Genomic DNA, 57,001 nt, shown 5'->3' with positions numbered 1-57,001 from the left:
ACGTCGATGCTGATCGTATGGCGACACCGCTCCTCGCATCCCTCTCCCCTCGCGACCAGGTCCGCGCCGGGAAGCTGCCCAGCCGCCTGGTCCGGCTCTTCGCCGGCCTGAGCCTCTACGGGCTCGCAATGGCGCTCTTCGTGCGGGCCGGACTCGGCCTCGACCCGTGGGACGTGCTGCACTACGGCGTCGCACGCCACCTCGGTCTCGACTTCGGCACCACGGTGATCCTGGTCAGCGTCCCGGTGCTGCTGCTGTGGATCCCGTTGCGTCAGTGGCCAGGTCTCGGCACCATCGCCAACGCGATCTGGATCGGCATCGCCACCGATGTCTTCCTGGCGGTGATCCCGACCGGACTCGCCCTCGGCCTGCGCATCGCGATGCTGCCGATCGCGTTGGTGATCAACGGGATCGGCGGTGCACTCTACATCGGCAGCCAGCTCGGCCCGGGGCCGCGCGACGGGCTGATGACCGGCCTCCACCGCCGCACCGGCATCAGCCTGCGGCTGGTCCGCACCACGCTCGAGCTCAGCGTGCTGGTCGTCGGCTGGCTGCTCGGCGGCGTCGTCGGCATCGGGACGGTGCTCTATGCCGTGGCGATCGGGCCGCTCGTGCAATTCTTCCTGCGCTTCCTCGTCGTGCCGCTCGACCGGCCGGTCACGACGACGCCGAATGCACCAGCTCCACGACCCGCGTCAGCACGTCCGGATCCGTGCTCGGCAGCACCCCGTGCCCGAGGTTGAAGATGTGCCCGCGGGCTGCCTTCCCGGCCGCCAGGATCTCGCGCACTTTCGCCTCGAGCGGTTCCCAGGGCGCGAAGAGCAGCGCCGGGTCCAGGTTGCCCTGCAGGCTGTATGACGACCCGACCCGCCGCGCTGCCTCGTCGAGAGACACCCGGTAGTCGACGCCCACGACGTCCGCACCGGCTTCTCCCATGGCAGCGAGTAGCTCGCCGGTGCCGACACCGAAATGGATGCGTGGGACGTCCAGATCGGCCACCGCCGCGAGCGCGACCGCCGAGTGCGGCTGCACGAACCGCCGGTAATCGGTCAGCGGCAGCGCGCCCACCCACGAGTCGAAGAGCTGTATGGCGCTGGCGCCCGCCTCTGCCTGCACTCGCAGGAAGGTGCCGGATATGCGAGCGAGCTTGGCGCACAACGCATCCCATACCCCGGGCGCGCCATACATCAGTGCCTTGGTGTGCTCGAGGTTCTTCGACGGACCACCCTCGACCAGGTAGCTGGCGAGGGTGAACGGTGCGCCGGCGAAGCCGATCAGCGGCGTGCCGCCCAACTCCACGTTCAGCAACCGCACGGACTGCGCGACGTCGTCCAGCTGCGACGCGTCCAGTTCCGGCAGGGCTGCGACGTCGGCGGCCGTGCGGACGGGGTGCGCGACCACGGGACCGACACCGGCCTTGATCTCCACACCGACACCCGCAGCAGCCAGCGGCACCACGATGTCGCTGAAGAAGATCGCCGCGTCGACGCCGTGCCGGCGCACCGGCTGCATGGTGATCTCGCAGACGAGCTCGGGAGTGCGGCACGCCTGCAGCATCGGCACGTCGGCACGCACCTCGCGGTATTCGGGCAGGGACCGGCCCGCCTGCCGCATGAACCAGACCGGAGTACGTGAGGTCGGCAGGCCGCGGGCGGCGCGCACCAGGTCGCTGTCGCGTGGATCAGGGTGGGTCACACGACGAATCCTCCCAGTTGTCAGCCCGGTTGCACCGTCCGGGTCAGCTGACGACGAGGACGACGCCGAGGAGCGCCATACCGACGCCGGCAGTCTGCACTGCCCGCATCCGCTCGTGCAGCACGAACCGTGCCAGCAGGAGAGTCGCCACCGGGTAGAGCGACGCCAGCACGCTCGCCAGACTCACCTGCGTGCGCTGCGAAGCCAGCCCGAAGAGCGCCGTCGCCGTCAGGTCACCGCAACCGAGCAGGAAAATCGCGGGCAGGTCGCGGGACGCGGGAGACGCGCCGGCGGCGGCGCGCGGCAGCAGCCGCCAGATGACGAGCAGCTCGACCACGCTCACCAGCCGCATCAGCCACAGCGTCGGGACGACGCTCTGGCCGGCCGCGAGGTGCACGAAGTAGAGCGACGACCCGAGCCCGAGCGCGGCACAGGCCGCGAGCACCACCGGCAACCGCGAGATCCGACCGGAGAATTCCGGGCCGGCGGCCAGCACGGCACCCGACATGGCCAGCAGAAGGCCGAGACCGACGAGAAGGCCGAACGAATCGCCGGTCAGCAACCCCATCACGACCGGCACGACGACACCGAGCGACGCGATCGGAGAGACGACTCCCATGGTGCCGACGGACAGCCCCGCGTAGAGACAGGCGAGGCCGAGCGCGTTCGCCAGCCCCGCGGCGATGCCCCAGAGCCACGCGTGCCCGGACGGTGCCCCCACGGTCGCGAGCCGCACTCCGAACAACACGCACATGACCAGGAATGCCGAGCCCTGCGAGCAGACGACCACCCGCAGCGGAGCGATTCGCTTGCTGAGCAGGCCTCCGACAAAATCCGACGAACCCCATGAGACGCTCGACACGATGGCCAGCAACGCACCCATCAGCTGCGGCCTACTCGCGTCATCGGGACATCGTCGCACGCGCCGGGAGCCGGTCGGCGTGGCCGGTGATGGCGACCCGCCGCGCGCAGATCCAGCGATCGAAGGCTTGTACGACTTAGGGTGCTGTATGTGGGCACTCATGACCTTGGTGGCGCGGCGGCACCGGACTTCCAGCAGGCAGTTCGCACGTTGCAGACCGTCCGGCTCCGTCCGGAGGTCCGACTGACCGAAGTGCCCGCGCCGGGCCGCATCGCACCCTATTCGCTGGCGATGACAGCCGACGTGTGCAGCACTGTCGACGATGACGAGGCAGAGCTGGCGACCGGCCGGTTCGTCGTGCTGCACGACCCGGATTTCCCTGAGCCGTGGGAAGGTTCGTGGCGCGTGGTGACGTTCGCCCGGGCCGAGCTGGAGGCCGAGACCGGCGCCGACCCGTTGCTCGGGCAGGTGGGCTGGAGCTGGCTGATGGACTCCCTGCGGGACGGCGGTGCACACTTCCGGGCCGAGGCCGGCACCGTCACCCGGGTCCTGTCCGAGGGCTTCGGATCTCTGGCCGAGGACGGCGGCACCGTCGAGATCGAGATCCGCGCCTCCTGGACGCCCACCGATCCCGATCTCGGCACGCACCTGGCCGCCTGGACCGACCTGCTGTCGACCGTCGCCGGTCTGCCGCCGCTGCCGGACGGAGTCGTCGCACTGCCCGGCCAGCGCCGATGACGGCCGACGACAGCCAGCCCGACTACCCCGTCCTGACGGCGCCGGCCGCCGGCATACCGGACGTCGTCACGGACGAACGCACCCTGCAGCGCGCCGCGGACGCGATCGCCGCAGCCGACGGGCCGGTGGCACTCGACGCCGAACGCGCCGCGGGCTACCGCTACGGCGGGCGCGCCTACCTCGTCCAGCTGCGACGCGAAGGCGCCGGCACCTTTCTGATCGACCCGATCGCGCTGCCCGACCTCACGCCGCTCCAGGACGCGATCGGCGATGCCGAGTGGGTGCTGCACGCCGCGACACAGGACCTCCCGTGCCTGGCCGAGGTCGGGCTGCACCCGCACACCTTGTTCGACACCGAGCTGGGCTCCCGCCTGGCAGGACTGCCGCGCGTCGGCCTGGCAGCCGTGGTCGAGCATTACCTCGGGATCACGCTGGCCAAGGAGCATTCCGCCGTCGACTGGTCCACCCGCCCGCTCCCCGAGCCGTGGCTGACCTATGCCGCCCTCGACGTGGAGGTGCTGGTCGACGTGCGCGACCGGCTGCGCGCCGACCTGCAGGAACAGGGCAAGCTCGACTGGGCACTGCAGGACTTCGCCGCGCTCACCAGCTTCGCCGGCCCGCCCCAGCGCACCGACCCCTGGCGTCGCACGTCCGGCATGCACCGCATCAAGGACAAGCGGGCCATCGCCATGGTCCGCGAGCTGTGGCTGACCCGCGACGCCATCGCGCAGGAGACCGATACCGCGCCGGGCCGGATTCTGCCGGACGCGACCATCGTGGAGCTGGCCAATCGCGCGCCGCGCGACGTCGCGGCCCTGCGCCACGCCGCCGACCCCCTGCGCGGCACCGCCCGCAGCCGCGCCCGCATCGCCGAACGCGGGCTCACCCGGTATGCCGACCGCTGGCTCGACGCGATCGCGCGCGTCGGGTCGATGCGCCAGGAGCAGCTGCCACCGGCGACCGTGCCCAGCGACGCACCACCACCGCAGCGTGCGTGGTCCGACCGCAACCCGAAGGCCGCCGCGCGACTGGGCTTCGTCCGCGACGGACTGACCGTGTTTGCGGAGCAGCACCAGGTCCCTCTGGAAAACCTGCTGACACCCGACACTCTGCGACGCGTTCTGTGGACTCCCCCAGAACCGTTTAACGACAAGACGATTCGCCACCAGCTTGCCTCCCTCGGAGCGCGGCCGTGGCAGATCGACATCGTCACGCCGCTCCTGCTGGAAGCCGCAGCGGTAGCCCCTGTTACCGACGAGTAACAACGCGGGTTAGAGTCGACTCATCAACTCGTCTCATCCTCGGGAGGCACCGTGCCCCGCACGCTCTCTGAGGTCGTCTTCGTCGACGGTGTCCGCACGCCGTTCGGCAAGGCCGGTGACAAGGGCATCTACGCCCAGACCCGCGCCGACGACCTGGTCATCAAATGCATTCGCGAACTCCTTCGCCGCCAGCCCGGCCTCGACCCGGCCAAGGTCGAAGAGGTCGCCATCGCCGCCACCACGCAGATCGGCGACCAGGGGCTCACCCTCGGCCGCGTCGCCGCGCTGCTCGCCGGTCTGCCCAAGTCGACGCCCGGCTACTCGATCGACCGCATGTGCGCGGGTGCGATGACAGCCGTCACCAATACCGCGTCCGGCATCGCCTTCGGCGCCTACGACATCGCCATCGCCGGTGGCGTGGAGCACATGGGACGGCACCCGATGGGCGAGGGCGTCGACCCCAACCCGCGCATCATCGCCGAGAAGCTGGTCGATCCCTCCGCACTCGTCATGGGCGAGACGGCTGAGAACCTGCACGACCGCTTCCCGCAGCTCACCAAGGAACGCTGCGACGCCTTCGCGGTCGGCAGCCAGGACAAGCTGGCCGCGGCATACGCCGATGGCAAGATCCAGCCCGACCTGGTGCCGGTGGCGACCCGCCATGCCGAGAAGGGATGGGGCCTCGCGACCGCCGACGAACCACCACGACCCGGCACGACCGTCGAAGACCTCGCTCAGCTGAAGACGCCGTTCCGCCCACACGGCCGCGTGACGGCCGGCAACGCGGCCGGCCTCAACGACGGTGCCACCGCCTGCCTGCTGGCCTCCGAGCGCGCCGCGACTGATCTCGGTTTGCCGGTCGGCATGCGCCTGGTCACCTACGCCTTCGTCGGCGTCGAGCCGGAGGTCATGGGCATCGGCCCCGTCCCCGCCACGGAGAAGGCGCTGGACCACGCCGGACTTGACATCAGCGACATCGGGCTGTTCGAGCTCAACGAGGCCTTCGCCGTGCAGGTGCTGGCCTTCCTCGATCATTTCGGCATCGCCGACGACGACCCGCGCGTCAACCCGTATGGCGGTGCGATCGCCACCGGCCACCCGCTCGCCTCGTCCGGGGTGCGCCTGATGACGCAGCTGTCCCGCGAGTTCGCCGAGCACCCCGAAGTTCGTTACGGACTCACCGCGATGTGCATCGGCATCGGCATGGGCGGCGCCGTCATCTGGGAGAACCCGCACCATCCGGACTACGTCAGCAGCGTCAGCGAAGGAGCCGCCTGATGACCAAATCTCTCCCCCAGGTCGACGAGGTCGTCACGCACGCACACGCGCAGGACGTCGAGTTGCCTTATGGCGCAGGCACTTTCGCGCTGATAACGCTCGACAACGGTTTCGACCACACCAAGCCCAACTCGTTCGGCCCGGACGGCCTCGGCGAACTGGGCGGCGTGCTCGACGAACTGCGGACACGTGCCACCAACCATGAGATCGTCGGCGTCGGCATCACCGGCAAGCCGTTCATCTTCGCGGTTGGGGCGGACATCACCGGCATCCCGGCGATCACCGACCGGGAGCAGGCGCTGCAGATCGCGCGCGCCGGTCACGACACGTTCAGCAAGATCTCGGCGCTGCCGGTGCCGACCTTCGGGTTCGTCAACGGCGCGTCGATGGGCGGCGGTGTCGAGATCGCGCTGTATGCCGACTACCGCACCATCTCCTCGGACGTGCCGGCCTACGCGCTGCCCGAGTGCTTCCTCGGCCTCGTCCCCGGCTGGGGCGGCACCTACCTGGTGCCGCACCTGATCGGCACCGAGAAGGCCGCGCAGCTGATCGTCACGAACCCGCTGTCGCAGAACCGGATGATCAAGGGCCCCAACGCTTTCGAGCTCGGGCTGGCCGATCGGCTGCTGGAGCCGGTGACCTTCTTGGAGGACTCGCTCGCCTTCGCTGCGAAGGTCATCCAGGGCGAAGAGGTCGTGGATCGGGCTCCGGTCGACACCTCCGAATCGGGCTGGGACGGCCCGCTCGACAAAGCCCGGGCCGAGGCGGACGCGCGAACCGGCGGGGCCGCGCCCGCGCCATACAAGGCAATCGAGCTGATGCGCGGCGCACGCACCGCCACGCGCGAGGAGGCCTTCGAGGCCGAGAACCAGGCGCTCGCCGGCCTCATCATGAGCGACGAATTGCGTTCGGGTCTCTACGCGTTCAACCTGGTGCAGAAGCGCGCCAAGCGTCCCGCGGGTGCGCCTGACAAGTCGCTCGCCCGCAAGGTCACCAAGGTCGGTGTCGTGGGCGCGGGCCTGATGGCCAGCCAGATGGCACTGCTCTTCGCGCGCAGGCTCAAGGTTCCGGTGATCCTCACCGACCTCGACCAGGCACGGGTCGACAAGGGCGTCGCCTACACCCACGACGAGATCGACAAGCTCCTCGCCAAGGGCCGGCTGTCGCCGGACGGGGCGAACCGGCTGAAGGCGCTGGTCACCGGTTCGACGAGCAAGGATGGCTTCGCCGACGCCGACTTCGTGATCGAGGCAGTCTTCGAGGAGATGTCGGTCAAGCAACAGGTCTTCGCCGAGGTCGAAGCGGTCGTCACACCGGAATGCGTGCTGGCCACGAACACGTCGTCGCTCGACATCACCGAGATGGCAGCGGGGCTGGCGCACCCGGAGCGGGTCGTCGGGTTCCACTTCTTCAACCCGGTCGCGATCATGCCGCTGCTGGAGATCATTCGCGGAGACGCGACCGACGACGCAACGCTGGCAACGGCTTTCGCCACATCCCGCGGGCTGGGCAAGACGAGCATCCTGGTCAAGAACAGTCCGTCGTTCGTGGTCAACCGGCTGCTCGGCCGGTTCATGGGCGACGCCGGCCGGATGGTCGACGAGGGCACGCCGATCGAGGTCGTCGAGCAGGCGTTCGCCGGGCTCACCCCGATGCCGCCGTTCATGCTGATCAGCCTGGTCGGCCCGGCGATCGCGCTGCACAACAGCGAGACGCTCGCCGCGGCCTTCCCCGACCGGTTCTACGTGTCGCCCAACCTGGCCCGGATCGTCGAGGCGAAGGTCCCGAGCTTCTACGGAAACGACGGCGCGATCGACCCGAAGGCGCTGGAACTCTTCCAAGCGCCCCAATCGCCGGTGGCGCTCACCGCGGAGCAGGTGCGCGAGCGCGCTCTGGAATCACTTGCCGACGAGGTCCGCCGGATGCTGGACGAGGGTGTCGTGCAGGCCCCGGAGGACATCGACCTGGCAATGATCACCGGTGCGGGCTTCCCGTTCTGGAACGGCGGGGTCACCCCCTTGCTGGACCGGACCGGCATCAGTGAGCGGGTCACCGGCACGCGATTCCTCGCACCGGGCGTGGCTTCCGTCGCGCAGCCGGGCTGACATACCACGAGGTAGGAAACTCCGGGTCCGAAACGGGTCCTGTGACAACAATCGCGTGTCGCAGGGCCCGTTTCCATCTCATATGTGAGCTACACTTGACGAATGACCGATGACTACCTCTCCCGTGTCGGCACGCTCATCCGTGACGCGCGACGGCACAAGAAGCTCACCCAGAGTGAACTCGCCGAGGCGTTGCAGACGTCGCAGAGCGCCGTCGCTCGCATCGAGCAGGGGAAGCAGAACCTCAGTCTGGAGACCCTCGCCCGCATCAGCGAGGCGCTCGACACCGAAGTCGTGGCGGTCGCTTCCTCCACGCCCCTCAACCTGCGCATCAAGGGCGGTCGCAAGCTGTCCGGCGAGATCGACGTGCGTACGTCCAAGAACGCCGCGGTCGCCTGTCTGTGCGCAGCGCTGCTCAACAAGGGCAAGACGACACTGCGCAACCTGGCGCGCATCGAAGAGGTCAACCGCATCACCGAGGTGCTCGCCTCGATCGGCGTGAAGACCCGCTGGCTGCCCGACAGCAGCGACCTGGAGATCACCCCGCCGGCCGTGCTGGACCTCGACGCGATGGACGAGACCGCGGCCCGGCGCACGCGGACCATCCTGATGTTCCTGGGTCCGTTGCTGCACCAGTTCGGCGAGTTCCAGCTGCCCAACGCCGGTGGCTGCGACCTCGGGTCCCGCACGGTCGAGCCGCACCTGTTCGCGTTGCGCGCCTTCGGGCTCGACGTGGTGGCGTCACACGGCTACTACCACGCCAAGGTCGACTCCTCGGTGCGCCCGTCCAAGCCGATCATCCTGACCGAGCGCGGCGACACCGTCACCGAAAATGCTTTGTTCGCAGCGGCTTTGTACGACGGTGAGACCGTCATACACAACGCCAGCCCCAACTACATGGTCCAGGACCTCTGCTTCATGCTGGAGAAATTCGGCGTGCGGATCGACGGTGTCGGCACCACCACGTTGCGGGTGCACGGCGTGCAGGAGATCAACAAGGACGTCGAATATCACCCGTCGGAGGACCCGATCGAGGCGATGACCCTCGTCGCGGCGGCGGTGGTCACCGAGTCCGAGATCACCATCCGCCGGGTGCCTATCGAGTTCATGGAGATCGAGCTGACCCTGCTCGAGGGCATGGGCATGAAGTACGACATCGAAGGCGACGAATACGTGTCGGCCAACGGCAAGACCCGGCTGATCGACATCACGACCAAGCCCGGGCCGCTGAAGGCGCCGAAGGACAAGATCCACCCGATGCCGTTCCCCGGGCTGAACATCGACAACCTGCCGTTCTTTGCGGTGATCGCCGCCTATGCCCAGGGCACCACGACCTTGCACGACTGGGTCTACGAGAACCGCGCGATCTACCTCACCGAGCTCAATGCGCTCGGTGCGCGAGTGCAGCTGATGGACCCGCACCGCGTGATGATCCAGGGCCCGACCAAGTGGCGTGCGGCGGAAGTCATGTCGCCCCCGGCACTGCGTCCGGCGGTCGTCATCCTCCTCGGGATGCTGGCCGCTCCCGGTGTTTCGGTGCTGCGCAACATCTACGTGATCGACCGCGGCTACGAAGAGCTGGACACCCGGCTCAACAAGCTGGGCGCCGACATCCAGACCTTCCGCGACATCTGAGCAGTTGACGCGCACCGCGTTCTTCGACCACCCGGGCGTCATCGCCATGGCGCACCGTGGCTTCACCGACGGCTCCCGGGCGCCAGAGAACTCACTGCCGGCGTTCGCAGCTGCGGTCGGCCTCGGTTTCCGGTATGTCGAGACCGACGTGCACGCCACCGCTGACGGACAGCTGATCGCGTTTCACGACCATCGGCTCGACCGGGTGACTGACGGCCAGGGTGTCGTCGCCGAGCTGCCCTGGAGCGTGGTGCGCCGCGCGAAAATCGCTGGCACGCAGGAGATTCCGACGCTTGACGCGGTCTTCGAATCATGGCCGCAGCTCCGGGTGAACATCGACTGCAAGGCTGCGTCGGCGGTCGAGCCGCTCGTCGACGTGATTGAGCGGCACCGGGCGCACGAGCGAGTCTGCATCGCGTCGTTCTCCGACGTCCGGCGGTGTGCCGTGCTGCAGCGACTCTCCCGGCCGGTCGCCACGTCGGGCGGCCAGTCCGTCATTGCGCGCTTCGTCCTCGGCTCCCGACTGCCGGCTGCAGGCCGGACCCCGTGGGGCCGGGGCGCCCTGCGCGACGCCGATTGCCTCCAAGTGCCGCCGGGGGCCGGGCCGATACGAGTCGTGACGCGTCATACCGTCGCGCAGGCGCACGCTGCCGGCGCCCAGGTGCACGTGTGGACCATCGACGAACCTGCGCAGATGCACCGCCTCCTCGACCTCGGCGTCGACGGGCTGATGACTGATCGCGCCGACCTACTCAAGGAAGTGCTCGTCGCGCGCGGGGTGTGGGCAGACTGACGGCTGCCACGCCGCCGTTTCGAGCATGCCCAGCGCGCGGTCTGGCGCGCGCTGGGCATACTGCTACGTGCCGCGACCGCCTCAGCGGCGACCGGAGCTGAACTGCGCGGCGGAGTGCCCGCCGGCAGAACGGGCAGCACCGCCACCGGAACGACGCCGGCCCGACGAGCGGCCGGCGTTGCCCGATTGCGCGGGTTTCTTTGCATCGGATCGGTTTCCTGAGGACTGGCTCGCGTTGAGACCACCGGAGCGCTTCCGCGACCCCGTCTTCGCGGCGCCACCCTGCCTGGCATTGCTCTTCGCCGGCTGCGGCTGTGCGGCGGGGGTCGCGACATACCCGCCCTCGACAAGTGCCCGATCACCCGGGGCCAGCTGGCGCAGCACCGGGTGATCGGTGTCCGCGACCTTCGTCGTGGTGGGGGTGATGCCAGCCGCCTTGGTGAGCGTGCGGACGTCGTTGCGCTGGTCGTCGGTCATCAGCGTGACCACGGTGCCCTCGGCACCGGCGCGAGCGGTACGGCCCGAACGGTGCAGATATGCCTTGTGTTCGGCCGGCGGATCGGCGTGGACGACCAGCGCCACGTCGTCGACATGTATGCCGCGGGCCGCGACGTCGGTCGCGACGAGCGTGCTCGCTGCGCCGGAGTGGAACGCCGCGAGGTTGCGGGTGCGGGCGTTCTGCCCGAGGTTGCCGTGCAGTTCCACCGCAGGCACGCCGCGCTTGTTCAGCTGGCGAGCGAGAGCCTTCGCGCCATACTTCGTGCGGGTGAAAACCACGGTGCGGCCGGGTGCGGCAGCCAGGTCGGCGAGCACCGGCACCCGCAGCTCCCGGGTGAGGTGCAGCACGTGATGGCTCATCTTCGCGACGGGAGACTGCGCCGAATCCGCCTCGTGTGTCACGGGATTGCGCAGGAACTCACGCACCAGCACATCGATCGCCTTGTCGAGGGTCGCGGAGAAGAGCAACCGCTGCCCACCCTTCGGGGTCTGCCGCAGCAGGCGCCGGACGGCCGGCAGGAACCCGAGGTCGGCCATATGGTCGGCCTCGTCCAGCACGGTGATCTCGACGGAGTCCAGCGAGCAGTGCCCCTGCGCGATGAGATCTTCGAGGCGGCCGGGGCAGGCGATGAGAATGTCCACGCCAGAACGCAATCCGTTCACCTGCGGGTTCTGGCCGACACCGCCGATGACGCGCAGAGTGCGCAGCCCCGCGGACTTCGCGAGCGGCTGCAGCGCTTCGTCGATCTGAGCGACGAGCTCCCGGGTGGGGGCCAGGATCAGCGCGCGTGGGCGAGCCGGGACGCGTGTGGTGTCGCCGGCCTGCAGCCGGGCGACCACGGGCAGCGCGAACGCGTAGGTCTTACCGCTGCCGGTGCGTCCGCGGCCGAGCACGTCGCGCCCGGCCAGCGAATCGGGAAGGGTCGCAGCCTGAATCGGAGTTGGGGTCGAAATCTGCTGTGCTGCAAGGACTTCGGAAAGGCGTGCGGGCACGCCGAGTTGCTGGAAAGAAGAGGTCACTGGGCCACATTCTGTCGGTTGGTCCCACCTGATCAGCCGGATCCTGAGGTCAGGGGCTGCACACGGAACTCTCGCTCAACGTGTGGATCAACTCGTGGTGAGAACTGTGACGAGCCGATATGGATAGTCTATCGGGACTGTCGCCGAGTATCGAATCGGCGAATGTGATGTCCGTCGCGCCGGGGAATTCAGGCATCGCCATACGGATGCACATGACACGTTCAGGCCGGCTCCGTAACGTGCGAAAGCGTGGATCGTCGTGGACTCCTCGCCCTGCTCGCTGGCTCTGTCGTCGCCGGGCTGACCGCCTGTTCGAGCGAAGGCACGAAGGCGGCACCCAAGGGTTCGACGAGCGCGAAGAACGGCTCAGGGGAAACGAAGAAGACCTCCACCGATGGCCGGAAGAAAATGTTCGGCCCGCCGAAGGGGATCGTCAAGGCGCCACTTCCGCGGGGCACCCTCTATGCCCTGCCCGGCAAGGGCGACAACATCGCGCTCACGGTCGACGACGGCATCGACGAGGCAGTGGTCGCTGGCTACGCCCGGCTCGCCCGCGACACCGGCATGCGGCTGACGTTCTTCTGCAACGGGATCAACCCGAGCTGGACGATGCACAAGGACCTGCTGCGACCGCTCATCGACTCCGGTCAGTGCATCATCGCCAACCACACCTGGTCGCACCCGAGCCTGGTCGGGCTGAGCAGCGCCGGTGTTGTCGACCAGGTGCAGCGCAACGAGACCTTCTTGCGGAACACGTATGGCGTGACCGGCCGCCCGTTCCTTCGGCCGCCGTTCGGGTACTTCAACGACGTCCTCGACAACCAGCTCGCCGACCTCGGCTATCCGGCCGTCACCATGTGGCTCGGGTCGTTGTCGGATGCCACCGTGATCTCGCCGGCGCGGATCATGTTCCACGCCCGCCAGTGGTTCCTCCCCCAGCACCTGGTCATCGGACACGCGAATCACCCTGCGGTGATGCACGATTACGGCAAGCTGGTCGATCTGATCAAGGAGCGCCACTTGCAGCCCGTGCACCTGGGCGACGTCTTCCAGCTCACCTGACGATCGGCAAGCACCGCCCCGTATGTCGGTGCCCCTCACTACTGTCAGCCCCGTGACTCACGCCCTCGCTCATCATCCGGAAGACCTCACCGAGGTCCGCAACTCCTATGACCGCGTCGCGGACAACTACGCCCGCATGGTCGTCGAGGAGGGCCTCGGCGACATCCGGCAGCAGCCGTGGTTGCGTAGCGCACTCGACGCCTTCGGGGAGGAGGTCGCAGGGATCGGTCCGGTGCTCGACGTCGGGTGCGGCCCGGGCACAGTCACGGCATACCTGCAGGAGCGCGGGCTCGACGTGTCCGGCTGCGACCTGTCCCCGCAGATGATCCGCAATGCGCGGCGACTGCACCCCGAGTGCCGCTTCCGCGTCGATTCGTGGACGGAGCTCGACCTCGCCCCGGGGTCGCTCGGCGGCATCCTCGGCTGGTGGTCGTTGTTCAATCTGCCGCGATCTCTTCTCCCCCAGGTGTTTTCGCGTTGCGCGGCGGCGTTGCGACCGGGCGGTCAGCTGATCATTGCGACGCACGCGGGTGAGGAGGACATCGAGCGCACGGAGGCGTATGGCGGGGTGGCCGTGCGCTGGACGACCCACCGATGGCTGCCGCAGACCATGGCTCCACTGCTCGTAGGTGCCGGGCTTCGCCCGAAGGTCGTCATTGACCTGCTCCCTCATGGGGACTCGCGCGGGGCATTCGTCATGGTCGCGCAACGGGATTCGTGACCACTTCTCCCGGCCATTGACGGCCCAACCTGCCGCTGACGGTGCAGCTGCGCCGTCAGCGGCGGTTTCGGGCGTCAATGGGCGCTTCGACCGTCAGCGGACGGCTGCCGGAACCAGGAAACCGGAATCTCACCGCGATAGAGCACGTGCGGCACGTCCACCCACGGCAGCCACGGGTCGCCCGGCTGCAGCCGCTCCAGCCGTTCGATCGCGGCAACGGTGACACGCGACACCGCCCGGAGCCCGGCCGTCGTGAACGGCAGGTAGTCGTCCGCGTCGGCCGGGTCGCAGTGGTGGCCGCCGCTGCCCGCCCGCATCAGCCGGATCGTCGTGCGCGCCGGGTCGAGGTGTGCCGCTGGCAGGCTCCACGGCTCGAGGCGCGGCGACCACTTCCCCACCCTCCGCAGCGCCTCGAAGAGCGGCGCCGGATGCACTGGGGAAAGAAACACGACGTCGCCCCACGTGCAGCCGAGCGGCGGGATGTGCGCGCTGAGCACCGACGGATCGTGCGCGTACTTCTGGACATGCCTCTCGTACAGATCTGGATGTCGCGTGCGAATCACATTGAGCGGCAGCAGATTTGGGCCGCGCACCGCGGTCGCTGGGCGATGGTAGAGCGTGCCGTGCACAGAGTTCGTCATACAAGAAACCGTCGGGCCTATGGCTCCGACGGACCCTCATATTCTACCGCATGCACCGCACTCGGGCCTGGCCCGCGGCGATTGACGGTCGAACCTGCCGCTGACGGTGCTGCTGCACCGTCAGCGAGTGTTTCGACCGTCAACGGGCGTTTCGGGCGGGCGGGGCGCACCGGTCGACACACAGATCCGCTTGACTGCGGGCTTGAGGATCTTCGGCACCCACTCGGCGCGTTCGGCATCGGTCGCGTGCGCCAGCGCCCGCTCGTTCGCGCGGACCCGGGCCAGCTGCGCGACGAGGAGCGCGTCCGCGACGAGGGCCGTGAGGCGTGCGCTCGGCACCAGGTCGGCCCACGCGGAGACGTACGAGCGGACCAGCCGCGCATCACGGTCGGGATCGGCCGGCAGACCGAAATGGTATGACGGCCCCTCCAGCGCAATCATCAATGAACACAGTGGGTTTCCGACATACGCATCGCCCCAGTCGAAGAACCGCGAATCGTGGACCGCAGCGGCGGACCCGTCGGCGCAGAACACGTTGCCCGCGTGCAGATCATTGTGCTGGATGGTGTCCGGCAGCCCGGAAGAGTCGAGCCGGCCGGCCGCGGCGCGCAACGCAGGGGCGGTCCCAGGATGGTCCGCGCCGACACCGTCGAGCCAGTGACTCACCAAGTCGGCCGCAGTCCATCGCGGGATGCCACCGGTGACCAGGTCGGGCACGACATCGGCCGACGCGCGCTGCAGCCGGGCATACCGGCGCAGCACACCGGACCACAGCCCGACGATGCTGTCGGCGTCGGCAACGTCACGCAGCAACGGACCGCGTTCGGGCAGCAGCAGCCAGCCGCGCTCGTCGTCCGACGCCCACACCTCCGGGAGCCGGTCGGGCGTCACCTTCCCCATGACCCGATAGATGGCAGGCTCGGGTGAGGTGCTCGGCGAACACGCCTTGAACCAGACGCGCCCAGCCGAGGTGTCGGCGACCAGCTGAGTGGACCAGGCACGGACACGAGGCTGGCGCGGGGTCACCGGCACGCGGGTGATGCCGCGACGTTCGAGTGACTCGTCGATCCAGCGAGTCGCCTCCCTGCGCCACGAATCCGACTGCCAGAGTTGCGAAGTCGGCACGCTCACTCGTGCGCGGACAACTGCGCGATGAGCTGGGTGCCGATGACGTCCGGGGTGAGACCGATCGCTTCGAGCACCTGGGAGCGTGACGCGTGGTCCGGGAACGTCTTCGGGATGCCGAAGGTGTGCACCTGCGCTGGCACCCGCTGCTCGGCCAGCTCGTGCGCGACTGCGACGCCAATCCCGGACGTCACCAGGTTGTCCTCGATCACCACGACGTGCGGCACCGTCCTCGCCAGCCGGACCAGGTCGGCCGGCACCGGCAGCACCCACCGGGGGTCGACGACCATTGTCGAATGTCCTTGCGCTTCCAGCTTTTCGGCGACCTGCAGCGCGGTCGGGCACATCGCGCCGACGCCGACGACCAGCACCTGAGGCTCGACCGCGTCGTGCAGGACGTCGAGCGAGCCGTCGGTGCGCACCGCCGCCAAGGGTTCGGCGACGTCGCCCTTGGGAAAGCGGATCACCGTCGGCGCGTCATCGACCTCCACGGCTTCCCGCAGTTGCGACTTCACCTGGTCGCCATCGCGCGGCGCCGCCAGCCGCAGCCCGGGCACGACCGAGCAGATCGACATGTCCCACATGCCGTTGTGCGAGGGCCCGTCCGAGCCGGTCACGCCGGCCCGGTCGAGCACGAAAGTGACTCCGGCGTGGTGCAATCCGGCGTCCATGAGCAATTGGTCGAAGGCCCGGTTGAGGAAGGTCGCATAGACCGCGACGACCGGGTGCATGCCGCCATACGCCAGCCCGGCGGCCATGGTGACCGCGTGCTGCTCGGCGATGCCGACGTCGACGACCCGCTCGGGGAACGCCTCGGCGAACTTGTCCAGCCCGACCGGGATCATCATTGCCGCGGTGATCGCGACCAGGTCGGGACGCTCCTTGCCGAGGCGCACCATCTCGTCACTGAACTCGTCGGTCCAGATGCGGCCGGCGACCTCGAAGGGCAGCCCGGTCTCGGGGTTGATCTTGCCGATGCCGTGCATGCGGTCGGCGTCGTCATCGAGCGCCGGCTGATAGCCGCGGCCCTTCTCGGTGATCACGTGCACGATGCACGGCCCGCCATACGCTCGCGCGCGACGGAAGGCCTGCTCGACCGCGGCCTCGTCGTGGCCGTCGACCGGCCCGACATACTTGATGCCGAGGTCCTCGAACATCCCCTGCTGCGGATAGACGATGTCCTTGATGCCGCGCTTGACGCCGTGCAGTGTCTCGTAGACGAAGTCGCCGACGACCGGCGTGCCTTTGATCGTGGTCTTGCCCCAGTCGAGCATCCGCTCGTAATTGCGGGTCGTGCGCAGCGCCGCGAGATGGTCGGCCAGGCCGCCGATGGTCGGCGCATAGCTGCGTTCGTTGTCGTTGACGACGATGACCAGCGGCAGGTCGCGTTCGACCGCGATGTTGTTGATCGCCTCCCACGACATACCGCCGGTGAGTGCGCCGTCACCGATCACGGCGACCGTATGGCGATGAGCCTCCCCCGCCAGCACGCGCGCCTTGGCGATGCCTTCCGCCCAGGACAGCGAGGACGAGGCGTGCGAACTCTCGACGATGTCGTGCTCGGACTCGGCACGCGACGGATAGCCGGACAGGCCGCCCTGCTTCTTCAGCTTGCTGAAGTCGTGCCGGCCGGTCAGCAGCTTGTGCACGTAGGACTGGTGCCCTGTGTCGAAAACGATCGAATCCCTGGGGGATTCGAAGACCCGGTGCAACGCGATGGTCAGCTCGACGACTCCGAGGTTGGGACCGAGGTGTCCCCCGGTCCGCGACACCGAGTCGACCAGGAACTCCCGGATCTCCGCCGCGAGGTCGTCCAGCCGGTCCGCGGGCACCTGCCGCAGGTCCTCGGGTGAGGAGATGGTGTCGAGCAGTCCCACGTCGTTTCGCGCCTTTCGGGTCCTCGGGTACGCGTCGCATGAGTCTACGCGGCGACCGCTGCTACGGTGGGATCACCTATCCAACGACAGGGGAGCGCTTCGGCGCTGAGAGTGCGGCACCCGCCGCAGACCCTTGAACCTGCTCCGGTTAGCACCGGCGAAGGGAGTCCGCATGGCTACTGTCAGCGCGCCCAGTGAACGGGCGCCGAAATCATTGATCGCCTACCGCACCATCGACCTGGTCACCGTCGCCACCCTCGGCGTCGCGTGCGGCGTCGTCTTCTGGGCGTGGGCGAAGGCATGGATCGGGATCAGCACACTCGGCATGTTCGCCGCCCCACCGGCCCTCGGGCTGCTGGCCGGGCCGTGGCTGATCGGCGGCGTCCTTGGCGGGATCGTGATCCGCAAACCCGGCGCGGCGCTGGCGGTCGAGTTCATCGCCTCGGTGATCGAGATGCTGATCGGCAACCAGTGGGGCGCCAGCACGATGATCTCCGGCCTGCTGCAGGGTCTCGGCGTCGAGATCGTGCTCGCGCTCGTGCTCTACAAGCGATTCGGCGTCGTCGTCGCCGCTGCAGGCGGCGCCCTCGCGGCGGCGCTCGAGATCTTCTACGAATGGCACGCCTACTACGCAGCCTGGACCTGGAACTACAAGCTTGCCTACCTCGGCTGCACGATGCTGTCCGGCATCGTGCTGGCCGGTGTCGTCGGCTGGCTGCTGGTCCGTGCGCTCGCCGCGACCGGGGTGCTCGACGCCTTCGGCCCGGGGCGTGAGCACCACGCCCGACGACCGGTGTGAAGGTCGAGCTCCACCACTTCGGCTGGCGTCCGCTCGGACGTCGCGACGAAGTCATCAGCGACCTCGACCTGAGCTTCTCCCCCGGTGAGATCACCCTGCTCGCCGGCGGAAGCGGTGCCGGCAAATCGACCGTATTGCGTGCTCTGGCAGGCCTGCTCGGCGATACGGTGCCTGGAGACCTGCGCGGCACGGTCGACGTCGGCGGCGCATCCGGACTGTTGCTGCAGAACCCCGCCGACTCCGTTGTCGCGGGCACCATTGGCCGCGAGGTCGCCTTCGGCCCGGAGAACCTCGCACTCCCCCGCGACGAAATCTGGCGGCGGGTGCACCAGTGCCTGGCCGAGGTCGGGTTGGCGTATGACGTGAACCGGTCGACCTCGGCGCTGTCCGGTGGCGAGCTGCAGCGTCTCGCGCTTGCCGGGGTGCTGGCCATCCGGCCGGGGCTGCTGTTGCTGGACGAACCCACCTCGATGCTGGACGACGCCACGGCCGACCAGGTGCGGCGCTGCGTACTGCACGCAGCACGCGCGACCGGCGCGACGACTGTGGTGGTCGAGCACCGCATCGGACCGTGGCTGCCCGACTGCGATCGGGTGGTCGTGCTGCAGCGCGGCCAGGTGGTGGCCGACAGCACGCCGGATGTCTTCGTCGCGGCACACGAGCAGCGCATGCTCGATGCCGGAGTCTGGATGCCGGGTGTGCCCGACCCGGAGCCGCTGTCGGTTGATCCGGAGTGGGTGATGCCCGCAGCAACGGCTCCGACGCTGAGCGCGGAAGCTCTGAGCGTCGAACTCACCGTGCGGTCGCTGCAGGGCACCCGGCGGCATGCCGCGCTGACCGACGTCAGTGCCCGGCTCAGACCTCGGGAGCTGACCGCTTTCGTCGGCCCGTCCGGCGCCGGCAAATCGACGCTGCTCGCGGCATTCGCCGGTCTGCTGGAGCCAACGGCAGGAGGTATGACGCCACTACTGCACCGCCGCAGGTCCGCCGACCTCGCCGCCGTCGCCGGTTTCGTGCCGCAGAATCCCGAACACGGCTTCCTCCGCACGACGGTGCGCGACGAAATCCGTTGCACTGCAGACCGGCTCGGCCGACCGGTCGCTGCCGACGCGCTGCTGGAGTTGATGCACCTGGACCATCTTGCCGCGGCCAATCCGCACCAACTGTCCGGCGGCGAGCAGCGGCGGTTGGCGTTGCTCGCGGCCCTGGCACACCGGCCGGGCCTGGTCCTGCTGGACGAGCCGACCGTCGGCCAGGACCGTCATACCTGGGCGGCGGTCGTCGGCTGGGCGGCCGCCGCACGAGACGCCGGGGCCACCGTCGCAGTCGCGACCCATGACAAGTCGCTCGTCACGCACGCCGCTCCGGTTATCCGGTTGGAGCAAGGTCGCATCGCATGAAACGCGTGATGGCAGAGGCCAATCCGCTGTCCCTGCTCACCTTCGGCGTGGCCGCGGTGGCCGGATCGTTCCTCGTGCACTCGGCACTGTCTGCGGTCGTGATCGTGCTGTGCTACGCGGTGCTCGCCATACTTTTCGTACCTGCGTGGCGACGGCTGCTGTGGCGACTGATCGCGGTCGGCTTCGCCGCGGTGTCGCTGTGGTGGTCGACCTGGCTGCTGGGCGGACACGATCCGGCAACCGCCACTGTGGCGGGCGGCAAGATCCTGGTGCTCGCACTGCCCGGCGTGGTCGTCGCGGCCTTCATCGAACCGACTCGATTCGGCGATGCTTTAGCCCAAAACCTCCGGCTGCCAGCGCGCTTCGTCGGCGCCTTCACGGCCGCACTGACGCGCTTCGACCAGCTCGGCGAGACGTGGGAGCAGTTGCAGCGCACCCGCCGCATCCGCGGGTTCGGTCCGTCCCGCAACCCGCTGGCGCGCGCTGCGTCCGTCGCGCCGCTCACCTTCGGGTTGCTGGTCACCGCCATGCGCGGCGCCACGCAGTTGTCACTCGCAATGGATTCGCGCGGGTTTGCGACGGCGCACCACCGCTCGTGGGCCGAGCCGTCGCCGTGGCGCCGGGTGGACACGGCGATCGTCGTCGTCGCCGCTCTGGTGACGATCGCCGCGCCGCTTGCGATGCGGTAAGGCGGAGGCTCACCAGTTGGCTTCGCGCGGGGCGCGCGGCAGCCGGACGTACGGTGGGTGGTTGATGTAGACCGTTCCGCCGCTGTGTGGCACCCAGGTGTTCTCGAACTGTTCGCGCTGATAGGTGACGCGCACCTGCTTGTCGTCCGCGATCAGGTGCGATGCGGGGTCGTTCATCACCGGGTCGCCGTCCTTGGTGAAGCCGACCAGCACCATCAGGTGCCCGTCGGTGGAGTAGCCGGCGCCGCTGAGTTCGGAGCTCTTGAACGACACCGAGGTGATCACCGGGATGCCGGCGGCGATGAACGGCTCCGCCTCGGCGAGGCTGCGCAACCGGGTGACGAAACCCTCCAGGCCGAACCGCGAGGTGTATGCCGTGTTGAATGGCCAGTTGCCGCAACCCTCGTAGACGTAGTCGTAGCAATTGCGGGCGGCGTAGTCGACCTGCGGATCGACGTATGACGGGTCGACCCACGACAGATCGGCCTTCCGCGGCCCGCGTCGCCAGTAGGCGAGCACCATGGAGGACGAGGTCGGCGAACACCACGCCTCGCCGCCGTTGTCCCACTGCGGGTATTGGCCGACGTGCAACTCCTGGGAGAAGGACGGCACGTCCAGGATGTGCTCGCGGCCGAGGGTGAAGGCGCTGACCGGGACGGTGGCATCGTCCGGGAGCGCCGAGGCGACCGCGCCGAGGAAACGCACGGTCGGGGTCAGCCGGGTCCCGTGCGGCCGCAGCAACTGCACGCGCAACTGGAAGTCGGTGAGCGTGTGGTCGCCATACGTGTGGAAGGTGTCGGTCCACACGGTGGCGTAGTCGGTGCCCTGGCCGTCGAGCGACTGCCGCTGGATCGCGCCGCCCTGCGCGGGGTCGTTGCTGCACCAGCGGCCGAGCACGAACCAGTCGGTGAGGGTGCCGTCCTCGGCGTGCCCGCGAACGTTGACCTCGATCCAGGTGCCGTTCGGAGTGTCGGCGTTCCAGGAGGAAATCAGCTCGGTCAGCCCGAAGCCGTTGGTGCGCCACGGCGACGTCCAGGTGCCGACGTCGTAGAGCTTGGTCGGCGCGTCTTTCACTGTCGGGTCAGCGAATTCGCGAGTGCCGCACGGCACCAGGATCCGCAGCCCGAACGGGGTGGGTATGACGCCGCGCGCTTCCCCACACAGCCACGCGAAGATGTCGGCGAACCGGTGGTAGCGGATGTGCCGGACGCCCGGCGTCGCGTCGGCCGCGGCACGCGAACCGGTCGCGGACGCCACCGGAGCACCGAAGAGCAACGCACTGCCAGCAGCCATGGAGCCCAACATGACCTGTCGCCGGTTCGGTGCCGGCGGGCACCCTCTGGAAAGCAACCTGGAACGATCTGACATGGCGCTGACTCCTCGCTGCACATCGGAAGAATGATTGCGTCCAGTCTGACGTAAAGGAGCACCAGCAATGTGAGATCTGCGCGAATTGTTTTCACCGGTGGAGCCGGGCTGCGCCCAGAAGGTCAGAGGCTGAGCACCAGGCAGAGCGCGGCGTCGACGGCGCGCAACTCGTCGAAGCTCAGGTGACCGACCTGGTCGCCCAGCCGGGTCGGGTCGACGGCACTCGTCTGCTCGACCAGCACCCGGGTCGCAGTCCCGCCGATGTCGACGATCGGGCAGAAGGTCGCCGCTCGTGCGCGAAGAGCAGGCAGGCCCCGCCGAACGAATTCGGCGGGGCCTGCCTTGTCCCTGCGGGCTCAGCTCAGCCGACGAGCGACCGCAGCACGTACTGCAGGATCCCGTCGTTGCGGAAGTAGTCCGCCTCTCCGGGGGTGTCGATGCGGACCACGGCGTCGAACTCGACCGTGCCCGCGCCGTCGGCCTTGGTGGCGGTCACGTGCACCGTCTTCGGCACCTTGGTGCCTTCGTTGAGCGCCGTAATGCCTTCGATGTCAAAGGTTTCCGTGCCGTCCAGGCCGAGCGACTCGACGTTCTGGCCGGCCGGGAACTGCAGCGGCAGCACGCCCATGCCGATCAGGTTGGATCGGTGGATGCGCTCGAACGACTCGGCGATGGCAGCCTTCACACCCAGCAGGCGGGTGCCCTTGGCGGCCCAGTCACGGGAGCTTCCGGTGCCATACTCCTTGCCCGCGAGGACGACCAGCGGGATGCCGGCCTCCGCGTAGTTCTGCGCGGCGTCGTAGATGGTGGTCTGCTCCCCGCCATGGGTGAAGTCGCGGGTGAAGCCGCCCTCCACGTCATCCAGCAGTTGGTTGCGCAGCCGGATGTTGGCGAAGGTGCCACGCACCATGACTTCGTGGTTGCCGCGGCGCGAGCCGTAGGAGTTGAAGTCCTTGCGCTCGATGCCGTGCTCTTGCAGGTACTTCCCGGCGGGACTGTCCGCCTTGATCGAGCCCGCGGGGCTGATGTGGTCGGTAGTCACCGAGTCGCCCAGCTTGGCGAGCACGCGGGCGCCCTTGATGTCCTCCACCGGCGAGGGGGTTTTCGCCATACCCTCGAAGTACGGCGGCTTGCGCACGTAGGTCGACTCGTCGTCCCACTCGAAGATGTCACCCTCGGGCGTCGGCAGCGACTGCCAGCGCTCGTCGCCGGCGAAGACGTCGGCGTAGTCCTTCAGGAACATGTCGCGGTCCATCGAGGCGGCGATCGTCGACTCGACGTCCTCCGGCGCTGGCCAGATGTCCTTCAGGAACACGTCGTTGCCGGCCTGGTCGGTGCCCAGCGGGTCGCTGTCGAAGTCGAAGTTCATCGTGCCGGCGAGCGCGTAGGCGATGACCAGCGGCGGGGAAGCCAGGTAGTTCATCTTCACGTCCGGGTTGATGCGGCCCTCGAAGTTGCGGTTGCCCGAGAGCACCGAGACGACGGTGAGGTCGTTCTCCTGGACGGCCGCCGAGATCTCGTCGGCGAGCGGGCCGGAGTTGCCGATGCAGGTGGTGCAGCCGTAGCCGACCAGGTAGAAGCCGAGCTTCTCCAAGTAGGGCCACATGCCGGCCTTGTCGTAGTAGCCGGTCACGACCTGCGAGCCGGGCGCCAGCGAGGTCTTCACCCACGGCGGGACGGTCAGGCCCTTCTCGACGGCGTTCTTGGCCAGCAGCGCGGCGGCCATCATCACCGACGGGTTGGAGGTGTTGGTGCAGCTGGTGATCGAGGCGATCACGACGGCGCCGTCCTTCAGGCCGTATGGCGCGCCTTCGGCGGGCGTGACCTCGACCTCGCGGAAATTGCCCTCGACACCGTAGTTCTTGATGTCCAGGCCGAACTGCTGCTTGGCGTCGGTGAGCACGATGCGGTCCTGCGGACGCTTCGGGCCGGCGATCGACGGCACGACGGTCGACAGGTCGAGTTCGAGGCGCTCGCTGAAGCGCGGCTCGACGCTCGCGTCGTGCCACAGGCCCTGCTCCTTGGCGTAGGCCTCGACGAGCGCGACCTGCTCGTCGGAACGGCCGGTGAGGCGGTAGTAGTCGAGGGTGACGTCGTCAATCGGGAAGATGGCGCAGGTGGAGCCGAACTCGGGGCTCATGTTGCCGATGGTGGCGCGGTTGGCCAGCGGCACCGACGCGACGCCCTCGCCATAGAACTCGACGAACTTGCCGACGACTCCGTGCTCGCGCAGCATCTGGGTGATGGTCAGCACGACGTCGGTTGCCGTTGCGCCCGAGGGGATTTCACCGGTCAGCTTGAAGCCGACGACGCGCGGGATGAGCATCGAGACCGGCTGGCCGAGCATGGCCGCCTCCGCCTCGATGCCGCCGACACCCCAGCCGAGGACGCCGAGGCCGTTGACCATCGTGGTGTGGCTGTCGGTGCCGACACAGCTGTCGGGGTAGGCGACGTCGTCGCGGACCATGACGCCGCGGGCCAGGTGCTCGATGTTGACCTGGTGCACGATGCCGGTGCCCGGGGGCACGACCTTGAAGTCGTCGAACGCGGTCTGGCCCCAGCGCAGGAACTGGTAGCGCTCGCGGTTTCGGCCGTATTCGATCTCGACGTTCTTCTCGAACGCGTCCGGGCGGCCGGCCACGTCGATGATCACCGAGTGGTCGATGACCAACTCGGCGGGCGCAAGCGGGTTGATCTTCTTGGCGTCACCACCGAGCGAGCCGACGGCCTCGCGCATGGTGGCCAGGTCGACGACGCACGGCACGCCGGTGAAGTCCTGCATGATCACGCGCGCCGGGGTGAACTGGATCTCGGTGTCCGGCTCGGCGTTCTCGTCCCACTGGCCGAGCGCATTGATGTGATCCTCGGTGATGTTCGCGCCGTCCTCGGTGCGCAGGAGGCACTCCAGCAGCACCTTCAGGCTGAACGGCAGAGTCTTGCTGCCGTCCACCTTGTCGAGGCGATAGATCTCGTACGACTTGTCGCCGACGGCGAGCGTGTCCTTTGCTCCGAAACTGTTGGTGGTCACACCGACTCCTTCGTCTCCGCTGCTGCGGACAGTTTATCTTGACGTCAAGATAAGTTAACCACACTCATCCCCGCGATCTCTGCGAAGGTTCACCTAACCTCTGTCGCCTGCGGGATTCGTTCGATCCTGCCACTACGAGCGCCCCGCGACCACCGGAAGCGCGGTCGTTCCGGGTGCGTATCACCGACCAACCGCCTGCCTCCTCAGTTCCCATGAGGAAGCTCATCATCGGCATGGTCACAGCGAGTGCAGTCCTCACGTCGGGTGTAGTCGGCACGTCGACTGCGCACGCGGCGACGGCCACGACAACCACCACCTGCGACGGTATGGCGTCCGTGCGCTACCTGGACGCGATCACCAACGCGGACCGGCTGGTTCGCGCGTAGGGTCGCGGCGACGCGAAGGCCATGAACTGTTACGCCACCACGGACGTGGCCAAGGAACTGCGCACGATCTCGTGGCCGGGTGGCCGCTACTGGGTGCGGCAGGGCGCGCAGGGCGCCGCCGGGACGATCTACGTGAGCTACCAGAACAGCCGCACCGGCATCGGTTTCACCGTCGGCGTCACCAACGTCGGCCTGCGTGGCACCGGTGGCTGGCACGCCGCGCACTGGATCCACGCCCGAAGCGCCACAAACCGGTGGAGCCCAGAGCTCCTGGCACCTGTCGAAGCGATGGGCGAGACTTCACGGATGGCTGACTGGCCTCCCCTGCGGGCAGTGCTCGCCGACGTCGACTACTCACTGACCCTCACGTGGGATGACCTCGATGATCTCGTCGGTGGGCTGCCGAGATCGGCCCACGAATACAGCGCATTCTGGAAGGGCGCGCGGACCGGTTGGCCCGGCTACGCCTCGTCGCCGTCCCGGTCCTGGACGCCGACACGCTCCATGGGGTCGAGACAACGATCCTGACTGAATTGGATCCTCCACTGAACCTCCACAAGGTCACGCGAACGCCACCGCGAGCCCGGCTGTCCGCGTTGAGGAAAGCGCACGGCCGCTGAGCTGCTCAAGCCGCGCAATGCCGTGTCTTCACACTTTGCCGGCTTCGAACCTGATGAGGAGGTATCCGAGAGGCATTCCGCGACGCAGTTCTACGGCGTTGGACGATCTGGACAACGGGCGTTTCACAGCCACCCGATTATCGTGTCGCCGCTCCCGCACGACATCAACATCTATCCCAGCTCAAAGGCCCAATCGGCATCTAACGCTCGGACGCTGGTCAAGCAACGCACTCACCGACTCCATGCCCTGAACCCACGCGGCCGTCGCTGTGCTGCGCAACTCGATCAACTCCATCATGCGTGCGAGCTCCGCAGACAGGTCTCGGGCGAACACCGGTTCGTGATGCGCCAGTCGGTTGCGCAGACTTCAAGAAGATCTCTTCGGGAACTGTAACCATGCTGCGTATCCGGCAGACTCCGCTGGAAGTTGTGCTCCCATGGCCATCGAGCTCCATGGTCTTAGACAGGGCATCGGCAACCGCGTTGCGGGTGGCAACCTCGGCGAAGTGAGCCGGCAGCATCAGAGCGCTGGCGACCCGCGCGTTCCAGGCATAGAGCTCCAACCCGAGCGTCAGCTCATCGCCAGCAGCGACAAGATAGGTTGAGAACCTGGCTGGCAAGAGCGTTGCAACCAACTCATGTTCGTCGTTGCGGCGCTGCTCGGGCATGTCGGAAACGTAGTACACTGAATGTGCGCGTCGCGGGATTCGCGGGCCTTCGGGCCTCCCCCGCGGACATAAGCCAAGAGAGGGATCCACCTTGCGGTGGGTCCCTCTCGGCGTTCCGTCTAGCCGCAGCGGACGGCCGGTCGGGAGTCGGGTCTCGCCAAGATCGGCCACACACTCGACGTGGCGGCGGCAGCAGCGACGGCCGACGCCTTCGAAGCGGTGTCGTTCGGCAATCGAGCCGACACCAGTGCCGGTTTGGCTCAGGGACTCACCGCGCCGAACAACCGCGCCATGTCAAGAGTGACCTCGCGGTCGGCGTACGAGACTCGAACCGGCCGGTCGTGCTCATCGGCCCACAGCGTCCGGTCTTCGACGAGCACGCCGGAGCGCAGCCGGTGACAGCGCAGCGCCCGGTCGGCCCGGTCGACGATCCAATAGTCGGGCAGGCCGCCAGCGGCGTACTTGGCCCGCTTACGCACCAGGTCGTTGTCCCTATTTCCGGAGGTCACCTCAACACACAGCAACGGGACACCGGTGAACCGGCGCGGGTCGTCCGGCACGGTGCAGACCATGACGTCGGGACCGTACTCCTCCTGGATACCTGGTGGCTTCCACGCGAACTCGACGATGACGTCCTCACCGGCGTTCGCGTCAACCGTCGCCTGCAGGACGCCCCATAAGTACAGAATCGTCTTCTGGTGGCCCCAATCCGGGAAACCCGGTGTCATGACCAGTTGCCCATCCAGGTACTCCGCACCACGAATCCCGTCGTCGTACTCCAGCGAGTCGTACGTGTCCCACGACATCGGCAGCCGAATGGTTTCGTGGTCGTGCATTGCCAGCTCGGACATGATGTCGCCTCCTTCGCACGACCAAGGCTACCTGCCGCCGACGACTCAACCGGTTTTGGCGAGGATCGCCACACACTCGACGTGGTGCGTCATCGGGAACGCATCGAAGGCGCGCAGCGAGCGCACCTCGTAGCCGGCGTCGGCGGCATACGACAGGTCGCGCGCGAGGGCAGCCGGGTCGCAGGCGATGTATGCCGCCCGCCGCGGCTCATGCGCGAAAACCGTTGCCACCACGTCGCGTCCGGCTCCGGAGCGCGGCGGGTCCAGGACCACGAGGTCCACTCGGTCGAGTTCGCCGAGCGCGTCGGACCAGTCGTCCCGGCCGATGCCGGAGCGCCGCAGGGACGCCTGACCGAGACCGGCCAGGTTCAACCGGCCATCGCGCACCGCCCGCTCGTCCCCTTCGAGTCCGAGCACGCGGCCGGCCGGCCCGACGGCGTCGGCGAGGAAGGCGGTGAAGACGCCGACGCCGGCATACAGGTCGAGCGCTCGCTCGCCCGGGCTCGGCTCCAGTCCGTCCAGCGCCGCGGCGACGAAGGCCGCAGCCGCACCCGGATGCACCTGCCAGAAGCCACGAGCGGAGACGGCGAAGTCGCGCGCTCCGCGGCCAGGGACAGTCACGCGCTCCACGACGTCGGGAACCTCATCATCGGCAACCGGCAGGTCGACCGCGACGACCTCGCCATCGCTGCCAACCGCGACGTCCACGCCGGTGACACCGCGTGGCACCGGCTCAGTCAGTAGACCAGTGGCGGCGATATCCGGCACCGCGATGAGGCAGTCATCGACCGGCACGACCTCGTGCGAGTGGTGCTTGCGCAGGCCGAGCGAGCCACGCGCCGCGGCAAACTCGACGCGCGTGCGCCAGCGCAGCCCCTCCACGTCGCCGGGCACCGGCTCGACGTCGCCGGGCCACTCGATGCCGGCCAGCCGCCGCAATTGCTCGGCGACCACCCGGCGCTTCAGCTCCCGGCCGTATGCCGCGGAGGTGTGCTGCCAGTCACAGCCCCCACAGCCGCCAGGACCGGCGAATCGGCATGGCGCAGTGCGACGTTCGGGTGCGGACTGCAGGATCTCCACGACGTCACCGCGCAGGAAGCGCGACTTCGCACCACCACCCGTGATCGCCACCACGACCCGCTCACCCGGAAGCGCATGCCGCACGAAGATCACCTGGCCGTCATGCCGGGCAACACAGTGACCGCCGTGCGCAACCGGGCCGACCTCGACGGTGAAGCGCTCCCCTACCAGCGAAACCCCTTGTGCGGCAGGCATTCCGGGGCGCCCACGCCGGCGACGCTCTCTCACTGGCCCCTACGCACCGAGCCGGGGGCCGGCCCGTCATACCGCAGTTCGTGGCCCTGACTGGAGCGCAGCTGCCACGGGACGCTCGCGACGAGCACGCCCGGGGTGAAAAGCAGGCGCGACTTCAGCCGCAGCGCCGACTGGTTGTGCAACAGCTGCTCGTACCACTTGCCGACGACGTACTCCGGGATGTAGACCATCACCACGTCGCGCGGACTGTCCCGGCGAACGGTCTTGACGTAGTTGACGATCGGCCGGGTGATCTCCCGGTACGGCGAGGCGATGATCTTCAGCGTGACCGGGATCTCGCGCCGCTCCCATTCCTCCTGGAGCGCCTTGGTCTCCTCGGGATCCACCTCGACGGTGATCGCTTCAAGCACCGACGGCCGGGTCGCCCGCGCGTAGGCGAGCGCCCGCATCGTCGGCTTGTGCAGCTTGGAGACCAGCACCACCGCGTGCACCCGCGACGGGAGCAACTGGTCGTCGTCGGTTTCGGCCAGCAGCAACTCCTTGCTGACGTTGGTGTAGTGCCGCCGGATCTGCACCATCAGCGCGAAGAGCACCACCATGGCCGCCACGGCATACCCCGCGCCGTGCATGAACTTGGTCAGCAGCACCACGACCAGCACGGTCCCCGACATGACGGCGCCGACCGCGTTGATGATCCGCGAGCGCTTCATCCGTGCCCGCGGCATCGGCGGCTCGTCCAGCCGCAGGTTGCGGTTCCAGTGCCGGATCATGCCGATCTGGCTGGTCGTGAACGACACGAACACGCCCACGATGTAGAGCTGGATCAGCCGGGTCGGCTCGGCGTCATACACGATGACCAGCAGGATCGCGACGCCGGCCAGGATCAGGATGCCGTTGGAGTAGGCGAGCCGGTCACCGCGGGTGTGCAGCTGACGCGGCAGCCACCCGTCGCGGGCCAGGATCGAGGCCAGCACCGGGAATCCGTTGAACGCCGTGTTCGCGGCCAGCACCAGGATGATGCCGGTCACGATCGACACGAAGACAATGCCGGGCAGGAAGCCGTGGAAGACCGAGTGGGCGAGCTGCCCGAGGACGGTGTCCTCGTCATACCCCTTGACCGGCTTGCCGTGCAGCAACAGGTTTCCGGGGTTGTCCGGATCTTGAATGTGGATGCCGGTCCAGTTGGCCAGCGTCACGATCGACACCAGCATCACCACCGAGATCGACCCCATCAGCAACAGGGTCGTCGCCGCGTTCTTGCTCTTCGGCTTCTTGAACGCCGGGACGCCGTTCGAGATCGCCTCCACACCGGTCAGCGCGGCGCACCCGCTGGAGAACGCACGCAGCAGCAGGAAGATCACGGCGATCTGCGACAGGGTGTCCATGTGCGGCTGCGGGGCGAGGGTGAACTTCGCGGTCTCGGCCATCGGCAGGTCACCGGTGAGCTTCCGGAACACCCCCACGATCGCGAGCGCGATCACGCCGAGCATGAACAGGTAGACGGGTATGGCGAAGAAGCTGCCCGACTCACGCACGCCGCGCAGGTTCATCGCGGTGAGCGCGATGATCAGCAGGACCGCCACGATCACCTGGTGCCCGTGCAGGAACGGCAGAGCGGACGCGGCGTTCTGGACACCCGACGCGATCGACACCGCGACCGTCAGCGTGTAGTCGACCAGCAGCGCGGACGCCACCGTCAGCCCGGCCTTCGGCCCGAGGTTGGTGGTGGCGACCTCGTAGTCGCCGCCACCGGACGGGTAGGCGTGCACGTTCTGCCGGTATGACGCGACGACGACCGCCATCACGCACACCACCGCGAGCGTGATCTGCCAGGAATGGGTGAACGCGAACGAACCGCCGGCCGTGCCGAGGGTCAGCAGAATCTCGTCGGGAGCGTAGGCAACCGACGAAAGGGCGTCGCTGGCGAAGATGGGCAGCGCCAGCTTCTTCGGCAACAACGTGTCGCCGAGTCGGTCGCTGCGCATAGCGCGGCCGACGACGAGGCGCTTGAGTGCGCGACCTGTGCCTGACACAACGCGCAAGTGTAGGGCCGCGGTGCGGGTGCGTCGGCAGCGACTTCCTCCGGTAGCGTTTCCCTCCGTGTACTTCGTGATCATGGGTTGCGGCCGAGTCGGCTCGATGCTGGCGCTGAGCCTGGAGAAGCACGGCCAGGAAGTCGCCGTCATCGACCAGGACGAGTCGGCGTTCCGGCGCCTCGGCCCGAGCTTCGAAGGACGCCGCGTCGCCGGCGTCGGCTTCGACCGGGACACCTTGATCCGGGCCGGGATCAAGGGCGCGGACGCATTCGCCGCGGTCAGCAGCGGTGACAACTCGAACATCCTGGCCGCCCGCGTAGCGCGTGAGACGTTCGACATCGACAACGTCGTGGCGCGCATCTACGACCCGGGCCGGGCGGAGGTCTACGAGCGCCTCGGCATACCGACGGTTGCGACCGTCCGCTGGACCAGCGACCAGATCCTGCGCAAGGTCCTGCCGATGGGCGCGCTGCCGGTGCACACCGACGCCAGCGGCAAGGTGATTATCGCCGAGATCCCGCCGGATCCTTCGTGGATCGGCACCCCCTTGCGGCACATCGAGGAAGAGACCGGCTCCCGGGTCGCCTATCTCACGCGTTTCGGCGACGGGATGATCCCCGAGCCGGACTCGGTCTTCCAGGAGGGCGACCTGCTGCACCTGAGCCTGCCGAGCGGTCGCGTCCAGGAGATCGAGGCGCTGCTCAAATCCACCAAGCCAGCCGACTGACCGCCGAAAACAACTGCAGCACAAGGAGATACGTCACATGCGAGTTGTCGTCGTCGGCGCCGGGAGTGTCGGCCGCTCGATCGCGCGGGAATTGATCCTGCGCAAGCACCAGGTGCTCATCATCGACAAGTATGCCGAGGAGTCGCGCTCCAGCTCGGTGCCGGAAGCGTCGTGGCTGCTCGCCGACGCGTGTGAGATCGCCACGCTGCGCGAGGCCGACCTGGAGACGTGCGACGTCGTCGTCTGTGCCACGGGCGACGACAAGGTCAACCTGGTGGTCTCCCTGCTGGCCAAGACTGAATTCGGCATCAACCGCACGGTGGCCCGGGTGAACAACCCGAAGAATGAGTGGATGTTCGACGAGGCGTGGGGTGTGGATGTCGCCGTCTCGACGCCGCGCCTGATGACCGCACTGGTGGAGGAAGCCGTCAGCGTCGGCGACCTGGTGCGACTCTTCCAGTTCCAGCAGGGCAAGGCCACGATGGTCGAGATCACCGTGCCCGCGGACAGCCCGAATGTCGGTGTCGCCGTCAGCCAGCTGGAGCTTCCGCCGGAGTGCGTGCTGGTCGGCATCATCCGCGACAACGTGCCGATCGCGCCGACACCGTTCGACGCGATCGAGGCGCTCGACGAACTGTTGCTGCTGGCCACCCCGGAGGCGGAGCAGTCGCTGGGCGCGGTGCTCACCGGGCGACCGGCGAACGAGATCCGCACGCACTCCCCCGCGGCCAGCGACTAGAACTTCACCGAGGAGTCGAAGCCAATAGCTCAGCGAGACGACGACCGACAGACGGAGGGCGGCTCAACGAACTTGTTCGTGCGCCGCTCGCCGGCTGTTGCGAGGAGTCGAAGCCAACAAACTCAGCGAGCCCTGATCTCGTAGGAGGGGTTGAAGATCGTCGGGGTGCCCTTCAGGTAGGTGACCCGGCCATGGACCTTCAGGTAGGTGCCCGGCTCGATGCCGGCGATCTTGCGCCGGCCCAGCCAGACGAGGTTCATGGTGCGGCTGCCGTCATCCAGGTCGACAACCAGGGCCGGCACGGACTCGGCGCGCGGACGCAGGCTCACACTGCGTACCGTGCCGCAGCACGAGACGATCGATCGGTCCTGTGCGTCACAGATCGGCGTGGCGCCGAGCTTGCGGGTGCTCTCGCGCAGGTCGTCGCTTTCCAGCTGCTCGTCCGGTTTGGTGAGGCGGTCGGCCACCCTGCCGAGCGATGACTTCCAGCCCATGGCTCAGTGTCCTTCCATCTCAACGGACCTCGGTGATTTCCGGGCCGCGCTCGAACGGCTTGAAGTCATCAGCCGTGTCGGACCGGTCGCCGGTCCGACACGGCGCGGCATTCGGATCCGCTGCGGCCTCCGCGTCGGCCTGCGCCTGGATGTCCTGCGGGATCTGCAGCGGCAGCATCTCGCGTGGCGCCCGCGGCTCGCCGCCTCGCGTGATGACGGTCTGGCGCACGAAGTCCAGCAACCGGTCACCGGCCGCCTCGTCGATCGCGGCGTTGCCCGACAGCACGACCCGCAGGAACCAGCGCGGGCCGTCGACGCCGACGAACCGTGCCGGCGCGAAGGTGGTGCGGCCATCCGGGCCTCGCGTGGGCATCCGGGTGTGCAACTCGATGCCGAGCGGCCCGAGCTTCTCCTCGGCGGTGCCGCCGCCGGCGAGGAGGTTGTCGGCGATCTCGTCGCGGATGGCGTCCCACACACCCCGGCTCTTCGGCGCGGCGAACGCCTGCAGTTGGCACGCAGCGTCGTCCAGCACGGCGGTCAGGCCGGTGATCTCCTGCCCGGCGTCGTCGACGTCCAGGCGCAACTCCATGCCGGGCTGCGGAGCGATGGCGACCGCTCCGAAGTCGAGCAGCCCGTCGACGTTCTTGACCTCGCTGCGGTCGAACGGGCCATCCGAGCGGTCCAGGTCGAAGGGGCGCGGCAGCCGGGTGCGCGACTCGTCTTCGTCGCTTTCGCCGTCGGCCTCGCTTTCGTCCACGGCGGCTTCGTCGGCGTCCACCTCGTCCGCGGCGTCCGCGTCGGCAACGTCCGTGACATCGGCGCCGCTGTCCTGCTCGACCTCGGTGGTGACGTCGACCTCGTCGGCCGCCTGATCCTTGGCCTTGCGCCGGAAGAGTGCCACTGCGCTCGTGCCCCTTTGTCTCGTCGATCTGCTCGGATGATGTGGTGTCGCGTGTGATCAGCGGCCGGCGAAGCCGCCGCTGGCTCCATGCCCAGTGTCGCCCCTGACCGACTCCGGAAGCGAATCTGTCGCCTCCCAGCGGATCGCGGCAACCTGCTGCACGACCAGCTGGGCGATCCGGTCGCCGCGTCGCACGGTGAACGCCTCCTGCCGGTCGAGATTGATCAGGTTGACCTGGATCTCGCCGCGGTATCCGGCGTCGACAGTGCCCGGGCCGTTCAGGGTCGTGACACCGTGCCGGGCGGCAAGCCCCGACCGCGGATGCACGAAGGCGGCATACCCCTCCGGCAGCGCGATCGCGATGCCGGTCGGCACCATGGCGCGCTCCCCCGGCTCGATCGTGACGTTCGTGCGGGCGTGCAGGTCGGCGCCGGCGTCACCCGGACGGGCGTATGACGGCAACGGCAACTCGGGGTCGAGTTGCCGCACCGCCACGCGCAGTTCGTGCATCGGTCAGGCCGCGCACTCGGTGCAGACCGGCAGGCCGCCCTCTTCCTTGGCCAGCTGGCTGCGGTGGTGCACCAGGAAGCACTTGGAACAGGTGAACTCGTCCGCCTGACGCGGAATCACCTGCACCGAAAGCTGCTCACCGGACAGGTCCGCCCCCGGCAGCTCGAAGCCTTCCGCCTGCTCCGTCTCGTCCACGTCGACATTGGAGGTGCTCTTGTCGTTGCGGCGCGCCTTCAGCTCCTCGATCGAGTCGTTCTCGAGGTCGTCGTCGCTCTTCCGCGGAGCGTCGTAATCAGTTGCCATTGCGTGTGTCCCGTCTCCTCGTCGCCCATCTTTCGGCGTCTTCGCGCGCAATAACGCTGGACGCCCACATTTTGTGCCCGGACCGCGGGGATTTTGCCCTATCGGCCCGAATGTCCGCAGGGCGGGGTCGGTTCTGCGGCGCCCGGAGCGCTCAGCGATCGACCAGCGGGCTGAGCGCCGCGACCTGCTCGGGGCAGCCGGCGACGACCAGGTCGGAGCTGGGCGGCCCACCCGCGACACCGCGCACCACCCCGCTCGCCTCGGTCACGATCACCCAGCCCGCAGCCAGATCCCAGGGGTTGAGGCCGGACTCGTAGTAACCGTCCAGCCGGCCAGCCGCCACCGAGCACAGGTCAACGGCCGCGCTGCCGGCGCGGCGGATGTCCCGGATCTGCGGGATCAGATCCAGGACGATCGCCGCCTGCCTGCGCCGCTTCCCGGGGTCGTAACCGAAGCCGGTCCCGATCAGGCTGAACGCCAGGTCGGCCTGCTTGGTCACGTGCAGGCGGGTGGTCCGGCCGGCATACTCCAGGAACGCGCCGCCGCCCGTGCGCGCGTGGAAGAGCTCGCCGGTCGACGGGTTGAGCACCGCGCCCGCGATCGCCTCCCACTGACCCGGTGTGTGCACGTCGCCGGTGCACGCGGCGACCGACACGGCATACCCCGGCAGCTCGTAGAGGTAGTTGACGGTGCCGTCGATCGGGTCAACCACCCAGGTGATGCCGCTGCGCGACGACGTCGCCGAACCCTCCTCGCCCAGGACGCCGTCAGCGGGGCGTGCCTCCTCCAGGCGGGTACGCAGCAACTCTTCGCTGCGGCGGTCCATGACGGTCACCACGTCCGTCGCGGTGGACTTGGTCGCCGCGACCCCGAGCCGCTCGGGACGCTCGCCCACGATCAGCTCACCGGCGGCGCGAGCCACCTCGCAGGCGAGTTGCTCCAGCTGCTCAAGCTCGGCAATGGTCATCGCGTCAGTCCTTTCCGCACGCTGCGGGCTTGGCGGTGCGCAAGTTGGGGCAGCACCCGGCCGCACAGACGGGCGGCATCGCCGCACCCGGCCAGGCGATCGGGTCGACCCGCTCACCACGGGCCTGGGCGGCCCGCTCCTCGACCAGGTCGACCAGCCCCATCACGAACTCCGCATCGGTGCCGACGGTCGGCACCCGGGTCATCCGCAGCCCCACCTCGGCGGCGGTCTCGGCCGCTTCGGTGTCCAGGTCGTGCACGACCTCCATGTGGTCGGAGACGAAGCCGATCGGCGCTACCACCACATCGGTGATGCCGTCCTCGGCCAGCCGGCGCAGGTGGTCATTCACGTCCGGCTCCAGCCAGGGCTGCTCGGGCCGGCCTGATCGCGAGCAGTAGACCAGGGCCCCAGACAGGTTGCGGTCGAGAGTGATGCCCGCCTCGTCCAGGATCACGTGGGCAATCTCGTCGTGCTGGTGGTCGTAGAGGTTTCCCTCGCCGTCACCGGGGCCCGAAGTGTCATCCATCGCGTTCGGGATGGAGTGGGTGACGAAGACGAGCCGCAGCTTGTCGTCTTCCGGCTGTCCGCACGCGCGCACCGCCTCGGTCACCAGCCGGATGTTCACCCGGGCGAAGCTGGGGTGCGTGGCGTACTGGCGGATCTTGTCCACCACCAGCGTGCGTCCCTCGTCGGCGAGCTCGGCGAGCGCGCCGGCGATGTCCTCGCGGTACTGCCGGCACGAGCTGTACGACGCATAGGCACTCGTCGTGACGACCAGCACCCGCTCGGCTCCGGCGTCGTGCGTGCCACGCAGCACATCGGCCAGAAACGGCTCGCTGTTGCGGTTGGCGACCAGCACCGGGGTGGAGTAGCCGCGCCGCCGCAACTCGCCGCGAACCGCCTCCTGCAGCGCGCGCGTCTGGCCGTTGATCGGGCTGCGGCCGCCGCGGGCGTAGTAGTGCTCGGCGACCTCTTCGAGGCGCGAGTCGGGTATGCCGCGTCCACCGGTCACCCGGCGCAGGAACGGCATCACCTCCTCGGGACCCTCGGGTCCGCCGAAGGACAGGACGACCACTGCGTCATACGGCTCCAGGAGCAGTTGCTCCTGGAGCGGCTTCGGCTGTGCGTCAGGGGATTCGGCGATCGGCGACGACATTGCTGCGGGATCTCCTCGCGAGGGTCGTGATGGTGCCGCCCGGTGGGTCGGCCTCGGCCAGCGTACGACTCCCGCCAGGGCCCGTCCGGCGCGCCCTGCACGGTCCGCGTAGCGTGCCGTGGCATGGTTGGCTGCGGCTGAATGCAGCGCATCACGGGCTATCTGGGAGACACGCACATGCGGGAGTTGCGACTCATCGGCGTCGACGACGACGGCGGTCACCTGCTACTTGCCGAGGGCGACACCGAGACCGCAGATCTCCGGCTGCCCATCGATGACTCGTTGCGCGCTGCGCTGCGCCCGGCACGGCAGCGCCCGTCGACCGACGTGGGTTCGATCCCGGTGCCCGACGAACTGCGCCCGCGCGATGTGCAGGCACTGCTGCGCGCCGGGGTCTCGGTCGACGACGTCGCCGAGCGAGCCGACTGGACCACCGAGAAGGTGCTGCGCTACGAAGGGCCGATCCGCGCCGAGCGCGACCACATTGCCGACCTGGCCCGGCAGCTCGCCGTCGGGGGGTCCGGCCGCGCCGACTCGACCTTCGGGCAGCGGGTGGAGCGCCGCCTGGACGGTCGCGGGGTCGCCGCCGATGACATCGTCTGGGATGCCTGGCGCGGCCACGACGGCACGTGGACGGTGATCTGCGGCTTCCCCGCCGGGGGCCGGCAGCGGCAGGCCGCCTGGCACTTCGACGTGCGCGGGCGGATCCTCGACGCCGTGGACGACGAGGCGCGGTGGCTCGGCGAGGACGAGAACTCACCCGGCGCGCTGTCGGACCGCCGGAGCGCGCGCGACGTGTCGGTCTATGACGTCGAGGCCGAGGGCGGGCTCGACGCCAAACCCACGACGCCGGTGCGCCGGGTGCGCGGCGGCCGAACGTCGGCCACCGCCATACCGACGCATCCGGCCGGTTCGGCGCTGCCGCCGACCGATCCTGCGCAGCGCCCGGTCGACCTGGTCGCCGCGATGCGGGAGCGCTCCAAGAGCCGTGGCCGCAAGGGGCGCGCGAAGGCAGAGCCGGTCTTCCCCGCCGACGCCGCCCCGCAGGAGCACCTGGACACCAGTGGCGCCGCACCCCCGCTCGGTTCGCACCCGCGACCGGAAGAACTTGCCGAACAGGCACCGGCCGCCCAGCCCGCGAAGCCGTCGGTCGACGAGCTGGGTCACGACCCGGTGACCGGCACCGCGGACCTCTTCGCCGATCTGGAGCCGGAGCCCGCAGCAGCGGCCGCGCCGGAGCCCGACCCCGAAGCAGCGGCCGAGCCCGACACCGAGCCGGAGCCGGCGGTGCCGGACCGCCCGGCGACGGCGCGCAAGGGCCGGCCGAGCGTGCCGAGCTGGGACGACATCATGTTCGGCCGGCGGCCCGGTAACAACTGATCCGGGGCGGCTCTACCGCCAGCCACCCGGGCGGTTCTCGCGGCGTGGGGGCTGCTGGCGGGGTATGTCGCTGCGCCGCACGCTGATGGTCTGCGCGTCGTCATAGCCGCTGCGGTGAGCGGGCGGCTGCGGTTGCGGGGTCGCCGGCCGGGACGCCTCCGAGGGACCGCCGGGCTGGGGTTCGGGCGGAACGTCCGGCCGTGAACGGTGCGGCACGGGCAGCGAATGTCCGCTGGTCCAGATCAGCACCACGCTCGCCCAGGCGACCAGCACCACGGCGGCGAGGATCATGCCGAGGGTTGCGTTCGTGGGGATCGCCACCGCGAGGATGCCGCCGATCACCCACGCGAGCTGCAGCAGGGTCTCCGAGCGGCCGAACATGCTGGTGCGCATGTGTTCCGGCACGGTGTCCTGGATCTGTGAGTCGAGGGCGAGCTTGCCGAGCTGCTGGCCGGTGCCCGCGACGAACCCGATAGCCACCGCGGTGATCACGGTGAAATGGGCCGCGGCGATGACGACCATCACGGCGTCGGCGATCAGCGTGCCGAGCACGATCGTCTTCGGCGAGGCGATCTTCAGCGCGGCACCGGCGACGGTGCCGACCGAGTTGCCGGCACCCGCGGCGCCGAGCACCAGCGCCAGCAACAGCGTCTCCTTGCCCTGCCAGCCGGGGAACGGGTGGGTGCGCACGAGGAACGCGAGGAAGATCGTCAGGAAGCCGGACAGCCACCGCAGCCCGGTGTTGGCGCGCAGCGCGGTCACCACTTCGGGGCCGATGCCGCGGCTCGCTGCGCGACCCGAGGCGAGCCCGCTCGGCGCGGGCTTCTCACCCAGGGCGGAGTCGACCCGCGGCGGTAGCAGGATTGCCAGCACCGTGCCGATGGCGAAGAGCAGCGCGGCGACCCGCAACGCCCACGCCCCGCCGCCGAGCTTGGCCGCCCCGCCCGCGAGTGAGCCGGCGACGCCGGCGCCGACCACGCCGGCCAGCGACAGCCGCCCGTTGGCCTTGACGAGGGTCAGCTGCGCCGGCAGCAGGCGGGGCGCAGCCGCGGACCGGGTGACCAGATAGGCCTTGGAGGCGACCAGCACACACAGGGCGACCGGAAAGAGCCAGACGGAGCCGTCGTCGACCGCCTGCGCCAGCACCCAGCACAGGAACGCCCGGATGGCGAGCGTGAACCCGATGGCCCAGCGGCGACCGTGGCTGAAGCGGTCCAGCAGCGGCCCGATCAGAGGCGCAACGACCGCGAAGGGCAGCATTGTCAGGCACAGGAAGAGCAGCACCTGCCCCTTGGCCTGCGCCGAGGAGACGGAGAAGAACACCGTTCCGGCCAGTCCGATGGTGACGGCGGCATCGCCCGCGGAACTGAATGCGTGGACCTGGATCAGCCGGGCCAGCCCGCTCTCCCCCGCGCCCTGGGCCTCGCTGGCCCGGCGCGCGACATACACGGTCTTCTTGCTTGCGGTCGCCGTCAGGCGCGCCATCGCGCCGGCTCCGCGGACCACTCCGCGCCCGGCGGCACGCGCGGTGTCACGCCCCGATCGAGCAGCGTCGGCGGCGTCGGGTTCACCTGGCGGAGTGGCTGCGGGCGTGGGTGGCAGGCCGGGTCTCGGTGCGGGCCGGGCGATGTGGCCGTCCGGCAGCGGCCGGGTCCGCGGTGGTTGCCGCACCGGCTCGGTGAAGGCCTGGTCGCGTTCGGCGCGACGACGCTTCCGCCCGGAAAGCCCGTCCCCTGTCATGGCACCATCATGCCAACTCGTCGGCCGGATCTCCGGCCGCGGGCACGAGTGCCTGCGCGCCGGTTCCGGGCAGCGGGCAGAGGTCGAGATCGAACGGCAGCACCTGCGGCGACGGCGCCTGGGCGCGTGCCGCGTGGGAGGTCATCCGGCGCATGTAGTGACGCCGGCAGAGCACTTCGTATTCGACGACGGACGGGCCACTACTCGCCGTGTCACCGACGACGACCTGCTCGCCCTCCACGACCATGCTGCCGTCGACGACGCGGGCGTTGTGAGTCGCCCGCTTGCCGCACCAGCACAGCGCCTCGACCTGCGGCACCTGGGTGCGATCCGCCAGCTCGATCAGCCGGCGAGAGCCAGGGAACAGCTGGGCGCGGAAGTCGGCCGTGATGCCGAAGGTGAATACATCGACGGACATCTCATCGACGAGACGGGCGAGCTGCTCGACCTGTGCCGGCGTGTAGAACTGCGCCTCGTCACAGATGAGGTAGTCGATCACCCGGCCGCCGGTGGCCTGCTCGACGACCACCTCCCAGAAGTCGAGTTCGTCGTCCACCTCGATGGCTTCCTGGGCGAGCCCGAGCCGCGAGGACAGGACCGCCGAACCGGCCCGGTCCAGCTTCGTGAAGACCAGCCCCTGCCGGCCGCGGGCGCGGTGGTTGTGATCCATCTGCAGCGCGAGCGTGGACTTGCCACAGTCCATCGTGCCGGAGAAGAAGACGAGTTCAGCCACAAGGAACAACCCTAGTCGGGATGCGGCGCCGTGCCGGCCGGCACGTCACTGTGCCGGCAGATGAATGAAGGGGATCTGCTGTTCCACATCGGTGAGCGAACCGTGCTGCCCGATCAGCGCAACGATGCGGGAGTTCATGACCCGGGTGTCGACGAACCCGATCGGTGCACGCACCGCCACCACGACGTCTCCGAAGCGTTTCAGCACACCCGGTGCAAGCTGGCCGAAAAGCCCTGTGGCAGCAGCATCTTCGCGGGTCATCACCCACGCATCGTCGCCCAGCCGTTCCGACCAGGTGGCCAGCACATCGGCCACGGCGCCGGGCCGGCAGTAGAGCTGCGGTCCCCGGGGCTCGCCACCCACCAGCTCGACACCGACCGACAGCTCGCGGTCTGCTGCGACGTCGACCTTGGCCGAGTCGGCGACATCGACCATGCCATGGTCGGCGGTGACCGTCAGCGAGGTGTCGGGAGGCAGCAGGGCACGCAGCCTGCGCAGTTCGCCGTCGAGATGTTCGACGGCCTCCCCCCACTGCCACGACTCGCAGCCGTGCTGGTGACCGGCCCGGTCGACGTCCCCCCAGTAGAGGTAGACCAGCGATCGCCGCGTCGCGCGGGCGGCAGCAGCTGCCGCGTCGACGCCGGACGGGAGGTCACGGGCAGCGACGAAATGTGCTCCGCGCAGCGCCGCCGTCGTCAGCCCGGAGCCGCCGAACTTGCCGGGGCCGACCATGGTGACCGCGATCCCGGTCGCTGCGGCGCGCTCGAAAACGGTCGGATGCGGTTGCCACTGCACAGGATCCGGGCCGTCGATCCAGTCCAGCTCGTTGAACAGCCGGTCAGTGCCGGGCACCCGCACCTGGTAGCCGGCCAGGCCGTGAGTGCCTGGCGGGAGCCCGGTGCCGAAGGTGCCCATGCTGGTTGCGGTCGTCGACGGGAACCCGGCGGTGAGCACCGCGGGAAGGTCCGGGTCCTGAGCTGCAACGGCACCGCGCAGGAAGGGCGCGTGACCAGACCGGGTCCGCAACAGCCCGTGGCCCAGCCCGTCGGCGAGCACGACGACCGCTCGGGCCGCCGGTGGGAGTGGGGCCTGTTCGGCGGCCGGAGACAACATAGGTCCGCCGAGTGACGCCACGACCCGGGGCAGCACCCCGGCCAGCCCTCCGGCGTCGTATGACGGCGGCAGCAGCTCGGTCACCGGCCGATTGCCGCGGAGAGCGCGGTCGAAAATGCTTGTGCCTGCAAGAGATTGGCGTCGCCGTCCGCGTCGGCGCTGACCCGCACCGTCACGTCGTCACCGGTGATGGTGCCTTCGTAGCCGTGATCGGCGTCGCACGTCGGGTCAGCACAGTTGGCCGGCAGCAGGTCGATGCGCGAGACGGCGCCCCACGAGATCGTCAGGGTGACCTCCCGGCCGAACGAGCCCTCGACATACTTCACCGGATCGGAGATCACCCGCCCCAGCATCACGCCGCGGACGCAGGACAACGGCACGGTCTCGCTCGTCGCGGTCGCCACGGTGCCCAGGTGTTGCACCGGTGAGTCCGGTTCGGGGGCATGGTCATCCGCGTGCGCGAGGATCAGCCGGCTGCCGGTCAGCACGAACACGGTCACGTGCCGGCGCACCGTCTCGCTGTCGATCGTGGTCTCCGAGTGCACCAGGTGGGACTCGATGCTCTCGGTGCCCACGGCAGCGGCCACCACGTCGGCGACGAGCAATGGAAAGTATCCGGCCTGCTCGATGTCGGCGAGGAGCCCCGCCGGCAGGGCCGACGCGGTGATCTGCTTGCTGGTCGAAGACATGAAGGCCATCCTCTCAGGCGCTCGGCAAGGATCGCCTGCCGGAGTCGGTGCGCAGCTGCGGCGGGGCGACGGTCGCGGACGCCCCGAGGACCTCCAGCCCGCCGGGGTGGGTGTTGACCGGGTTGAGTTCGAGAGACGCGACGTCGGGCAGGTCTTCGGCGAGCACCGAGACCCGCGCGATGAGGTTCTCCAGGGCCGCCAGGTCGATGGGCAAGCCGCCAGCCCGGCCGTGCAGCAGGGGCGCTGCGCGCACCGAGTCGATCAGGTCGCGCACATCGGTTTCGGTGAGCGGCGGAATGCGGTAGCCGAGGTCGCCCATCACCTCGGTGGGCGCTCCGGCGAGGCTGAACCGGACCACCGGGCCGAACAGCGGGTCCTCGCCGCTCACCACGACGCAGGGTGTGCCGGGCGTCGCCATACGTTGCACGACCAGCTGATTGGCGTGCAACGGGGCGAGCCGTTCGTCGAGCGCGGTGTACGCCTCCCGGACCGCACCCGCATTCCTGAGATCCGGTCGCACCGCGGTCACCGGCTGGGTGCGCACCAGCGGCGAGATCGACTTGACCACGACCGGGTAGCCGATCCGTTCGGCAACCTCGGCCGCGTCCGCCGCCGAGTGCACGGGGGTGTGCGGCCAGACCTCGATGCCGTATGCCGCCAGCAGTCGCTGCACCTCGTCCGCCGTCAGCGCCCGGCCGTCCGGGGCGGAGGCGAGCACCTCCTCGACGAGCTGCTCGGCCGCGGCCTGGTCGATGCCGGTGGGCAGCACCGGCTCGCCGCGATCGGAGGCGCGCCATTCGCCATACCTGGTGGCGGCGGCGAGCGCCCGCACCGAGTCCTCCGGAACGGCGTATGACGGGACGAACCGGTCGACACCGGTCCGCGGGTCGATGGACGAGAGCACCTCATTGACCCCGCTGATACCGAGGAATGTTGTCAGGCAAGGCTTTTCGTGCTGAGCGGCCACCTCCGCCAGCGATCGCGCCAGCAGGATGCCCTGCATGATCATCGGCTGCATGAAGGCCGTCACGACACTGTCCACGCTGTCGTCGGCGAGTGCCGCACCCACGGCGTCCGCGAGCTGCTCCGGTGTGCAGTCGGCCGGCAGGTTCACCGGGCCGTGGGTGATCTGCAGCCCCCAGCTGACTGCGTTGTCGGCCGCGAGCGCGCCCAGCGCAGCGGAGTTTCCGACGATCGCGACGCGCGGCCCGCGCGGGATCGGCTGATTGACCACGAGCTGGGCGACGTCGAAGAGCTGGTGCAGGTTTTCGACGCGTATGACGCCCGCCTGGCGCAGCATCGACCGGAACGCCTCCGGCGAGGTGTTGGTCTGCCGCACCCGGTGACCCGGTGGCACGCCGAATGACGAGACGCCGGACTTGACCACGATGACGGGCTTCTGCGCGGACAGGTGTCGCGCGATGCGGGAGAACTTGCGCGGGTTGCCCATCGACTCCAGGTAGAGCCCGACGGCGGCGGTGCTGTCGTCGTCGATCCAGCCTTGCATCACGTCGTTGCCGGAGACATCCGCGCGGTTGCCGGTGGAGATGAAGTCGGCCAGGCCGAGCCCCCGCCGGTCGGCGAAGTCGAGCACGGCGATGCCGAGCGCTCCGCTCTGGGAGAAGAGTCCGAAGCGCCCGCTGCGCGGCAGCTCCGGAGCGAGCGACGCGTTCATCCGCACGTCGTCGCGGGTGTTGACCACACCGAACGAGTTGGGCCCCGCGACGCGCATGCCGTGGCGCCGCGCCAACCGGACCAGCTCGGCCTGGCGCGCTTCGCCCTCCGGACCCGCCTCCGCGAAGCCGGCCGACATCACGACCAGTGCCTTCACGGCGTGCGCCGCGCAGTCCTCGACGACGCGCAACACCTCGTCCGCAGGGACGGCGATGACCGCGAGCTCGACCGGCCCCGGCAGCTCACGGACGGTGGAATAGATTGCCACGTCTGGGATTTCGTTGTGCTGGTTGCGGCCCACGGCATACAGGTCACCGGTGAAGCCCCCGGCCTGCAGGTGCTCGAACACGCCACGGCCGATCCCGGTCGGCCGTGAGCCGACGCCAACGACGGCGATGGACGAGGGCGCGAGCAGGAAGCGCATGCTGCGTGCCTCGGCGCGTTGCTCGCGTGCGGCGCGCACCGCCTCCGACTGCTCGGTCGGCTCGATGCCGAAGGAGAGGGCGATCACCCCGTCGTCGAAGCGCCGGTTGACGGCATACCCGGCCTCGGTGAAGACCGACATCATCTTGTGGTTCTGCGGCAGGACGTCGGCGATGAACTCCCGCACCCCCGCCTCGGCGCCGATGGCAGCCAGGTGTTCCAGCAGCACCGAGCCGACGCCGCGGCCCTGGAAGTCGTCGGCGATGTTGAACGCGACTTCGGCCCGCGGGTCGTCCGGCCCGGTCAGCCGGTCGTAGCGCCCGACACCGATCATCCGGCCGTTCGATTCGACGATCAGGGCGACCCGCTGGTGGTAGTCGACGTTGGCGAACCGCTGCGCCTCACGGTCCGGAAGGTGGCGCAGCGGCGCGAAGAAGCGCAGGTAGATGGACTCCTCGGACTGCTGCTCGTGGAAGTCCTGCAACAACGTGACGTCGTCCGGCCGGATCGGCCGGACCTGGGCGACCGATCCGTCGCGCAACACGACATCGGCCTCCCACTCGTGCGGATAGCCCTCCGGGAGGGTGTCCTCGGTCATGACTGCAGCATGCCAGGTCGGCGCTCAGGGCCGCGGATCGACCAGCTTCCAGTTGGCGCCGAAGTCCGTGGTCTCCCAGAAGCCGGCCGTGTCACGGGGTATGGCGTAAAAGAACGGCCCACCGGGGCTGGCGGTCCAGTCGAAGCCGGTCGACGGCAGCGACGCGCCGGGCGGCGGTGTCGCCGGACCGAACCACCCGCCACCGTTCGTGGAATACATCAGGCTGCCGGCGCCGCCGGTGGTGGCCACCCCGTTGGTCTGGCGCGGGCCTCCCGCAGACGCGGCAAGGTGCTTCTCGTCGGCCACCGCGAGCCACGTCTGGCCCAGGCGTGGCAGGGTCAGGGCCCAGACGGAGACGCTGGTCCAGCTGGTGCCGGCGTCATTGCTGCGCACCAGCGTGTAGGACAGCTTGTTGCCGGGCTTCGGCACCGGGTTGCACAGCGCGAAGAGCTGCAAGACGTCGGGTTTGACATCGGTCGCCGCGGTCATCGCCTGCAGCGGCGTGCCGTTGCAGGCCGACGGGCCCTTCAGCGTGACCAGGGTTGTGCCGTCGAGCCGCATGGGCGGCAGCGGTGCGTTCGACGTGCTGGCGAGCTGGACGAAGTCACGGCCGGCCTGGACGAGCACGCGACCGCTGCTGATCGGGGTGCTCAGCGTCACCGTCGAGCCCTGCGGCCGGGCGATCGTGCCACCGCGCGGATCGAAACGGGTGACGTAGAGCGGGCCCTTGCACTCGCCTTGCGCACAGTTGTCCGCGCTCAGCAGCACCGCCGAGTTGTCGTTGATCTCCAGGTCGAGCACGCGCTCACCGGGGTGACTCAGCTTGGTGAAGGACGCGCCGCTGTCGGTGGTCCCCCACAGGTCGCCGCCGAAGACGAAACCGACCTGCGGGTTCACGAAGCGGGTCTGGGTGATGGCTCGTTCCGGCTGGATGAGTGCCACGGCCTTGCCGGTCGCGGCCGACACGTCGGTGCCGGTGAACGTGTGCACCGCGTTCCACTTGTTGCCGTTGTTGTTGGACCGGATCAGCACCGGGCAGACGTCGCCACCGCAGGTCTGCGAGCCGAGCGCGAAGATCGTGCTGGCACCGGCGTTGCTCACCGACCAGGTCTGGAAACTGTCCGGCACGGAGGTCACGGCCTGCGAGGGGGACACCGACGAGGGGCTGCCCGTCGAGCCGCTGCGATAGGTGGCCGAGTTGCTGGGGGCGATCGCCTGGCCCTGCTGCACACCCCCGGACAGCCCGTGCTGCTGCCAGACCAGCGCGGCTACAACGGCGATGATCGCCACCGCGGCACTGCCGAGCAGAGCGAGCCGCCCCCGCCGGCGCGAGGCCTGCCGGGACTGCCGGACGATCCGCTGCCAGTCGAGATCGGTCGCCTGCCCGTCACGGACCTCGGCCCGGGCGGCTGCGAAGAAGTCCGCGACAGCGTCGTTCTGCGCGTGGGGTTCGTCGCGGTCGGTCGTCATCGGGTCGCCTCCAATCGCTCGGCCAGAAGTTTGCGGGCGTCGTAGAGGTCACGCTTGACGGTGCCCTCGCTCTTGCCGGTCTGCAGCGCCACCTGCGCGACCGACAGGTCCCCGAAATAGTGCAACAGCACCACGAGCCGGAAGCGCTCGGGCAGCGATTCGACCGCGTCGCGCACGGTCAGCCTGGTGGCCGGGTCGAGCCCGGGATCGGCGACCTCCATGACCCGAGCGTTGCCGGCCATGAACTTCTCGTATGCCGACGCCTCACGACCCCGCTTGCGCCAGTGGTCCCGGACCTGGTTGGCGGCAGCGGTGTAGAGCCAGGCGCGCGGATCCTGCACCGAGTGCCAGTGCGACAACAGCTTCACGAACGCCTCCGTGGCGACGTCGTGCGCTAGGTCACGGTCGCCGATCAGCGTCGTCGTCCAGCCGACGAGCCGCCCGAAGTGTGCGTCATACACCTCTCGGACCGCACTTTCCACGGCTGCTTCCCCCGAAGCCACCCAAGGCCACCTTTCCCGTGCAGAGCGGGCAGCCGTGATGCGCTGCCCGGTGGTGATGGTCGCCGTCATACCGTGACGGACGCCGGAAGGGCTCGCGCGGTTGGTTGCCACCTGTTCGCCGACCGGTTCCGCCGCGTCGGCCCGCAAAGCCTAACCCGGGATCGTGCGTACTCTTGCCCATCATGGAGTTGCGTGACGCGGTACGGCAGCGGCGGATGGTGCGACGGTTCGATCCGTCACGGGAGGTCGGCCAGGAGACCGTGCAGCGCCTGCTCGAGCTCGCCGTGCGAGCGCCGAGCGCCGGGTTCAGCCAGGGCTGGGACTTCGTGGTGCTGCGCGGTGACGAGTGCACCACCTTCTGGGACGTGACCACCGACGACGGGCTCCCCGACAGCTGGCTGGCGGGGGTCAGCACCGCACCGGTGCTGATCATCTGCTGCTCCGACAAGAGCACCTACCTGCGTCGCTACGCGCGCGACGACAAGCCGTGGCAGGACGAGTCGGAGACGCACTGGCCGGTGCCCTACTGGGACGTGGACACCGGTATGGCGGCCATGCTGATGCTGCTCGGCGCCGTCGACGAGGGTCTGGGCGCGCTCTTCTTCGGAGTCCAGGTGGAGCGGCTGGACGCGGTGCGCGAGACGTTCGGCATACCTGCCGACCGCGGCCTGGTCGGCGTCATCTCCCTCGGGTATGCCGCGGACCCCAAACCCTCCGGCAGTACGCGCTCGGTGCGCCGGCGCAGTCTCGCCGAGGTGACGCACTTCGGCCGCTTCGGGCAGCACGCCTCAGTGACCGGTCACGAGTGACCGGTCGAGGTCGGCGAGCCGTGCGGCACCGGCCAGCCCCATTGCGTGGCGCAGCTCGGCGGTGAGCTCGTCGAGCAGCCCGGTCACTCCGGCTGCGCCCTCCGCGGCGAGCGCCCACATGACCGGCCGGCCGAGCATCACCGCGCTCGCCCCCAGAGCCAGCGCAACGAGTGCGTCAAACCCGTCGCGTACTCCCCCGTCAACGATCACCGGCACCGAGCCCGCAACTGCCGCAACGACTTCCGGCAGCGCAGCGGCGGTGGAGATGGCCCGGTCGAGCTGGCGGCCGCCGTGGTTGCTGACCCAGACGGCGTCCGCTCCGGCGTCGACGCACGCCGCCGCCTCGTCGCCGCGCAGCACACCCTTGACGACGACCGGCAGCTCTGCGATGTCGGCGACCCAGCCGATGTCGCCGAGGCTGAGGTCGGCGCGCTGGTCGATGAGGTCCCAGTAGTCGCCCGCGCCCTCCGGGAGATGCTGCTGCACGTTCGTGAGCGCCTGCTCGTCGCTGAGCGGCAGCGGACGGCTGAGCGCCGCCGTGCGCGCTCGATGCCCGACGTATGGCGTGTCAGCAGTCAGCACCATCGCGGTCGCGCCGGCTGCGGCCGCTCGCTCGATCAGCGCTGCGGTGATCGAACGCTCACGCATCAGGTAGACCTGGAACCACCACGGCCCGCTGATCGCCGCGGCGACATCCTCGATGCGCCGGGTCGAGCGACTGGACAGCACCATCGGAGCCCCGGCAGCGACCGCCCCGGTCGCGGTCGCGACCTCGCCGTCGGGGTGCAGCACGGCGTGAAAAGCGGTGGGGGCTATGCCAATCGGCGTCTGCCAGGCACCGAAGAGCTGCATGCCGGTCGACACCGACGTGACATCACGCAGCACTCGCGGACGCAGCCGGTAGCGGTTCCAGGCATCCTGCGCCTCGTGGACCGTCCGGTCGTCCCCGGCACCGCGGGTCAGGTAGTGCCACATGTCGGGGTCGACGCGCTGCTCTGCTTCGTCGTGCAGTCGCTGGAGCTGGTCGTGCACCGGATGACCTTCCGCTCGATCGGTTTCGGCCCGACTCTAGTGTGGGGTGATGACTTCTCGCCCGGTGCGCATCGCCGTCCAGCTCCAGCCACAGCACGCGTCATACGAGCAGATGCGGGACGCCGTCGGCCGCGCGGAGGAGCTCGGCGTCGATGTCATCTTCAACTGGGACCACTTCTTCCCGCTGAACGGTGACCCTGACGGCAAGCACTTCGAGTGCTGGACCACGCTCGCGGCGTGGGCGGAGCAGACCTCTCGCGTCCAGCTCGGTGCTCTCGTCACCTGCAACAGCTATCGCAATCCGGAGTTGCTCGCCGACATGGCGCGCACCGTCGACCACGTCTCTGGCGGCCGCGTCATCCTCGGCATCGGGTCCGGATGGTTCGAAAAGGACTACGACAGCTATGGATTCGAGTTCGGCACGGCCGGTGGCCGCCTCAACGAGCTGGCGCGTGCGATTCCCCGGATCGAGTCGCGGCTGCGGATGCTCAACCCCGCGCCGGCCGGTCCGATGCCGGTGCTGATCGGCGGTGGCGGAGAGAAGAAGACGCTGCGGCTGGTCGCCGAGCATGCGAACATCTGGCACAGCTTCGCCGATGTCGAGACGCTGGCGCACAAGCTGCAGGTGCTGCGCGGGCACTGCACGGCCGTAGGCCGTGATTTCGACGAGATCGAGGTGTCCGTCGGCGTCGGCGGGCGTGGTCGTGACGGCGGGATCGCGGGCGATCCCGAGGTGGAGGGCCAGCCGCTGCTCGACCTCGGTGCGCGCCTGTTCACCCTCGGCGCGAGCGGCCCCGACTACGACCTGAGCGTGCTGCGCACCTGGCTCGCCTGGCGCGACCGGCTGAACGAGAACGCCGCAGGCTGACCACCTCCCGAGTGTCGGTCACGCGACGGGGGCGCCGGTGAGAGAAGATGATCGGCGCGAACCCCGCACGACCGAAGGGCAGTAATGGCGCGCAAGAAACGCGACGTGACCGAATACGTCGACGACGCACAGCAGAACATCGTCGACATCGACGTCGACGACGAGATGCAGTCGGCATACCTCGAGTACGCCTATTCGGTCATCTACTCCCGCGCGATTCCCGACGCCCGGGACGGCCTGAAGCCGGTGCAGCGACGCATCCTCTACGCAATGGAGGAGATGCGGCTCTACCCCGACCGCAACCACGTGAAGTCCTCCCGTGTCGTCGGCGAAGTCATGGGCAAGTACCACCCGCACGGGGACACCGCGATCTACGACGCGATCGTGCGGCTGGCGCAGGACTTCACCATGCGGCTGCCGCTCGTCGATGGGCACGGCAATTTCGGCTCGCTGGACAACGGGCCGGCCGCGTCGCGATACACCGAGGTCCGGCTGGCGGGCGCCGCCCTCGAGCTGACCAGGTCCCTTTCCGAGGACACCGTCGATTTCGTCCCCAACTACGACGAGAGCGAGCAGCAGCCGGACGTGCTGCCGGCTGCCTTCCCGAACCTGCTGGTCAACGGCGCCAGCGGCATCGCGGTCGGTATGGCGACCAATATGGCACCGCACAACCTGGGCGAGGTCGTTGCGGCGGCACGGCATCTGATCGACCACCCGGACTGCTCGCTGGACGATCTGATGAAGTTCGTCCCCGGGCCGGACCTGCCATGCGGCGGGCGCATCGTCGGGCTGGAGGGCATCCGTGACGCCTACCTGACCGGGCGCGGCTCGTTCCGGACCCGCGCGACTGCGACGATCGAAAACCTCACTCCCCGCAGGAAATCCATCGTCGTGACCGAGTTGCCCTACATGGTGGGCGCTGAGAAGGTCATCGACCGGATGAAGGACCTGGTGCAGGCCAAGAAGCTGCAGGGCATCGCCGACGTCAACGACTTGTCCGACATGAACGGCATGCGCCTCGTCATCGACGTCAAGAACGGCTTCAACCCGGACGCCGTGCTCGAGTCGCTCTACAAGCACACCCCGATGGAGGAATCCTTCGGCATCAACAACGTCGCACTCGTCGAGGGCCAGCCGCGCACGCTGGGCCTCAAGGAACTGTTGTCGGTGTATGTCGACTTCCGCATCGACGTCGTCCGGCGGCGCACGGCGTTCCGGTTGCGCAAGGCGACCGACCGGTTGCATCTGGTGGACGGTCTGCTCGTCGCGATCCTGGACATCGACGAGGTCATCCAGGTCATCCGCACCTCGGACGACGCGGAGACGGCACGCGGCCGGCTGATGCAGGTCTTCGACCTCGACCAGGTGCAGGCCGACTACATCCTGGAGCTCCGGTTGCGACGGCTGACGAAGTTCAGCCGCATCGAGCTGGAGAAGGAGCAGACCGAACTGCGCGAGCAGATTGCGGCATTGCAGGCGATCTTGGACGACGAGAAGCTTTTGCGTAGAACGGTTTCCGGTGAACTTGCCGACGTAGTGAAGACGCACGGCACGCCGCGACGGACTGTGCTGCTGGAAGGGTCCGGCGTCCAGGCAACAGCCACCGCGGCGACTCCGCTGGAGGTGTCGGACGACCCGTGCTGGGTGCTGCTCTCCTCGACCGGGCTGCTGGCCCGCACGACCGACGACTCGCCCGTTGCGAGTGAGGGCCCGCGCCGCAAGCACGACGTCGTGGTCTCTCGCGTCCGCAGCACTGCCCGTGGCGAATTCGGCGTGGTGACGTCCGCTGGCCGGTTGGTCCGGCTGAGCGCGCTCGACCTGCCGACGCTGCCACCGACCAACGACGCGCCAGTGCTCGCCGGAGGGGCGCCGCTGGCGGCATACATCGACTTGGCCAAGGGTGAGACGCCACTTGCGCTGACCTCGTTGTCGCCCGATTCGAAGGGCCTGGCGCTCGGCACGCAGCAGGGCGTCGTCAAGCGGGTCAACCCGGACTATCCGGGCAAGGACTCGTTCGACGTGATCACGCTGAAGGGCGGTGACAAGGTCGTCGGTGCGGCCGAAATCCTCACCGGCACAGAGGATTTGGTCTTCATCACTTCGGACGCGCAGCTGCTGCGTTACGCGGCTGATCTGGTACGCCCGCAGGGCCGCACCGGTGGTGGTATGGCGGGCGTCAAGCTCGGCAAGGACGCGCAAGTCATCTGGTTCGGCACGGTCGCGACGACCGCCCCGGCCGTCGTCGTGACGGGCGCCGGGGGGTCCGGCGCACTGCCCGGCACGGGACCGGAGTCGGTGAAGGTTGCGTCGTATGACGAGTTCCCCAGCAAGGGCCGCGCGACCGGCGGGGTGCGCTGCCACCGCTTCCTGCGCGGCGAGGATGAACTCGTCATCGCCTGGGCCGGCGCCGCCCCCGCGCGCGCTGCGAGCCCGACGGGTGCTGCCGTCGAGTTGCCTAGCCCCGAGGGCAAACGGGACGGTAGCGGTATGCCGCCCGCCGGGCAGATCGCGGCCGTCGGCGGGGCGTTCGTGAGCTGACGTGGCTACCGGTTTCGAGCGGGTTGCGGCCCACGTTGCTGCGACGTTGGGAGCCGCCGTGGTCAGCGCCGAGCCAGTCCCCGGATCAGTCGCCAACGAGGACTTCCGCGTCGGGTTGGACGACGACCGATGCGTATTCGTGAAGGTGGGACCGCGCACCGAACTCGCCGCGGAGGCATGGGCACTTGCACAAGCGACTGCTGCGGGCGTGCCGGTGCCCAAAGTCGTCGCCTACGAGGAGGATTCGGCGGTGACGCCGGTCCCCTATCTGGTGCTGGACTTGTTGCCGTCCGACCGAGACCTGACCGACGGGGTGGTCCGGGCCGTCGGCGCGGCCCTGAAGCGGGTGCATTCCATCGAGGTGCCAGGGCACGGACACATCGAGCTCGTCGGCAATCCGCTCGAACCTGACTCTGTCAGGGGCCAGTTCGGCACGTGGCCGGAATTCGTCGGTTCGCTGCTGCGCGATGCCGAGGACCTGGTCCGGGTCGGCCTGTTGAGCGCGGAACAGGAGACTGCGATTCGGCGAGAGGCGGAAGGCATCCATGGCTCACCGCTGATGGGTGACTCCGGCGTGTTGTTGCACGCCGATCTGAAGCCTGACCACCTCCTGCCAGTCGACGGAAAGCTCACCGGCATCATCGACTGGGGAGACGCCAGCGCGGGTGACCCTGCTTGGGACCTCGCCCGGGCATCGATGGCGGGTCCGGCAGTGTTGCGGATCATCGCCGAGGCATACCCGGGCGCCGATGACCCGGAGGTGAGTCGGCTGCTGCCGATCTACCGGGTGCTGTGGAACGCTCAGGCGTTGGCGCACGAATACCGCGCTGGCGGTGACTGGTTCGCAGTGTTCCAGCGTCGCATTGCCTCGGATCTCGGCCTCGGGTAGCCAAGAGCAGTGGCGGTGCGCGGACGTCGTCGAAGTGCCGAACGTCGTCGGGTTGCACCTGAGCGAGGCTAGGCAGGTTGCCCGTAACGTGGGACTGGTGCCACCGCCGGGATCGTTGCTGTGGCGCAGCGATTCGCTGGTCGTCCGCTGATCGTCATACGAACGCTAGACGACCCGCTCATCGATCCAGCCGATCGCGCGAAAAGTGCTGAGGGCGAACGCACTTACTGCGGGAGCACACAACTCTTCGCGGGCGAACCACTGGGCGGCGTCGACCTCGTCGCCGTCCGGGGTGATCATCGCGTCCCCGATGATGCGGGCCATGTAGACGATGCTGACGTATGCGACCTGGTCGCCGTTCGGGTAGGTCATCCTGAACTCCGGGCCACCGATGGCACCGACCAGTCCGGTCAGTTCTACGTCGAGACCGGTCTCTTCCCTCGCTTCGCGGCACGCGGCATCAGCTGGTGACTCGTCCTCGTCAATTGCTCCGCCCACCGTGCCGAACGTGCCGAAATCCGTTTGCCGCACGAGAAGCACACGGCCGGCTTCGTCAACCGGCAGCACGGCAACCGATGGCAGCACGAGCAGGTCGTGACCGACTTTCGCCCGCAGACGCGCAATGTGAGGAGAGACAGGCACAGCGTCAATCTAACTGCCGAGGCCGCTCGGCCCCACGACCCGGATGCTGGCTTGCCTCTGGACGGACCTCCGCACCGGACTTGACGGGCCATACCCTGAGAGCAATTATCTGCGTATGCATGCAGATACGCATCCTCCGGTCTGGGGTGAGGACGTCGTGACGCTGGCGGTCGAAGTCCTCCGGGTCCTTGCCGACCCGACGCGCTTGCAACTGGCCGGGTTGCTGCTCGATGAAGAGCGATCGGTGTCCGAGTTGGCGGAGACGCTCGGCAAGCCCGGTCCGGCCGTCTCCCAGCATCTGGCGAAGATGCGGATGGCGCGGCTGGTGACGACCCGCAAACAGGGCACATCCGTGCTCTATCGGGTGGAGAACGGCCACGTGCGGCAGCTGGTGATTGACACGATCGGGCACGTGGAGCACCTGCTGGATGACGTTCCCGCGCATCACCGCATGCAGGACGTGGTGTCATGACCGGCCACCCGCACGATCACGGTCACAGCCACCCGCACGCGCATGAGCACGGCCACGCGCATGAGCACCAGTCGGGACGGTGGGCGCGGATGCGTCATACCCTCTCCGAACTCACCGGCGGACATTCGCACGACGCTGCCGACCAGATCGACGAAGCACTGGAAGCCGATGCGCGTGGCCGGCGCGCGTTGTGGATCGGTCTGGGGGCCCTGGCAGTCACCGCAGTGCTCCAAGGAGTCGTGGTGGCGTTCACCGGCTCGGTGGCATTGCTGGGTGACACGATGCACAACGTCGCGGATGCAGCCACCGCCATCCCCTTACTGATCGCGTTCTGGCTGGCCAAGCGGCCGGCGAACGATAGGTACACCTACGGATATGGCCGCGCGGAAGACCTGGCCGGGTTGTTCGTGATCGCGATGATCGCCTTGTCCAGTGCGCTCGCCGGATGGGAAGCGATCGACCGGCTTGTGCATCCTCGGGACGTGTCGCACCTGTGGGCAGTGGCAGTGGCAGGCGCGATCGGCTTCGCCGGCAACGAGGCGGTCGCCCGGTATCGCATCCGGGTCGGGCGCCAGATCGGGTCTGCGGCCTTGGTCGCGGACGGCCTGCACGCCCGCACCGACGGGTTCACCTCACTGGCAGTGGTGCTGGGCGCCGCCGGCGTCGCGATCGGTCTGCCATGGGCCGACCCGGTCATCGGGTTGCTGATCGCCGTCGCCATCCTCGGGGTCCTGCGGTCCGCGGTCACACAGGTCGGCGCCCGGCTGATGGACGCGGTGGACCCGGAGCTGGTCGGCCGGGTTCGGACCGTCATCGCGACGACCCCGGGGGTGAGTGACGTGCGCGCGGTGCGAGTGCGGTGGATCGGGCACACCTTGCACGCAGAGACCGACGTGGCAGTCGCCGACGACCTACCCGGCCCCGCCGGGCACGACATCGCGCTCCGCGTCGAGCATGACTTGTGCGATCGGATACCCCGGCTGACAACGGCGGTCGTCCATGTGAGTCCGGTCGGCGCGCACAATGGTTGATCAGGAGGCTTGTATGACGACCACAGCAAGGGAATTCGCCGATCGGGCAACCGCGTGGGCGGCGGATCAACCGTCCGTTCGCGCTGTCGTCGTGTTCGGTTCGGTGGCGCAGGGAGTGGACAACGACTTCTCGGACCTGGACCTGATCCTGGTGGCCGAGCCTGGCCGTCGGGCGGAGTTGTGGGATGCGCGTGCTGCGATCGCTGCGGCCGTCATGGGCACGGCTCCGGCATACGTCCAGGAACCGAGTTGGCAAGGTGACTTCCGTTACCAGGTCTGGGACGACGAGCTGCACGAGCTGGACCTGACGATCGCCGAGGAGTCTGTGGGCGTGTTCGGCGGCATCGCCCGGGGCTTCGTCGTGTTGCTCGATCGGGCGAACGTCGAGGAGCAGCTGACCCAGGCCGTCGCGAGCTGGTCCCCGCCGGAGTTCGACGCCGCCGCGCTGGACAGCTTCACCTGGCCGTGGCTGCTCGGGTTGCAAGCACGCTTGCGGCACGGTGAGCGATTCGCGGTGCGCGCAGGTGTGGTCGACACCCTGATGGGCCGGGTAGTGCCGATGCTCGGCGGCGAATGGCACTCCGCCGAAACCCAATTGTCCGCAGCCGATATGGAGCGCGTGCACGACGCGCTGCCTCAGTCGGCAGAGGTTGCGGAACTGAGTCGATCGCTGCGCGAGACGGCTCTCGTCTACGACTGGGCACTGGACCGCTGGGCCGAGCGCACCGGCAACGACCGGCCCAGCAGTCCGCTCGCAGCGCTCGCCCACGCCCGGCTCGCCGATCCTGCCGCCGCGATCCCGAGCGACGAGTGACCGACATAGGGCCGCGCGCCGGGCGCCCGAGTGTGGTTGTGCTGCACCGGGTTCAGCCGTTGACCACGGATCTGCGCGGTGTGACCGAGGGACGCGTCGTGGTGCTGACCACCGATGCGCCGTCCGCCGTCTCGCGAGCCGACATACCTGCACCCGCCGACGTGATGCAGCTGCCGGCCGATCAATGGGCCACCCGGATCAGGTCTTGGGCGACAGATGGAGATGTCCAGGTCGTTACGAACGACGAGTACTCGCTCGCGGATCTGGCCGAAATCCGCGACGCCCTCGGCCTCGATCGCGTGACACCCGCTCTCCTGGACCGATATCTCGACAAGGTGGCGATGAAGCAGGCGCTGCAGGATGCCGAGATCGCGGTGCCCACCTGGCACTTGCTGCCGACGCTGTCAGTAGAGCTGGCCTTGCCGGACGACCTCGGCTTCCCATGCGTCGTGAAGCCGCGGGTCGGCGCGAACTCCCGAGGTGTCCGAGTGCTTCGTTCCTCGGACGAGTGGCTGTCCTGGCTGAGCAGGCATAGCGGTGAAACGGATTGGGAAGTGGAGGAATTCGTCTCCGGCCAGATGTGTTTTGTCGACGGGCTCGTCACGCACGGGCACTACTGTCCGGTGCTGGTCGGCCGGTATGTCGGGGGCCTGCTGCCCACTCCGGACACGCGGATCTTCGGTGCCGTCGACGTCCCGCCGGGACAGGATCTCCACGACGACGCGATCGCATTGGGCGCCCGGGTCGCTCGGGCTCTGGGAACCGACGGGCGGTTCGCTACGCATCTGGAATTCTTCGAGACCGGCGAGCGGCTGGTCGTCATGGAGGTGTGCGCTCGGGCTCCGGGGGCGATGGTGTCCGAAATGGCACGGGTCGTGAGCGGCCATAACCTCGAATCCGCGCATCTGCAGATCCAGGCCGGTCTTCCGGCTCCGGCGTTCCACACGACAGGGAGGCACGCGGCATGGATCTCGCTGCTCGGCCGCCCGCGGCAGAATCTCCAGCCACCGCCGACGTTGAGTTCAGCACTGACATTGCATCGCCTCCCGGCGAAGCCCGGTCACTTCGGCAGATACGTGTCGGCGATCGGCCTGCTCGTGAATGACGACCACCGCGCGCTGAGCGAGGACCTGGCCAAGTGCGCGGGCCACTGTTGGTTCTGATACTTCACAGCACCACTCGGCAACAGGAGGAGAAGCCACGTGGCTGTTGAAATCACGGCAGCGAATATCGCGCCGTCGGAGTTTCCGCTGTCCACGCATCCGTGGCTCAGTCGCAGCGGAGTGCGTGTTGCCATTCGATGTTCATCAGGGTGCGGCGGATGGGGGACCGGGTGGGTGGCGGGTGTCCCGGC

At 68.7% G+C, this 57,001-nt stretch carries 53 protein-coding genes and 1 riboswitch; of the genes, 25 read left to right on the top strand and 28 right to left on the bottom strand.

The window, feature by feature from the left end; translation table 11 throughout:
- The first annotated feature begins 17 nt into the window (after window positions 1-17).
- On the top strand, window positions 18-743 hold the full coding sequence (gene yczE, locus EFY87_RS17720; RefSeq protein ID WP_181445513.1) for a membrane protein YczE: 726 nt from the start codon (window positions 18-20) through the stop codon (window positions 741-743).
- On the opposite strand, the gene hemE is transcribed toward yczE, so the two are convergent.
- Together hemE and EFY87_RS17710 are read right to left on the bottom strand one after the other, a co-directional pair.
- Window positions 658-1,695 carry a uroporphyrinogen decarboxylase gene (hemE, locus tag EFY87_RS17715; protein ID WP_245988737.1) on the bottom strand — a complete coding sequence of 346 codons (1,038 nt, stop codon included), beginning with the start codon at window positions 1,693-1,695 and terminating at the stop codon, window positions 658-660. The two genes, yczE and hemE, sit on opposite strands and share 86 nt — an antisense overlap.
- A gap of 43 nt (window positions 1,696-1,738) precedes the next feature.
- Window positions 1,739-2,578, bottom strand: a complete 840-nt coding sequence (locus EFY87_RS17710; RefSeq protein WP_158607698.1) for a DMT family transporter — start codon at window positions 2,576-2,578, stop codon at window positions 1,739-1,741.
- 129 nt (window positions 2,579-2,707) lie between these two features.
- Between EFY87_RS17710 and EFY87_RS17705 the strand changes: the two genes are divergently transcribed.
- The 6 genes from EFY87_RS17705 (at window position 2,708) to EFY87_RS17680 (ending at window position 10,368) form a co-directional block, all read left to right on the top strand.
- The gene (locus EFY87_RS17705) at window positions 2,708-3,295 is read left to right on the top strand and encodes a DUF3000 domain-containing protein (RefSeq protein ID WP_123272820.1); all 588 of its coding nucleotides are present in this window, start codon (window positions 2,708-2,710) and stop codon (window positions 3,293-3,295) included.
- On the top strand, window positions 3,292-4,557 hold the full coding sequence (locus EFY87_RS17700) for an HRDC domain-containing protein (protein ID WP_123272819.1): 1,266 nt from the start codon (window positions 3,292-3,294) through the stop codon (window positions 4,555-4,557). The genes EFY87_RS17705 and EFY87_RS17700 overlap by 4 nt, the downstream gene beginning before the upstream one ends.
- A 51-nt stretch (window positions 4,558-4,608) precedes the next feature.
- Window positions 4,609-5,835, top strand: coding sequence for a thiolase family protein (locus EFY87_RS17695; RefSeq protein WP_123272818.1), 1,227 nt, complete (start codon window positions 4,609-4,611; stop codon window positions 5,833-5,835).
- Window positions 5,835-7,940 carry a 3-hydroxyacyl-CoA dehydrogenase NAD-binding domain-containing protein gene (locus EFY87_RS17690; protein ID WP_123272817.1) on the top strand — a complete coding sequence of 702 codons (2,106 nt, stop codon included), beginning with the start codon at window positions 5,835-5,837 and terminating at the stop codon, window positions 7,938-7,940. The genes EFY87_RS17695 and EFY87_RS17690 overlap by 1 nt, the downstream gene beginning before the upstream one ends.
- Before the next feature lie 102 nt (window positions 7,941-8,042).
- Window positions 8,043-9,575, top strand: a complete 1,533-nt coding sequence (locus tag EFY87_RS17685) for a helix-turn-helix domain-containing protein (RefSeq protein WP_123272816.1) — start codon at window positions 8,043-8,045, stop codon at window positions 9,573-9,575.
- 4 nt (window positions 9,576-9,579) lie between these two features.
- Window positions 9,580-10,368, top strand: coding sequence for a glycerophosphodiester phosphodiesterase family protein (locus tag EFY87_RS17680; RefSeq protein ID WP_245988736.1), 789 nt, complete (start codon window positions 9,580-9,582; stop codon window positions 10,366-10,368).
- An 81-nt stretch (window positions 10,369-10,449) separates the two neighbouring features.
- On the opposite strand, the gene EFY87_RS17675 is transcribed toward EFY87_RS17680, so the two are convergent.
- A complete protein-coding gene (locus tag EFY87_RS17675) occupies window positions 10,450-11,886 on the bottom strand; it encodes a DEAD/DEAH box helicase (protein ID WP_123272815.1) in 1,437 nt (478 codons plus the stop codon).
- Window positions 11,887-12,135: 249 nt separating this feature from the next.
- Between EFY87_RS17675 and EFY87_RS17670 the strand changes: the two genes are divergently transcribed.
- Both EFY87_RS17670 and EFY87_RS17665 read left to right on the top strand, forming a co-directional pair.
- On the top strand, window positions 12,136-12,948 hold the full coding sequence (locus EFY87_RS17670; protein ID WP_123272814.1) for a polysaccharide deacetylase family protein: 813 nt from the start codon (window positions 12,136-12,138) through the stop codon (window positions 12,946-12,948).
- A gap of 52 nt (window positions 12,949-13,000) precedes the next feature.
- Complete coding sequence (locus tag EFY87_RS17665; protein ID WP_245988735.1) at window positions 13,001-13,669, top strand: class I SAM-dependent methyltransferase; 669 nt, start codon at window positions 13,001-13,003, stop codon at window positions 13,667-13,669.
- 74 nt (window positions 13,670-13,743) lie between these two features.
- Here the strand turns inward: EFY87_RS17665 and EFY87_RS17660 are convergent, their stop codons facing one another.
- From EFY87_RS17660 to dxs, 3 genes are all read right to left on the bottom strand, one after another.
- Complete coding sequence (locus EFY87_RS17660) at window positions 13,744-14,310, bottom strand: hypothetical protein (protein ID WP_123272812.1); 567 nt, start codon at window positions 14,308-14,310, stop codon at window positions 13,744-13,746.
- A gap of 120 nt (window positions 14,311-14,430) precedes the next feature.
- Entirely contained in the window at window positions 14,431-15,435 is a 1,005-nt protein-coding gene (locus EFY87_RS17655) for a phosphotransferase (protein WP_181445512.1), read from the bottom strand.
- A 2-nt stretch (window positions 15,436-15,437) separates the two neighbouring features.
- Window positions 15,438-17,312 (bottom strand): 1-deoxy-D-xylulose-5-phosphate synthase, encoded by a 1,875-nt coding sequence (dxs, locus tag EFY87_RS17650; protein ID WP_123272811.1) that lies wholly within the window; start codon window positions 17,310-17,312, stop codon window positions 15,438-15,440.
- A 78-nt stretch (window positions 17,313-17,390) separates the two neighbouring features.
- Window positions 17,391-17,495: riboswitch (TPP riboswitch) on the top strand.
- Between dxs and EFY87_RS17645 the strand changes: the two genes are divergently transcribed.
- The 3 genes from EFY87_RS17645 (at window position 17,485) to EFY87_RS17635 (ending at window position 20,200) form a co-directional block, all read left to right on the top strand.
- The gene (locus EFY87_RS17645; RefSeq protein WP_123272810.1) at window positions 17,485-18,111 is read left to right on the top strand and encodes an ECF transporter S component; all 627 of its coding nucleotides are present in this window, start codon (window positions 17,485-17,487) and stop codon (window positions 18,109-18,111) included. (Overlaps the previous riboswitch by 11 nt.)
- A complete protein-coding gene (locus EFY87_RS17640; protein ID WP_123272809.1) occupies window positions 18,108-19,511 on the top strand; it encodes an ABC transporter ATP-binding protein in 1,404 nt (467 codons plus the stop codon). Before EFY87_RS17645 ends, EFY87_RS17640 begins: the two co-directional genes overlap by 4 nt.
- On the top strand, window positions 19,508-20,200 hold the full coding sequence (locus EFY87_RS17635; RefSeq protein ID WP_123272808.1) for an energy-coupling factor transporter transmembrane component T: 693 nt from the start codon (window positions 19,508-19,510) through the stop codon (window positions 20,198-20,200). The genes EFY87_RS17640 and EFY87_RS17635 overlap by 4 nt, the downstream gene beginning before the upstream one ends.
- Window positions 20,201-20,209: 9 nt before the next feature.
- Here EFY87_RS17635 and EFY87_RS17630 read toward each other — a convergent pair whose 3' ends face one another.
- From EFY87_RS17630 to acnA, 3 genes are all read right to left on the bottom strand, one after another.
- Window positions 20,210-21,493 (bottom strand): peptidase C39 family protein, encoded by a 1,284-nt coding sequence (locus EFY87_RS17630; protein WP_245988734.1) that lies wholly within the window; start codon window positions 21,491-21,493, stop codon window positions 20,210-20,212.
- Window positions 21,494-21,690: 197 nt separating this feature from the next.
- Window positions 21,691-21,810: a type II toxin-antitoxin system PemK/MazF family toxin gene (locus EFY87_RS17625; protein WP_220093694.1), complete on the bottom strand. Its 120-nt coding sequence runs from the start codon at window positions 21,808-21,810 to the stop codon at window positions 21,691-21,693.
- Window positions 21,811-21,929: 119 nt separating this feature from the next.
- Entirely contained in the window at window positions 21,930-24,596 is a 2,667-nt protein-coding gene (gene acnA / locus EFY87_RS17620; protein WP_123272806.1) for an aconitate hydratase AcnA, read from the bottom strand.
- Window positions 24,597-24,808: 212 nt separating this feature from the next.
- On the opposite strand from acnA, the gene EFY87_RS20415 reads away from it, so the two are divergent.
- Entirely contained in the window at window positions 24,809-24,982 is a 174-nt protein-coding gene (locus tag EFY87_RS20415) for a hypothetical protein (protein ID WP_158607697.1), read from the top strand.
- A 21-nt stretch (window positions 24,983-25,003) separates the two neighbouring features.
- Window positions 25,004-25,510 (top strand): DUF7662 domain-containing protein, encoded by a 507-nt coding sequence (locus tag EFY87_RS17615; protein WP_123272805.1) that lies wholly within the window; start codon window positions 25,004-25,006, stop codon window positions 25,508-25,510.
- A gap of 310 nt (window positions 25,511-25,820) precedes the next feature.
- On the opposite strand, the gene EFY87_RS17610 is transcribed toward EFY87_RS17615, so the two are convergent.
- The 4 genes from EFY87_RS17610 to EFY87_RS17595 form a co-directional block, all read right to left on the bottom strand.
- Window positions 25,821-26,270, bottom strand: coding sequence for a hypothetical protein (locus tag EFY87_RS17610; RefSeq protein WP_220093693.1), 450 nt, complete (start codon window positions 26,268-26,270; stop codon window positions 25,821-25,823).
- Window positions 26,271-26,530: 260 nt separating this feature from the next.
- Window positions 26,531-27,121 (bottom strand): Uma2 family endonuclease, encoded by a 591-nt coding sequence (locus EFY87_RS17605; RefSeq protein WP_123272804.1) that lies wholly within the window; start codon window positions 27,119-27,121, stop codon window positions 26,531-26,533.
- A 45-nt stretch (window positions 27,122-27,166) separates the two neighbouring features.
- On the bottom strand, window positions 27,167-28,396 hold the full coding sequence (locus EFY87_RS17600) for a class I SAM-dependent RNA methyltransferase (protein WP_123272803.1): 1,230 nt from the start codon (window positions 28,394-28,396) through the stop codon (window positions 27,167-27,169).
- 29 nt (window positions 28,397-28,425) lie between these two features.
- On the bottom strand, window positions 28,426-30,429 hold the full coding sequence (locus tag EFY87_RS17595; RefSeq protein ID WP_181445511.1) for an APC family permease: 2,004 nt from the start codon (window positions 30,427-30,429) through the stop codon (window positions 28,426-28,428).
- 67 nt (window positions 30,430-30,496) lie between these two features.
- Between EFY87_RS17595 and EFY87_RS17590 the strand changes: the two genes are divergently transcribed.
- Both EFY87_RS17590 and EFY87_RS17585 read left to right on the top strand, forming a co-directional pair.
- The gene (locus EFY87_RS17590; RefSeq protein WP_123272801.1) at window positions 30,497-31,159 is read left to right on the top strand and encodes a potassium channel family protein; all 663 of its coding nucleotides are present in this window, start codon (window positions 30,497-30,499) and stop codon (window positions 31,157-31,159) included.
- A gap of 37 nt (window positions 31,160-31,196) precedes the next feature.
- Window positions 31,197-31,898, top strand: a complete 702-nt coding sequence (locus EFY87_RS17585) for a potassium channel family protein (RefSeq protein WP_123272800.1) — start codon at window positions 31,197-31,199, stop codon at window positions 31,896-31,898.
- Window positions 31,899-32,020: 122 nt separating this feature from the next.
- Here the strand turns inward: EFY87_RS17585 and EFY87_RS17580 are convergent, their stop codons facing one another.
- From EFY87_RS17580 to hemH, 6 genes are all read right to left on the bottom strand, one after another.
- A complete protein-coding gene (locus tag EFY87_RS17580) occupies window positions 32,021-32,392 on the bottom strand; it encodes an OB-fold nucleic acid binding domain-containing protein (RefSeq protein ID WP_123272799.1) in 372 nt (123 codons plus the stop codon).
- A 19-nt stretch (window positions 32,393-32,411) separates the two neighbouring features.
- Window positions 32,412-33,293, bottom strand: coding sequence for a DUF3710 domain-containing protein (locus EFY87_RS17575; RefSeq protein WP_123272798.1), 882 nt, complete (start codon window positions 33,291-33,293; stop codon window positions 32,412-32,414).
- 57 nt (window positions 33,294-33,350) lie between these two features.
- On the bottom strand, window positions 33,351-33,803 hold the full coding sequence (gene dut, locus EFY87_RS17570; RefSeq protein ID WP_123272797.1) for a dUTP diphosphatase: 453 nt from the start codon (window positions 33,801-33,803) through the stop codon (window positions 33,351-33,353).
- A 3-nt stretch (window positions 33,804-33,806) separates the two neighbouring features.
- Window positions 33,807-34,106, bottom strand: coding sequence for a DUF4193 domain-containing protein (locus tag EFY87_RS17565; RefSeq protein ID WP_123272796.1), 300 nt, complete (start codon window positions 34,104-34,106; stop codon window positions 33,807-33,809).
- 151 nt (window positions 34,107-34,257) lie between these two features.
- Complete coding sequence (locus EFY87_RS17560) at window positions 34,258-35,073, bottom strand: inositol monophosphatase family protein (RefSeq protein WP_123272795.1); 816 nt, start codon at window positions 35,071-35,073, stop codon at window positions 34,258-34,260.
- Window positions 35,074-35,077: 4 nt separating this feature from the next.
- Complete coding sequence (gene hemH, locus EFY87_RS17555) at window positions 35,078-36,229, bottom strand: ferrochelatase (protein WP_123272794.1); 1,152 nt, start codon at window positions 36,227-36,229, stop codon at window positions 35,078-35,080.
- Between the two features lie 141 nt (window positions 36,230-36,370).
- Here hemH and sepH point away from each other — a divergent pair, with 141 nt between their 5' ends.
- Window positions 36,371-37,609 carry a septation protein SepH gene (gene sepH / locus EFY87_RS17550; protein WP_123272793.1) on the top strand — a complete coding sequence of 413 codons (1,239 nt, stop codon included), beginning with the start codon at window positions 36,371-36,373 and terminating at the stop codon, window positions 37,607-37,609.
- Between the two features lie 12 nt (window positions 37,610-37,621).
- Here the strand turns inward: sepH and EFY87_RS17545 are convergent, their stop codons facing one another.
- Genes EFY87_RS17545 through EFY87_RS17515 form a run of 7 tightly spaced genes read right to left on the bottom strand, consistent with a single transcriptional unit; the run spans window position 37,622 to window position 46,552 of the window.
- The gene (locus EFY87_RS17545) at window positions 37,622-39,349 is read right to left on the bottom strand and encodes an MFS transporter (protein WP_220093692.1); all 1,728 of its coding nucleotides are present in this window, start codon (window positions 39,347-39,349) and stop codon (window positions 37,622-37,624) included.
- Between the two features lie 7 nt (window positions 39,350-39,356).
- On the bottom strand, window positions 39,357-40,082 hold the full coding sequence (locus EFY87_RS17540) for a thymidine kinase (protein ID WP_123272792.1): 726 nt from the start codon (window positions 40,080-40,082) through the stop codon (window positions 39,357-39,359).
- 45 nt (window positions 40,083-40,127) lie between these two features.
- On the bottom strand, window positions 40,128-41,279 hold the full coding sequence (locus EFY87_RS17535) for an alkaline phosphatase family protein (protein ID WP_245988733.1): 1,152 nt from the start codon (window positions 41,277-41,279) through the stop codon (window positions 40,128-40,130).
- Window positions 41,276-41,884, bottom strand: a complete 609-nt coding sequence (locus EFY87_RS17530) for a DUF5998 family protein (RefSeq protein WP_123272842.1) — start codon at window positions 41,882-41,884, stop codon at window positions 41,276-41,278. Before EFY87_RS17530 ends, EFY87_RS17535 begins: the two co-directional genes overlap by 4 nt.
- 13 nt (window positions 41,885-41,897) lie before the next feature.
- Window positions 41,898-44,579, bottom strand: coding sequence for a bifunctional acetate--CoA ligase family protein/GNAT family N-acetyltransferase (locus EFY87_RS17525; RefSeq protein ID WP_123272791.1), 2,682 nt, complete (start codon window positions 44,577-44,579; stop codon window positions 41,898-41,900).
- Between the two features lie 24 nt (window positions 44,580-44,603).
- Window positions 44,604-46,049 carry a beta propeller repeat protein gene (locus tag EFY87_RS17520; protein WP_123272790.1) on the bottom strand — a complete coding sequence of 482 codons (1,446 nt, stop codon included), beginning with the start codon at window positions 46,047-46,049 and terminating at the stop codon, window positions 44,604-44,606.
- Entirely contained in the window at window positions 46,046-46,552 is a 507-nt protein-coding gene (locus EFY87_RS17515) for an RNA polymerase sigma factor (RefSeq protein ID WP_158607696.1), read from the bottom strand. The genes EFY87_RS17520 and EFY87_RS17515 overlap by 4 nt, the downstream gene beginning before the upstream one ends.
- A 182-nt stretch (window positions 46,553-46,734) precedes the next feature.
- Here EFY87_RS17515 and EFY87_RS17510 point away from each other — a divergent pair, with 182 nt between their 5' ends.
- On the top strand, window positions 46,735-47,361 hold the full coding sequence (locus tag EFY87_RS17510; protein ID WP_123272788.1) for a nitroreductase family protein: 627 nt from the start codon (window positions 46,735-46,737) through the stop codon (window positions 47,359-47,361).
- On the opposite strand, the gene EFY87_RS17505 is transcribed toward EFY87_RS17510, so the two are convergent.
- Entirely contained in the window at window positions 47,341-48,393 is a 1,053-nt protein-coding gene (locus EFY87_RS17505; RefSeq protein WP_245988732.1) for an alpha-hydroxy acid oxidase, read from the bottom strand. The two genes, EFY87_RS17510 and EFY87_RS17505, sit on opposite strands and share 21 nt — an antisense overlap.
- Window positions 48,394-48,442: 49 nt before the next feature.
- Between EFY87_RS17505 and EFY87_RS17500 the strand changes: the two genes are divergently transcribed.
- The 3 genes from EFY87_RS17500 (at window position 48,443) to EFY87_RS17490 (ending at window position 52,688) form a co-directional block, all read left to right on the top strand.
- Window positions 48,443-49,261, top strand: coding sequence for an LLM class F420-dependent oxidoreductase (locus EFY87_RS17500; protein WP_123272787.1), 819 nt, complete (start codon window positions 48,443-48,445; stop codon window positions 49,259-49,261).
- Between the two features lie 84 nt (window positions 49,262-49,345).
- A complete protein-coding gene (locus EFY87_RS17495; protein ID WP_123272786.1) occupies window positions 49,346-51,799 on the top strand; it encodes a DNA gyrase/topoisomerase IV subunit A in 2,454 nt (817 codons plus the stop codon).
- Between the two features lies 1 nt (window position 51,800).
- On the top strand, window positions 51,801-52,688 hold the full coding sequence (locus tag EFY87_RS17490; protein ID WP_123272785.1) for an aminoglycoside phosphotransferase family protein: 888 nt from the start codon (window positions 51,801-51,803) through the stop codon (window positions 52,686-52,688).
- Window positions 52,689-52,853: 165 nt separating this feature from the next.
- Here the strand turns inward: EFY87_RS17490 and EFY87_RS17485 are convergent, their stop codons facing one another.
- Window positions 52,854-53,330 (bottom strand): NUDIX domain-containing protein, encoded by a 477-nt coding sequence (locus tag EFY87_RS17485; protein WP_158607695.1) that lies wholly within the window; start codon window positions 53,328-53,330, stop codon window positions 52,854-52,856.
- A gap of 115 nt (window positions 53,331-53,445) precedes the next feature.
- Between EFY87_RS17485 and EFY87_RS17480 the strand changes: the two genes are divergently transcribed.
- From EFY87_RS17480 to EFY87_RS17465, 4 genes are all read left to right on the top strand, one after another.
- Window positions 53,446-53,802, top strand: a complete 357-nt coding sequence (locus EFY87_RS17480) for an ArsR/SmtB family transcription factor (protein WP_123272783.1) — start codon at window positions 53,446-53,448, stop codon at window positions 53,800-53,802.
- Window positions 53,799-54,833: a cation diffusion facilitator family transporter gene (locus tag EFY87_RS17475; protein WP_123272782.1), complete on the top strand. Its 1,035-nt coding sequence runs from the start codon at window positions 53,799-53,801 to the stop codon at window positions 54,831-54,833. The genes EFY87_RS17480 and EFY87_RS17475 overlap by 4 nt, the downstream gene beginning before the upstream one ends.
- A gap of 13 nt (window positions 54,834-54,846) precedes the next feature.
- A complete protein-coding gene (locus EFY87_RS17470) occupies window positions 54,847-55,647 on the top strand; it encodes a nucleotidyltransferase domain-containing protein (RefSeq protein WP_123272781.1) in 801 nt (266 codons plus the stop codon).
- A gap of 80 nt (window positions 55,648-55,727) precedes the next feature.
- On the top strand, window positions 55,728-56,810 hold the full coding sequence (locus EFY87_RS17465; RefSeq protein ID WP_181445510.1) for an ATP-grasp domain-containing protein: 1,083 nt from the start codon (window positions 55,728-55,730) through the stop codon (window positions 56,808-56,810).
- Window positions 56,811-57,001 lie beyond the last annotated feature (191 nt).

The sequence above is a fragment of the Flexivirga caeni genome (genome assembly GCF_003724155.1).
GTDB lineage: Bacteria > Actinomycetota > Actinomycetes > Actinomycetales > Dermatophilaceae > Flexivirga > Flexivirga caeni.
Note: the sequence above shows the minus strand (reverse complement) of the source record. Positions and strands in the feature narration are given on the sequence as shown.

Excerpts from the sequence above, each read along its gene's own strand:
- EFY87_RS17545 (WP_220093692.1), bottom strand. The coding sequence starts at position 39,349 with ATGACAGGGGACGGGCTTTCCGGGCGGAAGCGTCGTCGCGCCGAACGC.
- EFY87_RS17520 (WP_123272790.1), bottom strand. The coding sequence starts at position 46,049 with ATGACGACCGACCGCGACGAACCCCACGCGCAGAACGACGCTGTCGCG.
- EFY87_RS17565 (WP_123272796.1), bottom strand. The coding sequence starts at position 34,106 with ATGGCAACTGATTACGACGCTCCGCGGAAGAGCGACGACGACCTCGAG.
- sepH (WP_123272793.1), top strand. The coding sequence starts at position 36,371 with ATGCAGCGCATCACGGGCTATCTGGGAGACACGCACATGCGGGAGTTG.
- EFY87_RS17700 (WP_123272819.1), top strand. The coding sequence starts at position 3,292 with ATGACGGCCGACGACAGCCAGCCCGACTACCCCGTCCTGACGGCGCCG.
- EFY87_RS17635 (WP_123272808.1), top strand. The coding sequence starts at position 19,508 with ATGAAACGCGTGATGGCAGAGGCCAATCCGCTGTCCCTGCTCACCTTC.
- EFY87_RS17475 (WP_123272782.1), top strand. The coding sequence starts at position 53,799 with ATGACCGGCCACCCGCACGATCACGGTCACAGCCACCCGCACGCGCAT.
- EFY87_RS17600 (WP_123272803.1), bottom strand. The coding sequence starts at position 28,396 with ATGCCTGCCGCACAAGGGGTTTCGCTGGTAGGGGAGCGCTTCACCGTC.
- EFY87_RS17525 (WP_123272791.1), bottom strand. The coding sequence starts at position 44,579 with ATGACCGAGGACACCCTCCCGGAGGGCTATCCGCACGAGTGGGAGGCC.
- yczE (WP_181445513.1), top strand. The coding sequence starts at position 18 with ATGGCGACACCGCTCCTCGCATCCCTCTCCCCTCGCGACCAGGTCCGC.
- EFY87_RS17645 (WP_123272810.1), top strand. The coding sequence starts at position 17,485 with ATGGCTACTGTCAGCGCGCCCAGTGAACGGGCGCCGAAATCATTGATC.
- EFY87_RS17495 (WP_123272786.1), top strand. The coding sequence starts at position 49,346 with ATGGCGCGCAAGAAACGCGACGTGACCGAATACGTCGACGACGCACAG.
- EFY87_RS17605 (WP_123272804.1), bottom strand. The coding sequence starts at position 27,121 with ATGTCCGAGCTGGCAATGCACGACCACGAAACCATTCGGCTGCCGATG.
- EFY87_RS17685 (WP_123272816.1), top strand. The coding sequence starts at position 8,043 with ATGACCGATGACTACCTCTCCCGTGTCGGCACGCTCATCCGTGACGCG.
- EFY87_RS17530 (WP_123272842.1), bottom strand. The coding sequence starts at position 41,884 with ATGTCTTCGACCAGCAAGCAGATCACCGCGTCGGCCCTGCCGGCGGGG.
- EFY87_RS17510 (WP_123272788.1), top strand. The coding sequence starts at position 46,735 with ATGGAGTTGCGTGACGCGGTACGGCAGCGGCGGATGGTGCGACGGTTC.
- EFY87_RS17480 (WP_123272783.1), top strand. The coding sequence starts at position 53,446 with ATGCATGCAGATACGCATCCTCCGGTCTGGGGTGAGGACGTCGTGACG.
- EFY87_RS17615 (WP_123272805.1), top strand. The coding sequence starts at position 25,004 with ATGAACTGTTACGCCACCACGGACGTGGCCAAGGAACTGCGCACGATC.
- EFY87_RS17500 (WP_123272787.1), top strand. The coding sequence starts at position 48,443 with ATGACTTCTCGCCCGGTGCGCATCGCCGTCCAGCTCCAGCCACAGCAC.
- EFY87_RS17580 (WP_123272799.1), bottom strand. The coding sequence starts at position 32,392 with ATGGGCTGGAAGTCATCGCTCGGCAGGGTGGCCGACCGCCTCACCAAA.
- dut (WP_123272797.1), bottom strand. The coding sequence starts at position 33,803 with ATGCACGAACTGCGCGTGGCGGTGCGGCAACTCGACCCCGAGTTGCCG.
- EFY87_RS17710 (WP_158607698.1), bottom strand. The coding sequence starts at position 2,578 with ATGGGTGCGTTGCTGGCCATCGTGTCGAGCGTCTCATGGGGTTCGTCG.
- hemH (WP_123272794.1), bottom strand. The coding sequence starts at position 36,229 with ATGTCGTCGCCGATCGCCGAATCCCCTGACGCACAGCCGAAGCCGCTC.
- EFY87_RS17630 (WP_245988734.1), bottom strand. The coding sequence starts at position 21,493 with ATGGCTGCTGGCAGTGCGTTGCTCTTCGGTGCTCCGGTGGCGTCCGCG.
- EFY87_RS17585 (WP_123272800.1), top strand. The coding sequence starts at position 31,197 with ATGCGAGTTGTCGTCGTCGGCGCCGGGAGTGTCGGCCGCTCGATCGCG.
- EFY87_RS20415 (WP_158607697.1), top strand. The coding sequence starts at position 24,809 with ATGAGGAAGCTCATCATCGGCATGGTCACAGCGAGTGCAGTCCTCACG.
- EFY87_RS17470 (WP_123272781.1), top strand. The coding sequence starts at position 54,847 with ATGACGACCACAGCAAGGGAATTCGCCGATCGGGCAACCGCGTGGGCG.
- EFY87_RS17660 (WP_123272812.1), bottom strand. The coding sequence starts at position 14,310 with ATGACGAACTCTGTGCACGGCACGCTCTACCATCGCCCAGCGACCGCG.
- EFY87_RS17690 (WP_123272817.1), top strand. The coding sequence starts at position 5,835 with ATGACCAAATCTCTCCCCCAGGTCGACGAGGTCGTCACGCACGCACAC.
- EFY87_RS17610 (WP_220093693.1), bottom strand. The coding sequence starts at position 26,270 with ATGCCCGAGCAGCGCCGCAACGACGAACATGAGTTGGTTGCAACGCTC.
- EFY87_RS17560 (WP_123272795.1), bottom strand. The coding sequence starts at position 35,073 with ATGACCATTGCCGAGCTTGAGCAGCTGGAGCAACTCGCCTGCGAGGTG.